This window comes from Oribacterium sp. NK2B42 (assembly GCF_000424445.1).
GTDB lineage: Bacteria > Bacillota > Clostridia > Lachnospirales > Lachnospiraceae > Oribacterium.
Window position 1 is genome coordinate 1 of record NZ_AUJX01000005.1, and the last position, 57,671, is coordinate 57,671.

Genomic DNA, 57,671 nt, shown 5'->3' on the forward strand with positions numbered 1-57,671 from the left:
TATTCCTTCATAGCTCAGTCGGTAGAGCACGCGGCTGTTAACCGCGGTGTCGTTGGTTCAAGTCCAACTGGAGGAGTTATGCCGGTATAGCTCAGTTGGTAGAGCAACTGATTTGTAATCAGTAGGTCTTCGGTTCGAGTCCGAATCCCGGCTTTTATCTTGTAAATCAAGATGATGGAACCGTAGCTCAGTTGGTTAGAGCAGTCGGCTCATAACCGATCGGTCCAGGGTTCGAGTCCCCGCGGTTCCATTCCAAGAGATGATTCAGGTCATCTCTTTTTTTATTTTTACAATTAGGTCACTAATTTCATAGCATGTTCGCACGAGTATTCTTTTGGCAGACACCCCAGAACTGAGCAGAAGATTCTTTCCCCTACTCGATTTCTTCTTTTATATCGAATGAATGGTAACAGTTCAGCCGGTGAACCATGGGGACGGGGCTCACCGGCTGAACTGTTATATCGAATGTGAATTAATTATGAATTGTTAGCAGCTCGGCTTGCAGAGTGCTAATAACGGTGATATACTACATTCTATCGATTTTAGAAAAAAGAGGTGTTTACATGTCTAAGAAAGGTTCATTATCAATTAATTCTGAGAATATATTCCCAATCATTAAAAAATGGATGTATTCCGATCAGGATATTTTTGTTCGAGAGGTAATATCCAATGCCTGTGACGCTATCACAAAGCTTGAAAAATTAAGCCTTATCGGTGAGTTTACAAAACCGTCTGATTACAAAGGCAGAGTCGATGTTATCGTTGATTCCGATAAGCGTACAGTGACCATCAAAGATAACGGTCTCGGTATGACGGAAGAAGAAGTTGATAAATACATTAATCAAATTGCTTTTTCTGGTGCAACCGATTTCATCAATACCTATAAGGACAAGGCCAATGACGATCAGATCATAGGTCACTTCGGACTTGGTTTCTACAGTGTGTTTATGGTTTCTGATAAGGTTGAGATCGATACTCTTTCTTATAAAGAAGGTGCAAAGGCTGTTCACTGGGTTTGCAACGGCGGTACTGATTTTGAATTAACCGAAGGAAATAAGACTGATATCGGAACAGTTATCACCCTTCATCTCAATGATGATTGTCTCAAGTATGACAATGAATGGGAGATGAGAGAGATTATTGATAAGTACTGTTCTTTCATGCCGGTTGAGATCTATATCACAAAGCTTCCAAAGGATACAGAGACCATTGATGCTGATAAGAAGAACGATACTGACGTTGTTCTTGAGGAAATCCCTGAGAAGACAGAAACCGACAAGGATGGCAAGGAAACCAAGACACCTGCAAAGGTAAAGATCGAGAAGCGTCCTGTTCTTCTTAATGATACAACTCCGCTTTGGACAAAATCTCCAAGTGAGTGCAAGAAGGAAGATTACATCGATTTCTATCACAAGGTATTCCACGACTACAAAGAGCCTCTGTTCTGGATCCACCTCAATATGGATTATCCATATAACCTTAAGGGTATTCTTTACTTCCCTAAGATCAATATGGAATACGAGTCTGCCGAAGGAACCATCAAGCTCTACAACAACCAGGTGTTCGTTGCAGATAACATTAAGGAAGTTATCCCTGAGTACCTGATGCTCCTTAAGGGTGTCATCGACTGTCCGGATCTTCCTCTCAATGTTTCAAGATCCCAGCTTCAGAATGACGGCTTCGTTAAGAAGATTTCTGACTACATCACAAAGAAGGTTGCCGATAAGCTTTCCGGAATGTGCAAGGTGGATCGTGAGAACTACGAGAAGTATTGGGATGATATCGCACCATTCATTAAGTATGGCTGTCTCCGTGACGAGAAATTCTGCAAGAAGATGACAGACTACATCCTCTTCAAGGACATCAACGGAAAGTATCTTGCTCTTCCTGAGTGTCTTGAAGTAAACAAGATTGATACTGAGAGTGATAATGCTGACGCAGCTTCAAATGATTCAGCTGAAACAACCGTAGAGAACACTGCAGCTTCCGAGACAAAGGACGAAGACAACAAGGAATCTGCAGAAGCCGAAAAGGAAAAGAACAAGGTTATCTACTATGTGACCGATGCTGTACAGCAGAGTCAGTATATCGCAATGTTTAAGGAAGCCGGTAAAGATGCCGTTGTTCTTCCTGAGCGTATCGATCAGCCTTTCATTTCAGAACTTGAAGCAAAGAATCATGGGGTTCACTTCAGAAGAATCGATGCCGACCTTACCGATGAGTTCAAGGCTGAAGTTTCAGAGGATGAGCAGAAGAACCTTGACGAACAGTCAAAAACTCTTGAAACAGAAATAAGAACAGCAACAAAGAAGGAAACCCTTACTGTTAAGCTTCAGAAGATGACTCAGGCTAAGACAGCAGCCATGCTTTCTATCTCAGAAGAAGGCCGTCGTATGAACGACATGATGAAGATGTATGCTATGCAGGGCATGGGTATGGCCGATATGCCGGTTCAGGAAACTCTTATCCTTAACACAGAGCATCCTCTTGTAAAGTATCTTATGGAGAACGGCAAGGATGAGGCAAAGAAAGAGACTATCGATCTCATTTCAGAACAGCTTTACGATCTTGCAAGAATCCAGCAGTCACCGCTTCCTGCAGAAGAGATGACACAGTTCATTGAGAGATCAAATGACATACTTCTCAAGATGGCAGAATAAATGTCAATGCAATATAATTCCAAATTAGTGTTTTAAATTCAGAAATATTACAGCGCTTTTACCGTCTTGACGGAAATATTTGCATTTAATATAATTTTGAGTGTTATCGTTACAAGATTACGTTGAAAGGAATTGTAAGGATGAAGCGAATGGGATTTTTAGATACTGTTCACTGTAAAGCATATTCTGCCCTCGTATCCTCAAGTCAGGCTGTTCTTCCTGCGATTTTCTGTGAGTCTGTTTTCGTGTGTGATATTTCCATCGGAAATAGTGTAATCTGCCGTAATGCAATCAATAATATAGTGTAACCTAAGGGGAACAGCTTTATGCTGTTCCCCTTTTTAGTGCATAAGTCAAAGGAGAATTATGAGAAAAGTTGCTGTCATCATGGGAAGCGATTCAGATCTTCCCGTTGTAGAAAAAGGCATTTCCGTACTTAAGGATTATGGGGTTCCTGTAGAAGTACATGTTTACAGTGCCCACAGAACTCCGGAAGAAGCCGCCGAGTTTTCAAAATCTGCAAGAAAGAACGGTTTTGGTGTCATCATTGCCGCAGCAGGCATGGCTGCACATCTTGCAGGTGCCATTGCAGCCAACACAACACTTCCTGTCATAGGAATCCCCTGTTCTTCCAAGGTCCTTGAGGGAATGGATGCACTTCTTTCCACAGTTATGATGCCACCGGGAATTCCTGTTGCCACAGTTGGTGTTAATACAGCTAAGAACGCAGCTCTTCTTGCAATAGAAATACTTGCGGTGGAAGATGAGAGTCTTGCCGAAAAGCTCCAGGCCGAACGTGATGAAAATCACAAAAAAATCATAGAAAAAAACGCAGCCATAGAAGCTCAATTTAATTGATCTTCACTTTATCTGCATTAAAAGCTACTGTGCAACCACTTTTAAACCGGTTTAAAAATGAGCGTACACATTAGCTGACAGATGTTTACAAGATGTAAGCATTAATCAACCACATAACAGTTTTAATTATTAAGGAGATTTATGGGTAAACTTCATGAGGAGTGCGGTGTTTTTGGCATTTACTCAAAAACCACCAAACCATTGGCGCGTCTTACATACTACGCACTTTATGCCCTGCAGCACAGAGGTCAGGAATCTGCAGGTATTGTTGTTAACGATGAGGGAATTTTCCGTTTCCGCCGTGAACTCGGTCTCGTAAGTGAGGCTATGCCGAACAGCGAGATAGAACGTCTCGGAAACGGTCAGATAGCTGTTGGTCACGTGCGTTATGCAACCAGCGGAATCACAAATCGTATCAACACTCAGCCTATCGTTGTGAATCATGTAAAAGGCCGTATGGCTCTTTGTCACAACGGCAATCTTGTAAATTCTTATGAGCTCCGTTCAGAGCTCGAAATGAACGGCTGTATCTTCCAGTCAACTACGGATACAGAAGCTATATCTTACATTATAACGAGAGAACGTATCAAAACCGGTTCCATAGAGCAGGCTGTCAACAACGCTCTTGATAAACTGCATGGTGCTTATTCTCTTGTGATAATGTCTCCTTCCAAGCTTATAGCGGCGAGAGATGAGCATGGTTTCCATCCTCTCTGTTTCGGAAAACTCGAGGATGGTTCCGTGGTTTTTGCCAGTGAGTCCTGTGCCATTGAGTCAGTAGGCGGAAAGCTGGTTCGGGATGTAGAGCCGGGAGAGATCATAGTTGTAGACCACAACGGAATCCGCTCTATAAAAGATCACTGCAATAAAGTAAAGCGCTCCATGTGCGTTTTTGAATATATCTATTTCGCACGTCCTGATTCGGTTCTTGACGGTGCCTCAGTTCATGAGGCGAGAGTGCAGGCCGGTCGTTTTCTTGCCCAGGAACACCCCGTTGACGCAGATGTAGTCATAGGTGTACCGGATTCCGGTCTGGACGCTGCAGTCGGTTATTCAAGAGAGTCAGGAATTCCTTACGGTATCGGACTTCTCAAGAACAAATACATCGGTCGTACTTTCATCGCTCCGGGTCAGACTGAGCGTGAAAATCTGGTTCGTATCAAGCTTAACGCCATCCGATCCGAGATTGAAGGAAAGCGTGTGATCCTGGTAGATGACTCCATCGTCCGCGGAACCACCAGTGAACGTCTGGTTCGCATAGTGAGAGAAGCCGGAGCAAAGGAAGTTCACATGCGTATAACGGCACCTCCATTTATGAACCCCTGCTACTACGGCATAGACATTGACTCCCGTGACAACCTCATCGCCTGTCATCATTCGGTGGAAGAAACCGCAAAGATCATCGGTGCCGATTCACTGGGATATATATCAGTTGAGAATGTCATCAGGATAGCAGATCCCACAGGCCTAAAGGGCTTCTGTACCGCCTGCTTCGACGGAAAGTATCCTACTGAGATTCCTTCCGTAACTTCAAAGAACCGTTTTGAGGAGAAGATTTCAAAGGATTGGAAAGACAGACATACCGTTAAGTCTTCGGACAGAGTTCCGGAAGGTGAATATATCGAGAAGTTTGAATACTGATAGCAAACTTTGATTTCTTATCAAATTATCCGTTTTTTTACAAGCTTAACTATGGCGTCAGGATTTAATCCTTTGGAATATAAAAAATGACGCCTCATATAAAGGAGTAATCATGAATACAAAGAGCTATAGCGAAGCATACAAGGATGCAGGTGTTGATATCACAGCCGGATACAAATCCGTTGAGCTTATGAAACAGTACGTAGCAAGAACCATGACTGAGGGCGTTTGTTCGGGTCTCGGCGGTTTCGGCGGACTGTTCGAGCTTCCCGAGGGTTATAAGCACCCCGTTCTTGTTTCGGGAACCGACGGTGTAGGAACAAAGCTTAAGATTTCATTCCTTATGGAGAAATATGACACTGTTGGTATCGACTGTGTTGCCATGTGTGTGAATGATGTCATCTGCTGCGGTGCGAAGCCGCTTTTCTTCCTTGACTACATTGCCTGCGGCAAGAATGTTCCTGAGAAGATTGCAGACATAGTTAAGGGTGTTGCAGAGGGCTGCGTACAGAGTGACAGTGCCCTCGTAGGCGGCGAGACTGCAGAGATGCCTGGCTTCTATCCTGAAGATGAGTTCGACCTTGCAGGTTTCTCCGTTGGTATCGTTGATAAGGAAAATATCATCGACAACAACTCTATGAAGGAGGGTGATGTGGTAATCGCCCTTCCAAGCTCCGGTGTTCATTCCAACGGTTTCTCACTGGTGAGAAAGGTTTTCGATATCGATAACATCAGTAAAGAAGAACTTACAAAGCCACTTGCAGGGCTTAACGGAAAGTCTCTCGGCGAAGCACTTCTCACTCCGACAGTCATCTACGTAAAACCGATTTTAAAGCTTCTTGAGAATGTTACGGTCAAAGGCATTAGCCACATCACAGGCGGCGGCTTCTACGAGAATATCCCAAGATCCATCCCTGACGGCTTCGGTGCAAAGATAAAAATGGATGATGTTAAGGTTCTTCCTATATTCAAGCTCATTCAGAAGACCGGCGACATCTCAACCCGTGATATGTTCAATACCTACAACATGGGCGTCGGTATGAGTGTTGTGGTTGCTAAAGAGGATGAAGTAAAGGCCATCGAGGTACTTAAAGCGAATGGAGTTGAGGCATATCACCTTGGTGAAATTGTTAAATCCGAGGACAAGGTAATTCTTGAATAGTATTCAGTCCTGATACTATAGCCGGTTAGATATGCATCTGTGTGTCATCTATATAAAGCTCAAAAAACAGCGTTAATAGGTGAAGAGATCCAGATGTATGATCTTTACCTTGTATTTCTTTAAGTATCAGATCAGTACTTCTTAAAGTTAAAGGCATCTATCGATTATCTAATGTTTACATGCAAAGGTCAGAATACTGTCCTATGCATCCTATATCTATGATTTTGGGAGGAAAATTATGGCAACATATGATGTAGCAAATCTTGGCGAGCTTCTGAAAAATAACGAATATCCGGGTCGCGGTATCGTTATAGGTAAATCAGAGGATGGAAGATCCATCGCAATCGCATATTTCATTATGGGTCGCTCAGCGAACTCAAGAAACCGTGTGTTCACAGAGGATGGTGACACAGTGACCATTTATCCTGCTGATTCCAGCAAGGTTGAGGATCCGAGCCTCATCATTTACAGCCCCATAAGAAAGATCGGTGACAACCTCATCGTTACTAACGGCGATCAGACGGATACCATCTATGATTTTATGAAAGACGGAAATACCTTTGAGGAAGCTCTTGAGACCAGAGAGTTTGAGCCTGACGGTCCTAACTGGACTCCGAGAATCAGCGGTGTTGTTACCCTTGACGAGTCAGAAAGCTACAAAATGTCCATCCTTAAGTCACAGGACGCTGACGGTACAGACTGTGCGCGATATACATTTTCCTACAAACTCCAGAATGGTCTCGGACATTTCATTCACACCTACAAGGAGAATGGCAATCCTATCCCTACCTTCGAGGGTGAGCCTGAGCGTGTAGCCATCCCCAATACAGCAGAGGAGCTTAAGCAGCTTATCTGGAACAACTTAAATGAAGATAACAAAATCTCACTTTATGTTCGCTATATAGATGTTACCGGCAGAAGCATTGAAAATAAAATGGTTAATAAATTTGAGAAGGTAAACTGACAGTGACAAATCAAATTAACATCTTTACGTCATAATAAATGATGAAATTTGAGTCTGCGGTGAAGCCGATCAGATTAAAATCCTTATGCCAGAAAAAACTAAGATAATCCAGCGTTTACAGAGGAGAACACTATGAAAGAATTTGAATTAAAGTATGGAATGAACCCAAACCAGAAGCCTGCAAAGATCTACATGCATGACGGATCCGAGCTTCCCATCGAAATCCTGAACGGCCGTCCCGGATACATTAACTTCCTGGATGCTCTTAACAGCTGGCAGCTGGTTTCCGACCTTAAGGAAGCTACAGGCCATGTGGCTGCTGCATCCTTCAAGCACGTTTCTCCTTCAGGCTCTGCCATCGGCAGAAAGCTTTCCGACAAGCTCAAGAAAGCCTGCTTCGTGGATGACATCGAGGGCCTCGATGATTCACTTCTTGCATGCGCCTACGCAAGAGCCCGCGGTGTGGACAGAATGTCTTCCTACGGTGACTTCATCGCTCTTTCTGACATCTGCGATGCCACAACCGCAAAGATCATTCACCGTGAGGTTTCCGACGGTGTTATCGCTCCGGGATATACAGATGAGGCTCTTGAGATCCTTAAGTCAAAGAAGAAGGGCGCTTACAATGTAATTAAGATCGATCCTTCCTACAAGCCTGTTGCCGCAGAGCACAAGCAGGTATTCGGTGTGACCTTTGAGCAGGGCAGAAATGACTACAAGGTTACGGATGAGGCATTTGCAAACATCGTAACAAAGAATAAGGACATCCCTGAAGAAGCTCGTCTCAACATGACCATCGCCCTTATCACTCTTAAGTATACTCAGTCAAACTCAGTAGCTTACGCTGAGGATGGCCAGACCATCGGTGTGGGTGCCGGACAGCAGTCAAGAATCCACTGCACACGTCTTGCGGGCGACAAGGCTGACCACTGGCATCTCCGTCAGAGCGACAGAGTCCTGAATCTTCCTTTCAAGGATGGTCTCCGCAGAGCCGATCGTGATAATGTTATCGACGTTTATCTCTCAGAGGAGTTTGAGGATGTCATCGGCGACGGCGCATGGCAGCAGTACTTCACTGAGCAGCCGACACCTTTCACAAGAAAGGAACAGAAGGAGTACCTCGGAAAGCTTACAGGTACAGCTCTCGGTTCTGATGCATTCTTCCCGTTTGGTGACAATATCGAGCGTGCACGTAAGTCCGGTGTGTCTTATGTGGCTGAGCCGGGCGGATCAATCAGAGATGATCACGTTATTGATACCGCAGACAAATACAACATGGTGGTTTGCTTCACCGGTATGAGGTTGTTCCACCACTAATAAATGGGTCGAGAAAAATATATGAAAGAAAAAACGAAGATTGCGGTGTTGGTCAGTGGGGGCGGAACGAATCTGCAGGCGCTGATCGATGCGGAGAAGAGGGGCGAGATTCCTGATGGGGAAATCACTTTGGTGGTTGGATCGAAACCCGGAATATATGCTCTTGAGAGAGCGGATAATGCAGGGATAAAGCACGAAGTTGTTCAGAAGGATGAGGAGAGGCTCATAAAGGTTCTTGATGAGAACGGGATTGAGCTTATCATCCTTGCGGGATATCTCACAATTCTTAGTGAGGCTTTTACAAAGAAATATGCGGACAGGATCATTAACATCCACCCTTCACTGATTCCGAGTTTCTGCGGAAAGGGTATGTACGGACTTAAGCCTCATGAGGCGGCTCTCGCCAGAGGAGTTAAGGTTACCGGTGCCACGGTTCATCTTGTAAACGAGATTCCGGATGGCGGACGCATCCTGCTTCAAAAGGCTGTAGACATTGAGCCCGGTGATACTCCCGAGGTGCTTCAGAAGAGAGTCATGGAACAGGCTGAATGGAAGCTGCTTCCGAAGGCTGCTGAGATGATGAGCCGTGAAATCCGGGAAGCGAAGGCATAAAGTAATTAAACAGACTGAGAAGATGCTCAAGCGGGCGCCTGCCCACTCCTGCATTTTCTCCCATTCTTAAAGTCATATCCCTGTCGGATCAACCAGACCTGTATATGACTTCGGAGGTAAGTTATGAAGATTGGTGTTGTAGGTGGCGGAGGTCGTGAGCACGCCATCATTAAGACATTAAAGAAAAATGCTTCTATCGAGAAGATTTATGCGATTCCGGGTAACGGAGGTATCGCAAAGGACGCAGAGTGTGTTCCTGATATAAAGGCAACTGATGTGACTGCCGTTGTTGATTTCTGCAAGTCGGAGGCTCTTGACTATGTGGTTGTGGCTCCGGATGATCCACTTGTTGCCGGCACTGTTGATGCTCTCAAGGAAGCAGGCATCCCTGCTTTCGGACCTGAGGCCAAGGCTGCCATCATAGAGGGTTCAAAGGTATTCTCCAAGAACCTTATGAAAAAATACAACATTCCTACTGCCGCTTACGAGGTTTTCAATGACATCGAAAAGGCAGAGGAGTATGTTAAAACCTGTCCTATACCTACAGTCATCAAGGCTGACGGTCTCGCTCTCGGAAAGGGCGTCATCATCGCCATGACCCGGGAAGAGGCACTTGACGGCATAAAAACCATCATGGAGGAAAAGAAGTTCGGAGCTTCCGGCGACCAGATAGTGATCGAGGAGTTCCTTGAGGGTCCTGAGGTTTCCGTTCTCAGCTTCACAGACGGAAACGTTGTGGTTCCCATGATCTCATCCATGGATCACAAGCGTATAAATGACAACGACGAGGGTCTCAACACCGGAGGCATGGGCACCATCGCACCGAATCCTTACTACACAGACAGCGTAGCAGCAGAGTGCATGGAGAAAATATTCAAGCCTACCATCGAGGCCATGAACAAAGAAGGCAGAACCTTCAAAGGCTGTCTCTACTTCGGTCTCATGATCACAAAGGATGGCCCGAAGGTTATCGAATACAACTGCCGTTTCGGCGATCCCGAGACTCAGGTTGTACTTCCCCTTCTGGACTCTGACCTTCTCACCATCATGCAGGCCACAACCAACGGCACACTTGCCGAAACTGAAGTCAAGTGGAAGTCCGGCGCTGCCTGCTGCATCGTAGAAGCCTCCGGCGGATATCCCCTTTCCTACAAGTCCGGCTACGAAATCACCGGCATTGATGAAGTGGATAATGTCTTCGTCGCAGGTGCTGACCTGAAGGACGGCAAACTCTACACCCACGGCGGCCGCGTCCTAGGCGTAGTGGAAATCGCCCCCACCCTCAAAGAAGCCATCGACAAGGCCTACGATAGTGCAGCGAAGGTCACCTTCAAAGATATGCACATGAGAAAAGACATCGGTCAAAGGGCACTGAAGGCTCTTCACTAACATCAGTACATCAAATAATAAATATCTACACATTCTATAACTGCATCATCGTAGAAATACCAAGTTAGCATGATAGCTATGATGTATCAGATATTTAATTTTACCGCCCGACACAGTGTAGGAAAATGTTCGGGATGGGTGACTAGGCTTGCGAGATTCATCAGCGTTTCGTAAGAAATGCTGATGCCCCCAGGCGGCGAGGCTGTTTCGGCGTAAGCCGAAATCAAACGAAAATGCCTGCGCGTAGCGCATTTCAATGGCATTTTCTCCTCGTATCTCGTGGGCCGGCGCACATCCCGAACATTTTCCGGACGGTCCAACACAAATATAAGGAGAAACAAATGGTAAATCGAGTTTATGTTGAGAAAAAGGAAGGCCTCCGTCACGAGGCCCAGGGACTTCGCCATGACATCCGCCACATACTACTCATTAAGAATCTCACAGACGTACGTCTTCTGAATCGTTACGATGTTGAGGGACTGGATAAAGAAACATTTGAAAAGGCTACAAGTCTGGTTCTCAGTGAGCCTCAGCTTGATAATGTTTACGCAGAGCTTCCCGAGCATAAGAATGCCTATGTGTTTGCTGTAGAGTTCCTTCCGGGACAGTTTGACCAGAGAGCCGACTCAGCTGCCCAGTGCATACAGATCCTTACAACCGGAGACCGTCCAAAGGTTCGTTCCGCCAAGGTTTACCTTCTCTACGGAAACCTCACAGATCAGGAGATCGCCGACATTAAGAAGTATGTCATCAACCCTGTGGAGGCAAGAGAGGCTTCCCTCGAAACCTTCGACACCCTGGATGTCAAGTATGATATCCCTGAGTCTGTTGATACACTTAACGGCTTTATCACAGCTTCTGAGGATAAGCTCAAGGATATCCTGAAGGATATGGGACTGGCAATGGACCTGGATGACCTTAAGTTCTGCCAGAATTATTTCAAAACAGAGGATCGTGATCCTTCCATCACTGAGATCCGCATGATCGATACCTACTGGTCAGATCATTGCCGTCATACAACCTTCCTTACAACCATAGATGATGTTTCCTTTGAAGATGAGCAGCTCAAGGCTTCCTGGGAGCGTTACATTAATTCCCGCAAGGAGCTTAACCGCACAAAACCCATCAACCTTATGGATATCGGAACTCTTGCTGCCAAGGTTCTCAAGAAGGAAGGAAAGCTTCCGAAGCTTGATGAGTCTGAGGAGATCAATGCCTGCACCGTTAAGATAAAGGTTACGGTGGACGGCGAAGCCCAGGACTGGCTCCTTCTTTTCAAGAACGAGACCCACAACCATCCTACCGAGATCGAGCCCTTCGGTGGCGCTGCAACCTGTATCGGCGGTGCTATCCGCGATCCTCTTTCAGGAAGATCCTATGTATATCAGGCAATGCGCGTGACCGGTGCTGCCGATCCTACAGTTTCCGTTAAGGACACCATGACAGGAAAGCTTCCTCAGAGAAAGCTTGTTACCACAGCTGCTGACGGTTACTCAAGCTACGGCAACCAGATCGGTCTCGCAACAGGTCTTGTAGACGAGCTCTATCATCCGGGCTATGCCGCAAAGCGCATGGAGATAGGTGCAGTCGTTGCTGCCGCTCCCGCAGAGAATGTCCGCCGCGAAGTGCCTGCTGCCGGGGACGTAGTCATTCTCCTTGGCGGTCGTACAGGCCGTGACGGTATCGGCGGTGCAACCGGTTCCTCCAAGTCACATAATGTTGAGTCTCTTGAGAAGGATGGCGCAGAGGTTCAGAAGGGTAATGCTCCCGAAGAGCGTAAGCTTCAGCGTCTTTTCCGTAATGCAGAGGCATCAAGACTTATCAAGCGCTGCAACGATTTCGGTGCCGGCGGAGTTTCCGTTGCCATCGGTGAGCTTGCAGACGGCCTGGACATTGACCTTAACAAGGTTCCCAAGAAATATGAAGGTCTCGACGGAACAGAGCTTGCCATCTCAGAGTCACAGGAGAGAATGGCTGTAGTTGTTGAAGCCGGGGATATGGATCGTTTCATGGAGCTTGCCCATGAGGAAAACCTTGAGGCTACACATGTTGCCACGGTAACAGATACAAACAGACTTATCGCACATTGGAACGGCAAAGACATTATCAATCTGTCACGTGACTTCCTTAACTCAAACGGTGCAGAGAAGCACATTACAGTCAAGGCTGCTGCCGGCGAAAGCATTTACCGGGAGGTTAAGGGCAGCTTCAGTGAGAACATGACAGCTCTTTCAGAGGATCTCAATGTCTGCTCAAAGAGAGGTCTCAGCGAGCGTTTCGACTCTACCATCGGTGCAGGAACAGTACTGATGCCCTTCGGCGGAAAGCATCAGCGTACACCTATACAGGCAATGGCCGCAAAGATATCCGTTGAGAAGGGTCACACAGATGACACCTCGGTTATGGCTTACGGCTACAATCCTTTCATCACTGAGAAGAACTGCTATAAGGGTGCATATCTTGCAGTAGTTGAGTCTGCCGCAAAGCTTATCGCAGCAGGTGCCGGCTTCGAGGACACTTACCTTACTTTCCAGGAGTACTTCGGAAAGCCGGGTCATGACAGCACACGTTGGGGACAGCCTCTTGAGGCACTTCTCGGTGCCTTTGATGCACAGCTCGACCTCGGAATCGCTGCCATCGGCGGTAAGGATTCCATGTCCGGAACCTTTGAGAAGCTGGATGTTCCTCCAACACTTGTTTCCTTCGCCATCACAACAGAGGATGCGAAGTACATCACAAGTCCTGAATTCAAGGGTGCGACCCACAAGGTACTATGGCTGAAGCCTGAGTACAGAAATGAGCTTCCCACAAAGGAAAGTCTCCTTACACTTTTCGACTATGTTCATAAGCTCGTGACAGACGGAAAGCTTGCTTCCATTTACACACCGACTTACGGAGGCGCAGCTGAAGCAGTTCTCAAGCAGTGCATGGGTAATGATTTCGGCTTCGCATTTGCCGGAAGCCTTTCAGTTCAGGATATCTTCGGATATCAGTACGGAAGCTTCATCCTCGAGCTTAATGAGAAGTCTACTCTTGATGAGATTTATGCAGCATCTGAGCTTAAGGATAAGGGAATCATAGTTGCTGACCTCGGTGAGACAACAGAAGATTCGGAGATCCGTTACAATAACGAGGTTCTGAAGCTTTCAGACCTTTGTGAGGCTTACGAGGATAAGCTTGAGAAGGTATTTAAGTGCAACATGAATCTTGATAAGGATGCAGAGCCGGAAGAGGCTGATGTTACAATAGCTGATTACACAGAGGAGAACTGGGTTGCACCTGCTGTATCGGTTGCAAAGCCGAAGGTTCTTATCCCTGTGTTCCCTGGCAACAACTGTGAATACGATTCCGCAAAGGCTATGGCTGATGCAGGTCTTGAGCCTGAAATAGTTGTAGTCAGAAACATGACAAAGCAGGATATCGCAGAGTCTGTCAATGAAGTTGCAAAGCGTATCGAAGAGTCACAGCTTATCTTTATCCCGGGCGGTTTCTCAGGCGGAGATGAGCCGGATGGTTCCGCTAAATTCATTACCTCTTTCTTCAGAAATGAAGCAGTAAAAACAGCTACCATGGATATGCTCACAAAGCGAGACGGTCTCATGCTTGGTATCTGCAATGGTTTCCAGGCACTTATAAAGCTTGGTCTTGTGCCCTTTGGTGAGATACGGGATACTGATGAGCATTGCCCGACCCTTACCTTCAACACCATCGGCCGTCACCAGTCAAAGATTGTTAATGTCAGGATCGCTTCCAATATGTCTCCATGGCTTCAGGATTCTGAGCCGGGTGACATCTACAGTGTTCCTGTCTCACATGGTGAAGGACGTTTCATTTGCGAGCCGGAGCTTTTCAAAAAGCTTGTTGAAAACGGTCAGATCGCAACTCAGTACGTGGATCTCAGTGGCCACCCGACTATGGACATCCAGTACAACCCCAACGGCTCTTATTATGCGGTTGAGGGTATCACCTCACCTGACGGAAGAGTGCTGGGTAAGATGGGACATGCCGAGAGATGGGGGCACAGCCTCTACAAGAATGTACCCGGAAATTACGATATGGGTCTCTTCAAGGCAGCAAAAGAGTATTTTGAATGATATAATAAACTCATTACCTGTACTCCGGATTTACCGGAGTGCAGGAGAGCATGATCATCCCGGGTCCAGATATGAGACCTTTCCGGATATAAGGCTGTTCAGGATATGAGAAATGAGAGAAATAAGCAGCGATAAGATAAAAGAATTTATAAATATTGCAATTCCCGCTATTTTCACACGATCCTGAAAACTGCCATTATTCTATCGGTGATTCTGGGAGTGGTGCTGTTCTTTCTGTCGGAACCTATCATGAGGCTTTGCAATCGTCAGCCTGACACCCTGCATATTACCGACTTTCTCTGATCCCCATGTAATCCCTCAACTTCCGCATTATGCGGAAGTTATTTTTTTATTCAATGGAACCATGGGTCAGATGAGGCCAGACTGTCAAACTACCGACGAATAATCTCCTTCGTGAAAGAACCCTGGGCAGAAACATCTCTGTATTGCAATATTTCAAAATCTTGATATAATTATATGTAGTAATCGAAACTACGTTATGTAGAGTCGATAGCTTGACTTGGCAGGCTATCATTTGTGTAACAGATATAACAGCCGGTCAGATTTACATTTGTGTATAAGATATTACGGCTTGAAAAACAGCGTTAATTAGATAATACGGCTTTTACAGAGGGAGGCATATATGTTTAAAAAAGGAAATTCTTTACTGCTTAAGATCAAGGATCCAGGCAGTTTCTTGACGCACTACATCGCTATGATCCTTTCCATGATCGCTGCGATCCCATTGTTTTACAGAGTAGCTCAGCATCCGAGCCTCGAGCGCATACTTGCTTTCGGAGTATTTGCTTTAAGCATAGTTCTCCTCTATGCCGCAAGCTCCACCTATCATCTCATAGATATCTCTCCCAAGGTAAACGACACCTTGAAGAAGATCGACCATATGATGATCTATATGCTCATCGCCGGAAGCTACACCCCCATTTGCGCCATAGCCCTCGGGGACAGCACAGGCTGGCTGCTGCTTCTGGTTGTATGGATTTTGTCAGCAATAGGTATGGCCGTAAACATTATCTATATCCATACTCCTAAGTGGCTCAATGCTCTCATTTATATCGCTCTCGGCTGGTTATGTGTCACTGCCATCATGAAGATAAGGGCTTCTCTTACGGATGCTGAGTTTTCTCTGCTTTTCTGGGGAGGCGTGATCTACACCATCGGCGGCATCATATATGCACTTAAGCTTCCTGTATTTGAGCGATTCCCTAAGTATTTCAGAAATCATGAAATATTCCACTGCTTCGTCATCGCAGGTTCCATGTGTCACTACGGCGTTATGATCCTGCTGGCCGGCTGAATCCATAAAATTCTGCTCCATGCACTCTACAGTGCATGGAGTTTTTTTTCTTAACAGTTCTTCTGATGTTTCCACAAAATAGTTTTTGAAATCTCTATGAAAACCGCATTAACCTATGTTATATTTAAAGGACATATGGACGTATTGATGTCTATTTATTTCCAGACAAATGGGGGACTAAAATGAAACAGAACAATATGATCGCTCTTGGAGTTATCGCTGTTGGTATCGTTGCGGCAGCGGTTACAGGTATGCAGTCAAAGGATCTCGGAACCTCAAGCAGTGCTCCGAAAAGCAAGATTCCTTCAGATGCTGTCACTGTAGAAGGTGTAGCTCAGGGCATGGACGGGGACGTAAAGGTTGAGCTTATCCTTACTAAGGATAAGATTTATTCCATCAATGTTACAGAACAGAACGAGACACCAAATATCGGTACACTTGCAGTTGACCAGCTTCCTGCAAGCATCTTTGAGGCAAACAGCATTGACGTTGATGCAGTAACAGGTGCCACCGTTACATCAACAGCTATTAAGAATGCTACAGTTGAGGCCATCAAGGCTGCAGGATTTGATCCGACAGCTTTCGGTTATGTAGAGAAGGAGACTGTAGAAGTTAATCTTGCAGATATCCCTGCTGACGCAGTTACAGCTTCCGGTGAAGCTCAGGGTCTTGGAGGTCCTGTAACTGTTGAGATCACAGCTACTGCCGATAAGATCTACAACGTTGTTGCCACAGGCGAAAATGAGACTCCTAACATCGGAACCATGGCTCTCGAGCAGCTTCCGGGAGAGATCATTACAAAGAATACAATTGATGTTGACGCGGTTTCAGGTGCTACCATTACATCCGATGCCATCAAGGAAGCCGCAAAGAAGGCTCTTGAGAGTGCAGGTTTTGATGTATCTAAGTTTGGTGCCAGTGCTGATGCAAAGGATACTCCTGCCGAGACCAAGGAGACTGAAGCTGAAACCACAAGTGCCGCAGCCGAGAAAAAAGACATTCCTGCCGATGCAGTAACTGTTACAGGCGAGGCTCAGGGTCTTGGCGGTCCTGTAACTGTTGAAATCACAGCTACTGCAGACAAGATTTACGATCTTGTTGCAAAGGGAGAAAACGAGACACCAAATATCGGTACCAATGCTCTTGAAGAGCTTCCGGGAAAGATCATTTCTGCAAACAGCCTTGATGTTGATGCCATTTCAGGCGCTACCATCACATCTGATGCCATCAAGGAAGCTGCAAAGAAGGCCCTTGAGAGTGCAGGCTTTGATAAGGCAGATGCAGATGAGAGTAAAGCCGGAGAGGATCAAGCTGAGGGAAGTGAAGCTGAAAAGAGCGAATCCGGAGAGAACAAAGCCGAAGTGAGTGAGTCCGGAGAAAATGAAGCTGAGAAGACCAAAGCTGAAGCAAGTGAAGCCGAAGCCAAAAATGATGATGCCTCAAAAGAAGCTGCTGCCGATGAGGTTACAGCTACCGGCGAGGCTCAGGGTCTGGGCGGTCCTGTAACTGTTGAAATCACAGCAATCGCAGACAAGATCATCAAGCTTGTTGCAACAGGCGACAAGGAGACAGTCGGTATAGGTACCAAGGCTCTTGAAGAGCTTCCGGAAAAGATCCTCTCTGCAAACAGTCTCAATGTTGATGCCATTTCAGGCGCTACCATTACATCTGATGCTATCAAGGAAGCTGCAAAGAAGGCCCTTGAAAGCGCAGGCTTAGATCCATCCGTATTTATTAAGTAACATGTAACCGTCCGACGTTCTTGTCGGACGGTTTTTTATAAAAATGTGACCCATTAACTTCATTTCCTGTGTATTAGGATGAAGAACATAAGGATAACATCGGAAACCTGATATGCCGCATAAAACTATATTTGACAACCCGATTATCCAAATCAGAAACGAGGACATTATATGACCGATCAGGAAATACTGGATCTATATTTTTCAAGATCAGAATCTGCAATAACCGAAACCGCAGCAAAGTATGGCAGCTACTGTACCTACATAGCCATGAACATTCTTTACAACAGAGAAGACAGTGAGGAATGTGTAAATGACACCTGGCTGAATACATGGAATGCCATACCACCCAGGCAGCCTTCTGTTCTCAGAACTTTCCTGGGAAAGATAACGAGGAATCTGGCATTGAACATTTACGAAAAACAAACTGCCGCAAAACGCGGAAATGGTGAAACCACAGCTGTTCTGGAGGAGCTTTCAGAGTGTCTTGCCGACACGAAATCCTCACGACCCGAGGATATACCCGAGAAGATAACATTAACCGACTGTATCAACCGGTTTCTGGAAAACCAAAAGCCTGATCAAAGAAAAATCTTCGTCAGAAGATACTGGTATATGTCTCCCGTAAGCGAGATAGCAGAGGAATACGGTTTCACCGAGAGCAAGGTAAAGATGGCTCTCAGCCGCATGAGAGCAGCACTTCTTACAGAACTTGAAAGTGAGGGGATATCGCTATGAAAAAGGAAACAGAACTTTTAAAAGCCATCGGTGATATCGATGAGAAATATATACTTGAAGCCATGCCGAAGGCTTCGGACAAAATACAGTCAGATGCCAATGTCTCTGCCGCATCCGGATCTGAACTATCTTCAGTCACCTCCTCCGGCAGGGAAAGGGATCAGGAGTCCCCGAATGAAAGCCATGCCGGAGTCTCTTCATCAAAAGACATGTCAGGTGAGAAACGCTCCGCTGCAGAAAATGGAAACGACAAAGTGATACATATAACAAATAAACGGTATTATAAACCCATCGGTACCATTGCAGCCGCCCTCATCATCGTTCTGGGATTCAGTGCCTATATGACAGTCTTCAACGGAAACAAGGAAACATTGGCACCCCAGGCTGTTATGCAGGATACAACTTCTGCAGAAGCAATTTCCGGCAATAACATTTCAAAAGATGCCCTTTCTGATGAAGAAGCAGAGGAATCCATGATACTGAAAAGTGCCGATGTAACTCAGAAAACCAACATTGCCAATGACATTTCCCCTGAAAAGCCGGAAGTCGGTGCCGCACCGGAAGCTGTATCAGACAAAACCTTCACCGAAAATGCCGGATCAGAAGAAAATGCTGCAAGGAATTCGGTAAGAACCGGGGTAGCCGGAGAAGCTTCCAATGAAAACACGGCAAGGGATGCATTAAAAACCGAAGGAGTGGGTGAAGCTTCCGGGGAAAAGAAATCTGTTATGACTATGATTGCAAATCCCTGGCATGACAGCAGCACCCTGTCTGAGGCAGAAAAAGATGCCGGATTTGATATCACAATACCGGAAAGCTTTTTGGACAGTAAGCCTGAAAGCTTCAGATCCATGACAGACGATATGCTGGAAATAATTTACCGCGATACAGCATCCCTCGAAGTCTTCCGTGTACGTAAATCCAATGCTGCAGGCGAAGATATCAGCGGCGATTACAACAGCTATGATAACGAGAGAACTGTCAGCATAGACGGCACAGAGGTGACTCTCAAGGGCACAGGTGACAATGTTTATGTCGCCACCTGGACAAAGAACGGTTACAGCTTCGCCATAGACATTGACAGTGAACAAACTATTGAAGCTTCAGAAATCCCGGAACTTATAAATCAGATTTCATAAAAGCTTTTAAAAATTTCATCCATTTCATTTGCAGAAATGAGATATAATATTTATTACGAACAGAGATTGTCAGGCTTAAGGGCTTTAGCCCCTCTGAAAAACTCAAAGAGAACCGGACAATCTAACAGGAAGGAGAGGAAGTCATGAAAAAAAGCTCTATCAAATTAACCCGTAAAAAGATAACAGCCGTTGCTGCTGCATTTGTCTTATCAGCCATGACGCTGGTGGCCTGCGGACACAGTTCTTCCGCAAGCAGTGACAGTATAAAAAGTTCCGGCTCTAACTATATGGCAGAAGCCGGCATGCCAATGGAAGAGGCTGATGCAGGATCAAGTATGTTCGCAGCCAGATCTGCATCAAAAAACAGCGCCGATATGGATATGTATACAGATATGGAAGCACCGGAAATGGTTGCCGAAACCGCTGCATCCGGAGAATCTGCCAATTCTGATGTAGCTACAGAGAAAATCCCTGATGATCGTAAACTCATAAGAAATGTAAACCTCTCTTTTGAAACTACAGATTTTGACACCTTTGTAAGAGACATCCAGAACAGAACCACTGAGCTTGGAGGTTACATAGAATCCAGTGACATTAACGGAAACGAAAAAACAAGTTCAAGCCGTTATGCATACTTCACTCTGCGTATTCCCAAACCTCAGGTAGATGCCTTTCTTGATTTTGCCGAAGGAAGCGCCAACCTCACAAGAAAATACGAGAATACTCAGGATATAACATTAAAATATCATGACACCGAATCCAGAAAGAAAGCCCTGAAGGAAGAGTATGACCGACTTCTGGAGCTCATGGCCCAGGCTGAATCAGTGGATGCCATCATTACCATCGAAGCACGCTTATCAGATATCAGATATGAGCTTGATAACTATGAGTCTGACCTTCGCTCCTATGACAATCAGGTGGATTATTCAACCGTAACCGTAGATGTTACCGAAAAATCTGTTTACACACCTACACCGAAGACCACCTTCTGGGGACGTGTATCAGCAAATCTCGAGTCCAATATAGAAGAGCTTGCCGAAGCAGTTACAGATTTCCTTGTATGGTTCATATCAAGCCTTCCTATATTCCTGTTCCTTGCCTTTGTAGCCGGAATCGTTTTGTTTATCGTGATCAGCATCGTGAAACTCCACAGCAAAAAAGCCGCAAAGAAAGCCGCAAAGATGGCCGGAATCCAAACTGCTGGAGCTCCAACCGCTGACACAAACACCAAACCTGCAGCTGCTGCAACCACCGATACCAAAGTTGACGCGACAGCCCCAAAAGAACCGGAAACCAAAAAAACTACTGATGAAGCAAAAAAATAAATAACATTCTCGAAAATCATCAGCTAAATTTTTATTCAACTGAAGAAAAACAGATAACCCAAAACAAGTAAATATTTAAGTAACGGAAGAAAATGCAAGGGATGTGTGACTAGGCTTGCGAGTTGAAAGAACATCCCGCTTTACATGTACGTCGCAGATGCACGTCAGTGCAGCTGAGGCGAACATGTAAAGCGGGATGTTCTTTCAATCTCGTGGGCCGCCACGCATCCCTTGCATTTTCTGTACCATTTCACAATGTTTCCAACAGTTGCCGTAATTTTTATTTTATGCTATAGTACCAACAAACTTGGGACCACGCAGAGGAACAGCGTCTCAGGTTAGCGCCAGGACCGTAATTGGTCGACGAGGATGACAGTTATCGAAAGACTCGGCGGATGCTGTCACGGATTTGTGAATCGAAAGAGAAAAAAGAAAAAGCGGAATCAAAACCGTAACAGAGATTTTCTCACTCACTGATGAACTGATGAAAGAGTTGTATAACAGACTTGTGCCATTGCCGCAGTAATCATTTTTACTTCAGAAAAGGCAGGTTAAGTCTTGTTTCGTGATGATGTCATGGCAAAAACATTGGCCTGAACATCACCACCGGTTTTTGTATGAATGAAACTCTTCATCCCGTAGGTTTTATCAGAGAGGAGATTTTTTTATGTGTGGAATAGTTGGTTTTGTAGGAAATAAGCAGGCAGCGCCTATACTTTTGGACGGACTCAGCAAGCTTGAGTACAGAGGTTATGATTCAGCGGGAATCGCCGTAAGAAACGAAAAAAACGAAATAAAAGTAGTAAAGGCCAAAGGCCGTCTCAAAAACCTTTCAGAAAAGACAGATGACGGAAAAGCTCTGAAGGGTGAGTGCGGAATCGGTCATACAAGATGGGCAACCCACGGTGAGCCGAGTGAGACCAATGCACATCCTCACGTAAGCTTCCATAAGCAGGTAGTTGCCGTTCACAACGGTATCATCGAAAACTTCCAGGAGATAAAGGATAAGCTTCTGAAAAAAGGCTATGAGTTCCACTCTGAGACCGATACAGAGGTAGCCGTAAATCTGGTTGATTACTATTATCAGAAGTACGGTCAGGGCCCTATCGATGCCATATCCCGCGCCATGGTTCGTATCCGCGGATCATACGCCCTCGAGTTTATGTTTACAGACTATCCCGGAGAGGTCTATGTTGCCCGTAAGGATGCCCCTATGATCATCGGTATCCAGGATGGATCAACCTATATCGCATCTGATGTTCCTGCCATCCTCAAGTACTGCAGAAATGTTTATTACATTGACAATCAGGAAATCGCAAAGCTTACAGCCGGAACCGCAGAGTTCTTCAGTCTCGATCAGGAGCCTGTAACAAAGGAACTGGTTGAGATCAAGATGGATGCTCAGGCAGCAGAGAAGGGCGGCTTTGAGCACTTCATGATGAAGGAAATACATGAACAGCCGAAGTCGGTTCGTGACACCATCAACTCTGTTGTAAAAGACGGCAGGATCGATCTCAGCGGCGTTGGTCTCAGTGAAGCTGAGATTAAAAACATTTCCCAGATTTACATCGTTGCCTGCGGCTCAGCATATCATGTCGGAGTAGTATGCCAGTACGTTCTGGAAGGACTTGCACGTATACCTGTCCGCGTAGAGCTTGCTTCCGAGTTCCGTTACCGTAATCCTATCCTTGATCCTAACGGTCTCGTTATCATCATCAGCCAGTCGGGAGAAACTGCTGACTCACTTGCGGCTCTCCGTGAAGCAAAGGAGAGAGGCGTTAAGACTCTGGGAATCGTTAATGTTATCGGTTCTTCCATTGCCCGTGAAGCCGACAATGTGTTCTATACCTTAGCAGGTCCTGAAATCGCGGTTGCCACCACAAAGGCATATTCAACACAGCTCATTGCAGGTTACACTCTTGCGGTTGAATTTGCAAAGGTACGTGGGGAGATCGACGCAGAACGTTATTCAGCACTTATCTCCGAGATGGAAGCATTACCGCAGAAGATAGAAGATATCCTCAAGGACAAAGAACGTATCCAGTGGTTTGCAGCCAAGCAGGCCAATGCTCAGGACGTTTTCTTCATCGGAAGAGGAATCGACTATGCCATCGGCCTCGAGGGTTCACTTAAGCTTAAGGAAATAAGCTATATCCACTCAGAAGCCTATGCTGCGGGAGAACTTAAGCACGGAACCATTTCTCTTATTGAAAAAGGCATCCTGGTTGTAGGTATACTGTCACAGCCTGAGCTTTTTGAAAAAACTGTTTCCAATATGGTTGAAGTCAAGGCCAGAGGAGGATATCTCATGGGACTTACCACCTACGGAAACTACAATATAGAAGATACAGCCGACTTCACGGTTTATGTTCCCACCACAGATCCTTACTTTGCAACCTCCCTTGCTGTAATTCCGTTACAGCTCCTTGCATACTATGTAAGTGTTGCCAAGGGTCTCGATGTTGATAAACCAAGAAATCTTGCAAAATCAGTTACTGTAGAATAATAGCAGGAGAGGGGGCAGTCCCCATCACAAAACTCTCAGCATATATTCAGAATATTGTAAGGGGGTCTGACCCCTTTACTTGCAACAATTAATATATTTAGCAGAATATAATCCACCGGGGACGGTTCTCTCCGGCGAGAACCGTCCCCGGTGGTCCTATGTATAACGGATTCCTAAGGGACTCTAAGAGCTCCGGGGGATCCGGTTTTTGTATACACCATGCAATCTTTGTATACAATACTTCGTCATGTTTGTGGCTTTTGTTGAATGTGACAAATTTTTAACAACATTTTTGTGGAAAATATGCACTAAATGTCATACACAAATAGGTTTTTTATTGTTATGATTCTTTAATTTTGTTATATTATTAAAAGTCTATGAAATTATTTTTGGAGGTATACGAATATGGGTGTTACCACATTTAAAGGTGGCGTCCATCCCTACGACGGCAAGGATCTTGCAAAGGATCAGGCTATTGTAGAGCTTAAGCCGCAGGGGGTTATGGTTTATCCGGTATCTCAGCACATAGGTGCTCCCGCAAAACCTGTAGTGGAAAAGGGAGATCATGTCCTTGTGGGGCAGAAGATTGCTGAGGCAGGCGGATTCGTTTCCAGCCCGGTTATCTGTTCAGTTTCAGGTACCGTAAAGGCTATTGAGAAGCGACTCACAGCCGGTGGAGCCGTAGTGGATGCTATCGTCGTTGACAACGACCAGAATTATGAAGCTATTGAAGGTTTCGGTCAGGCAAGAGACTATACAAAGTTAAGCCGTGATGAGATCGTCAACATCGTCAAGGAGGCTGGTATCGTTGGTCTTGGAGGTGCCGGATTCCCGACATCAGTTAAACTCATGCCCAAAAACATTGACAAGATTGATTATTTCCTTGTTAATGCCGCAGAGTGTGAGCCATATCTTACATCTGATTACAGAGATATGATGGAGACTCCCGAAAAGATCATCGGCGGTCTCAAGGTCATCCTCTCTATTTTCCCTAACGCTAAAGGTGTTATCTGTGTAGAAGACAACAAGCCCGATGCCATCAGGCTTCTTACAGAGAAGGCTCAGGGCGAGTCAAACATAGAGGTTGCCGCTCTTCAGACAAAGTACCCTCAGGGTGGTGAGCGTCAGCTTATCTATGCTGTAACAGGCAGAAAGATCAACTCCTCCATGCTTCCTGCAGATGCAGGCTGCGTAGTTGACAATGCAGACACCGTAGTTGCTATCTATGAAGCTGTATGCGAGTCAAAGCCTCTCGTCAGAAAGATCGTAACTGTTACAGGCGATGCAGTGGCAAAGCCGGGTAACTTTAAAGTACCTCTCGGTATGAACTACCAGGAGATCATCGATCAGGCAGGCGGATTCAAGGCAGATCCCGAAAAAATCATCTGCGGCGGTCCCATGATGGGTATCCCTCTTTTCAAGCTCGATATCCCGGTTGCCAAGAATTCATCATCAATTCTTGCACTGCTTCATGATCCTGTATCTTCAGAGCCCACAACAGCATGTATCAACTGTGGACGCTGCGTTGAAGCATGTCCCGAGAATCTTGTTCCCACAATGCTTATGAAAGCAGGTCTCAGCAAGGATACATCAAAGTTCGCAGAGCTTTACGGTATGGAGTGTATTGAGTGCGGCTGCTGTTCATATGTATGCCCTGCCAAGAGACCTCTTACCCAGGCTTTCAAACAGATGAAGCGCCTTGTCAATGCAGAGAAGAGAGCTGCTGCCGCAAAGGCAAAGGCTGAAGCCGAAGCAAAGGCAAAAGAAGAAACAAAATCTACTGAGGAGGTGAAGAAATGAATAAGATGTTGAATCTTTCCTCAAATCCTCACATTCGTGATGAAGTTACCACTTCCGAGATCATGCGTGATGTTGTTATCGCCATGATTCCCACAACTCTCTACGGTATCATACAGTGGGGCTTTAATGCTGCCCTGGTTGTTATTCTGACAGTGGCATTTGCAGTACTTTCAGAGTATGCCTATGAGAAATTCATGAAGATGACTGTTACCGTAGGTGACTGGTCAGCTGCGGTAACAGGTCTTATCCTTGCACTTAACTGCCCGCCGGATATCCCTGTATGGATTCCCTGCGTAGGTGCTGTTTTCGCCATCATCGTTATCAAGATGCTTTACGGCGGACTCGGAAAGAACTGGATGAACCCGGCTCTTGGTGCAAGATGTTTCCTTCTTATCTCTTTCGCAGGAAAGATGACGGGTTGGACAGTAGTAGGACCGGACGCCATGTCAGGTGCAACACCGCTTGCTTTCATGAAGGCCGGCGGAGATATGGCCAAGGTAGACCTTATGAACCTTTTCCTTGGACGCATCCCCGGAACCATCGGTGAGGTTTCAAAGCTCTGTCTCCTTTTAGGTGCAGCTTACCTTATCATTAAGAAGGTAATATCTCCAAAGATACCTTGTATCTATATCGCAACAGTAGCAGTCTTCACACTGCTTTTCGGCGGACACGGATTTGATATCAACTATGTCCTGTGCGAGATCCTTGGCGGTGGACTTATCTTCGGTGCCTTCTTCATGGCAACTGATTATGTTACATCACCTATCACTCCGAAGGGACAGATTGTTTACGCAATCATCCTTGGTGTCATGACAGGACTTTTCCGTCTGTTCGGTGGTTCTGCAGAGGGCGTTTCCTATGCGATCATCCTTACAAACATTATCGTTCCTGTTATAAACCTTAAGACTATTCCAAAGGCATTCGGAAGGGAGGGTGAGAAGTAATGAAGAAAGAATCTTTTGTAAAAGACGCCCTCATCCTTACAGCCATCACTCTTGTATCAGGATTACTCCTTGGTGCGGTTTACGGAATGACAAAGGACCAGATCGATGCTATTAAGAATGCTTCCACCATCGCTTCTTATCAGGCGGTTATGGCAGCAGAATCCTATGATGATGAGACCTACGCAGAAACTTTGGAAACAGCGAAATCAGAAGGAACCGTATCCGCAGACAACGGCGGAGCAGAGCTCCTTTCCGTAGTTGCCGCAAAGGATGCATCCGGCGCAGAGATCGGATACATCGTGAAGGCACAGGCTGCAGGTTACGGCGGAAACGTTGTAGTTGTTATCGGTGTTGACAGTGACTTAAAGGTCACAGGCATTTCCTTCCCTGAAACACTCCCTGAGACTGCCGGTCTCGGACAGAGAGCTCTGGAGCCTCAGTTCTATGAGCAGTTTGCAGGCAAGGGAACAAACTTAAGTGTCAAGAAGGGCGGCGGAGCAGGAGAGAGCGAAATCGATGCCATCTCAGGTGCTACCATGACTTCTACAGCGGTTGTTAACTCAACCAATGCTGCAACTGAGTTTGTTCAGAAATACATCGTAAAGTGAAGGAGGTCGTGATAAATGAATAATAAATATCTTGAAAGAATTTATAACGGCATTATCAAGGAAAATCCTACCTTCATCCTTATGCTTGGTATGTGTCCTACACTTGCTACAACAACAAGTGCGTTCAATGCCATCGGTATGGGTCTTTCCACTACTGCCGTTCTTATGTTTTCAAACATGGTGATCTCCGGACTCAGAAATATCATCCCCAACAGAGTGAGACTTCCGGGCGAGATCGTAGTTATAGCATCCCTCGTTACCATAGTACAGCTTCTCATGCAGGCCTATACACCTGCTGTATACGAGGCACTGGGAATCTATATCCCTCTCATCGTAGTTAACTGTATCATCCTCGGAAGAGCAGAGGCGTATGCGCTTTTCAATACTCCTGTCCTTTCCTTCTGTGACGGTCTCGGCATGGGTATCGGATTTACACTTGCATTAACAGTTCTCGGTTCAGTTCGTGAGCTCATCGGAAAGGGTTCGATCTTCGGATTCCAGCTTATCCCTGAGGAGTTCAGCATCGGTATCTTTGCTCTTGCTCCCGGTGCGTTCATCGTGCTTGCGTTCCTTTCAGCCATCCAGAACAAACTTAAGCTTCCTTCAGCCACAAACGGCGGAGAAGAAGTCCCTGAGTTCGTTACTTCAGGCGATCTGCTTGGCGCATTTAATAAGATAGAAGAAGCTCCAGCTTCTGAAGTTAAGAAGGAGGCGTGAGCATGTTAGATCTGTTATTGATTGCAATTAAATATTCACTCGTATCAAACGTTGTACTGTCCCAGTTCCTCGGAATCTGTGCTTTCCTTGGTGTTTCCAAGAAGGTCGATTCTTCAAAGGGTATGGGCGCAGCCGTTATCTTCGTTATCGTGCTTGCATCCCTGGTTTCCCACGCAATCTACGTGGTATTCATGGCTGCATCATCACCTTTGTGCAAGGCTCTGGGTCTTAAGGATGGTCTTGAGTATCTCACAACCATCGTTTTCATCCTGGTAATCGCTGCGCTGGTTCAGCTGGTTGAGATGTTTATGAAGAAGAATATGAAGGGTCTCTATGACGCTCTCGGTGTTTTCCTTCCGCTTATCACAACAAACTGTGCCGTTCTCGGTGTTGCATTGAATAACGTAACTTATGGATACAATTTCGCAGAATGTCTCGTATACGGCCTCGGTATCTCCATCGGATTTGCACTTGCTCTTATCCTTATGGCATTTATCAGAGAGAACGTTATCGAGGGCAATGACAGCATCCCGAAGTCATTCCAGGGATCACCTATCGTGCTCCTCACAGCCGGACTTATGGCTATAGCATTCTTCGGATTTGCCGGTCTTGTATAAGGAGGTAACGACGTGATAGTAACATTTATTTTGGTCGCTGCCGTACTTGTAGGTGCGACCGGACTTATCCTTGGCTTGTTCCTCGGAGTAGCATCCGAAAAGTTCAAGGTAGAAGTTGATGAAACAGAAGCAAACGTAAGAGCAGCTCTTCCCGGCAACAACTGCGGTGCCTGCGGTTTCCCGGGTTGTGACGGTTGTGCAAAGGCTATCGCATCAGGCGAAGCTCCCGTAGATCAGTGTCCTGTAGGCGGTCCTGCTGTTGCAGCAAAAATTGCTGCAATCATGGGTACAAACGCATCAGGCGAACAGGCTGATAAGAAGGTTGCTTACGTAAGATGCCAGGGTGATTGTGATAAGGCAAAGCAAGCCTACCACTACACCGGAATCGCAGACTGCCGTGACCTCTCGGTTGTACCTAACGGTTCAGAAAAAGAGTGTCCTTACAGCTGCTGCGGATACGGAACCTGCGTTAAGGCATGTAAGTTCGATGCCATCCACATCGTAAACGGAGTGGCAAAGGTTGATAAGGAAAAGTGTGTTGCCTGCGGAGCCTGCGTTAAGGCATGTCCAAAGAACATCATCGCCATCGTTCCTTATAAGAAGAAGCACATCGTTTCCTGCCAGAATCATTTGAAGGGTAAGCAGGTTAAGGATTCCTGCTCCATCGGATGTATCGCCTGCGGAATGTGCGAAAAGAATTGTCCTTTCGATGCGATCCATGTCATTGATGGTCTTGCAGTTATGAATGATAAGTGTAAGGACTGTGGTATCTGTGCCCAGAAGTGTCCTACAGGTGCTATTACAGGCAAGCGTCCTGTAAAGCCTGCCGCACCAAAGGCACCGGCTGCAGCTCCTGCCGCTACAGAAGCCAAGGCTTCGGCACCCGCTCCGGCAGAAAAACCTGCAGAGCAGCCTAAAGATACAACATCTGCCAATGCCTGATAGAAAATAATTTCTATAGACCAAGATGGAAAAACCCCTCACCTCATAAGAGGTGAGGGGTTTTTCTTTTGCCATCGTTCCTTTACCGATGTCTGCATCAGCATTAATCACCACCTGTAAAAATCACGTTCTGATTCCCATAAGTTAATTTCAAAACTCAATTTACAATTTGGGGGAAATTATACGTAACAGTTCAGTCGGTGGGCCAGGGGGACGGGGTTGGTGGTCCATTTTAGGAAAATGGACCACCAACCCCGTCCCCCTGGCCCACCGACTGAGCTGTTACAATTATACGTATTTTATTCATTCTAACTCAACAGAATTATTGCCTTTGACGGAGAATTAGTGTAAAATTTAACATTGTATACATAGGGATTCCGAAATTTATTTTTCTATTATCCTCATATAAAGCGTATCGAACAATATTTGCCAACCACTTACGGATACGCAGAAATACACTCACACATCCGTATGTTTCTTCCCGGAAAACAGCGAATGGCAGAGTGTTTTATTTTACAGTGCGGAAACTAATTATATTTTGGAAATTGCCGAAAATACGAAGGTAGAAAAGTTTTATCAAAAAGCATGTCGACTTTTTACTAGGAGGAAACTTATGGAATTACAGATTCAGGATTTGGTCACATCGATCCGTAAAGAGGGTATCGATGCTGCCAACACAGAGGCAGAATCTATCATTGCAGAAGCTAAGAAAAAAGCTGCTGCGATTGTTTCCGATGCCAAGGCAGAAGCAGCAAATGCCAAAGCCGCAGCAGAAAAGGAAATCGGGATCATGAAGGAAAGTGCTTCTGTCAGCGCCGAGCAGGCAAAACGGGATGCCATGCTTGCATTTAAAACAGAAGTCCAGACCGTGTTTGAGAACATACTCAAAAATGATGTAAAAAAATCACTGTCTGAAAAGTCACTCGCAAAGCTCATTCGCGCAGCGGTTGCCGGCGAAGACGTATCCAAGTATACCGCCGAAGTAGCCGATGTTTCAGACGCTTTAAAGAGCGAGCTTGCGGAGGAGATCAGGAACGGACTTGAGATCAAACCCACAAAGAACGTGAAAGCAGGCTTCCGTCTTGCGGCTAATGACGGATCCGGATATTTTGATTGTACCGAAGATGAAATTGCCGAGATGATGATGCCGTACTTCAGAAACCTTGAGATTTAAACGGAGGTAAAAGATGGCTGCATATTATTATCTGATATCAAGCCTGCCTGACCTCAAAAGCGACGGAGATATGCCTCTGAGCTACCAGGAATTCCTTGACCTTTGTGAATCACAGGTAAGTGAATCCAATTATAAGCTTCTAAAGGATTTAACATTATCCTCAACAGATGGTCCTCTTATCAAGGAGTGGAACCGGGTTTACGGGTCTCTCACGAAAGAGCTTAACTATCAGCGAAGCATGAAGCTTGGAAAGACTTACCCGACACCCGAAACAAAGGATTTCATGACCACCCAGGTTGTCAGCTCCGCTCTTGCAGCGAAGGATCCTCTGGAAGCAGAAAAGATCTTGCTGGACTATGAATTCCAACAGCTTGATGAACTTGTAGGTTTACACATGTTCGACGATCAAGTATTGTTCGGATATGCAGTAAAGCTAAAATTACTGGAGCGTCAGGGCTGCTTTGATCACGATAAGGGCAGTACGGAATTCCGACAGCTACTTGGTGAGGTACAGCAGCGCGTTTACAATTTGTAATTAATATAAATAAATCGGGAGACTTATATGGAAACAGTAACAGGACATGTGACTGGCATCAATAGTAACATGGCGAATGTAAGCTTCGACGGAGCTGTGCGCAAGAATGAAGTAGGTTATATTCTTGTGGGCGACAAGCGTCTGAAGGGCGAGGTCATTCGTATTACTAACGGCGTAGCCAGCATGCAGATTTATGAGATGTCAAACGGCATCAAAGTCGGTGATCCGGTAGAATTCACCGGAGAGCTGATGAGCGTTGATCTGGGCCCGGGCATCCTGACTCAGATTTATGACGGACTTCAGAACCCACTTCCTGAACTAGCAGAGCAGTGCGGTTTCTTCTTACAGAGAGGTGTTTACCTTGACGCTATCCCTAACCGCGACTGGGAGTTTACTCCGGTAGCCAAGGTTGGTGATAATGTTGTTGCCGGTGACACCATCGGTACCGTACCTGAGGGTATATTTACCCACAAGATCATGGTTCCCTTTACATTAAAGGGCGAAGACTGGGTTGTTAAATCCATCAAGGATAAAGGCTCCTACAATGTTCGTTCAACCATTTGCGTTATCGGAAATGGAGCAGGAGAGGAAAAAGAGCTTTCCATGGTCATCACCCAGCCTATCAAGCAGCCTATCAAGTGCTATGAAGAGAGGCTGAGACCTGATGAACCTCTTATTATGAAGCTCCGCTGCGTGGATGCATTCCTTCCTGTAGCAAAGGGCGGAACCTTCTGTGTTCCCGGACCCTTCGGAGCAGGAAAAACCGTTCTCCAGCACATGGAGGCAAAAAACGGTGAAGCAGATATCGTTGTTATCGCAGCCTGCGGAGAGCGTGCAGGTGAGGTAGTTGAAGTTCTTACAGAGTTCCCTGAGTTGGATGATCCACGTACAGGTCGTTCACTTATGGAAAGAACCATCATCATCTGTAACACCTCTTCAATGCCTGTTGCAGCGAGAGAAGCATCCTGCTACACAGCCGTAACAATCGCAGAGTATTACAGACAGATGGGACTTAACGTTCTCCTTCTTGCAGACTCAACTTCACGTTGGGCTCAGGCCATGAGAGAGATGAGCGGACGTCTCGAGGAGATTCCGGGAGAGGAAGCTTTCCCTGCATATCTGGAGTCAACCATCGCTTCCTTCTATGAAAGAGCCGGAAAGGTTCGTCTTAAGGACGGTTCTATCGGTTCCGTAACCATCGGTGGAACAGTATCCCCTGCCGGCGGTAACTTCGAGGAACCTGTTACTCAGGCAACTCTTAAGGTTGTAGGTGCATTCCACGGTCTTTCCCGTGAGAGATCCGATGCCCGTAAGTATCCGGCCATCCACCCTATGGATTCCTGGTCAAAATATACAGGAATCATCGACATGGAACTCGTAGAGAAGGCAAGAGCTATCCTCCGCAGAAGTATCGAGATCAACCAGATGATGAAGGTTGTCGGCGAAGAAGGTACCACAGCGGAAGATTATATCACCTATCAGAAGGGTGAACTTCTCGATGCGGTTTATCTGCAGCAGAACTCCTTCGATCCTATCGATGCAGCCTGCCCTCCGGAGAGACAGATAATCGAGTTTAATGTCCTTTATGATGCATTGATGCAGAAGTATGACCTCGAAGATAAAGACGAGATCCGTTCTTTCTTCAACCAGTTAAGACAGGAATTCCTTGATTGGCATGGAACTGTTTTTGAAACACCTGAGTTTGAAGCACAGAAGACCAAGATCACGGATTTATATAAATCGAAGGCATTAGCTTAGGAGGTCTTATGCAGAAAGTATATACAAAAATCGAGTCAATCGTCGGCAACGTTGTTACCGTCAAGGCAGAGGGAGTCAAAAACGGTGACCTTGCTTTGGTAGGAGACAGCTATGCCAATGTTATAAAACTGGACAAGGATATCGTTTCGCTTCAGGTCTTTGCGGGCGCACAGGGCGTTAGCACAAATGACCCGGTTCGTTTCCTTGGCAGACCGATGCAGGTTTCCTTCTCATCACACCTTTTAGGTCGTATATTTGACGGTGCCGGCATCCCGAGAGACAATGGGCCTGCTCTTACAGAAAATATGATAGATATCGGCGGTCCTTCCTTTAACCCTGCAAAGCGTATCGTTCCGAAGAAGATGATCCGTACCGGTATCCCTATGATCGATATGTTCAACACTCTCGTTGAGAGTCAGAAGCTTCCGATCTTCTCCGTATCCGGAGAACCTTATAATCAGCTTCTTTCACGTATCGCCATGCAGGCAGAGGTTGACGTTATCGTTCTTGGCGGAATGGGTCTCAAGTATGATGACTACCTGGCATTCCGTGACACTCTTGAAAAAGGCGGTGCCATGAGCCACACAGTTATGTTCATACATACTGCTGCGGATCCTACCGTTGAGAGTACACTTGTTCCCGATATGTCACTTGCAGTAGCAGAGCAGTTCGCTCTTGAAGGAAAGAAAGTACTTGTACTCCTTACAGATATGACAAGCTACTGTGATGCTCAGAAAGAGCTTGCCATCACCATGGAGCAGGTTCCTTCAAACCGTGGTTACCCGGGAGACCTTTACAGTACACTTGCTTCCCGTTATGAGAAGGCAGTTGCCATCGAAGGTGCAGGTTCCATCACTATCCTTGGTGTAACCACCATGCCGGGTGATGACGTAACCCACCCTGTTCCTGATAATACGGGATACATCACAGAGGGTCAGTTCTATCTTAAGAACGGACACATCGAGCCCTTCGGTTCACTGTCCAGACTTAAGCAGAACGTTAACGGCACAACCCGTGATGACCACAGAGCACTTATGGATGGTATGATCAAGCTCTATGCACAGTACAAGGAAAGTCTTGAGAAAAAGTCCATGGGCTTTACCATGAGTGCATGGGATGACAAGCTTCTTAAGTATGGTGAGATGTTCGAGTCCAAGCTTATGGACCTTAGTGTTAACATTCCGCTGGAAGCTGCTCTTGATCTTGGCTGGGAGATCCTTGCCGATTGTTTTGAGCCTAATGAGACAGGTCTCAAGACAAACCTCATCAAGGAAAGATGGCCAAAGAAGTTGGATGATTAAAGGAGCGGTTTATGGCGATCAAACTCACTAAAAACGAACAGAAAGTGCAGAAGGATCACCTGAAACAGTATCAACGTTATCTTCCTACCCTGCAGCTAAAAAAACAGCAGCTGCAATCGGTTATCATGCAGATAAAGGCTGACCTTGAAGAGAAGGAAGCCGAACGTGAAGGAATGATAGGCAATTTGGATGACTGGGTTGCTGTTTTCGCCGAGAACGAACAGTTCGTCAAGGAATTACAGCTGAACAACCTGGTGCAGCCGGACAAGGTTCTGGTAACAACAGAAAATGTTGCGGGCGTAAAACTTCCGGCCTTTAAAGAATTGACCTTTAAGGATATTTCCTACAACGTTGATGATTACCCGCTGTGGGTCGACACTGCACTTGTAAAGCTGCGTGAGATTGCCCGTCTTGATGCATTGGTTTCTACACTTCGCAAACAAGTATCGCTTTTGGAGAAAGAGCTCCGCTCAACCTCCCAGAGAGTAAACCTGTTCGAGAAGGTAAAGATCCCGGAGGCAAAGGAGAATATCCGTGTCATCGGTGTTTATCTCGGAGACCAGCAGACGGCTGCAGTTGTACGTGGTAAGATCTCGAAGAAAAAACTTGTGGGGGCAGAACGATGATAGAAAAAATGAAAATGGTTCACGTCGTTACTACTGTTTCACATAAAGATGAAATGCTGGAGGGCTTACGTGATGTGGGTCTTCTGCATCTGGCGGAGAGAAAGAGTGCTGATCATGCTGCCATAGAAAAGTTCACCGAGCTTTCCAAGACAGTATCACGCCTCCAGGACTACGCGCCGGATAAATCAAAGGAAACCACAACTCCTCCGGTTCTTTCTGACGACGAATTTAATAAAATGTATATGAGAGCCAAAGAGGCTCTTAACAAAAAGGACAGTCTTAATCAGGAAATCTCCTCAACAAAAGCCGAGATCGAAAGGATTGAAGCGTGGGGTGATTTTTCACCGGCTGATGTTAAAGAACTGCAGAAGCAAGGATTTGACCTTCACTTTTATCGTGTAGGTACTGCCGAGTGCGAGCAGATCATGCAGGATGAAAGCATTAAAGCCATCAAACTGGCATCAGTTGAAAAGACAGACACCTTAGCTGTTTTAGGCACACTCCCTCCGGATATTCAGGCAACAGAGTTTTCACTCCCTGCCAAGGGTCTTAAGGAGCTGAAAAGTGATATCGAAAGATTCACGAAAGAAAGCGACGAGTGTGTTGAATTCCTTAAAAAGGCAGCAACCTACGAAAACAGTTTCCATGATCAGCTCATAAAGGCACAAAACGAAGAAAACTATTCTTCAGCCAGTGAGACGGCAACCACCGAGGATCGACTGGTATGGATTTCAGGTTATGTACCTGAGGCAGATCTGGGAACCTTTAAATCAGCAGCAACCAGAAATAACTGGGCATATGCAATAGGCGATGTTTCACCTGAGGATGAGACCATACCTACCAAGCTCCGCTATAATAAGGTTACAAAACTGATTGAACCGCTCTACGATATGCTTGGAATACTTCCGGGCTACAGAGAAGCAGATATCTCACTTTGGTTCCTGCTTTTCTTCGCATTATTCTTTGCGATGATCATCGGAGACGGCGGATACGGACTTATATTCCTTATAGCTGCGATAGTCATTATCAAGAAGACAAAGAAGATAACAACACCTGTTTTCCTTCTTTTGGTTCTGTCGATCTCTACCGTTATCTGGGGTGCCATAACAGGAACCTGGTTCGGTATGGAATCCGCTATGAATGTTCCGTTCCTGAGGGCTCTGGTCATTCCTTCCTTTGCAAACTACGCAGAGAAGTTCGGAGTGGCTACGGCAACGCAGCAAAACAACATTATGAAGTTCTCATTCACCATAGGTGCTATGCAGATGGAACTTGGTAGTTTACTTGCTGCTAAAAAGAAGATGGACAATAAAGATTTGAGCTTTGTTGCAGATTTAGGATGGATGGTCACGATAGTTGCAATGTATCTCCTGTCACTGGTTCTGGTACTTGGAGAATCGATGTCTGTCACACCTATCTTCATAGCAATAGCGATCGGCTTCGTGCTTGTAGTACTTTTCAGTGGCATGGCTCCCGGAGTCAGCTTCGCTGACGGTGTTAAAGCAGGATTGGGAGGAGCCTTTACAAGCTTCCTCAACACCATAAGCTGTTTCGGTAACGTAATGAGTTACATAAGACTCTTTGCGGTAGGAATGGCAGGTCTTGCGATAGCGCAGAGCTTCAATAACATGGCGGCAGGTCTTGCACACGGACCTCTCGTGATAGTGGCAGCTATCATTGTAATAATCGGACACGTAATCAATATAGTTATGTGTATCCTTTCAGTAGTAGTACATGGTGTACGTCTTAACGTGCTTGAGTTCTCCGGACAGGTAGGTCTCGAGTGGACGGGTATAGCGTACGATCCATTTAAAATGAACGACAAAATAAAAGACTAAGTTTATAATTTTAAATTAAAGGAGAAATACTATGAATATCGCTTATATTGGTATGGCAGCAGCACTTGGTTTGTCTGCATTAGGTTCAGCATTTGGTGCCGGTATGGCAGGTCAGGCCGCTGTAGGAGCATGGAAGAAGTGCTACGCAGCCGGCAAGCAGGCACCGTTCATTATGACTGCATTTGCAGGTGCTCCTCTTACACAGACTATCTACGGATTCCTTCTTATGAACTTCATCGCAAGTGCATATAAGGCAGGAACCATCGATCCGGCACTTTCACTCGGTATCGGTATATTCGGCGGAATCGCCATCGGATTCTCAGCATATTTCCAGGGCAAGGCTGCAGCAGCATCTGCTGACGCTCTTGGCGCTACCGGAAAGGGTACCGCAAACTACTTCGTTGTGATCGGTGTCATCGAGACAGTTGCTCTTTTCGCACTGGTATTCTGCATGCTGCTTCTCAGCGCTGCTTCAATCGCATAAGAATCGAGCTAAGGTCGGAAGGCATCCTTTTAAAAACGGGATGCCTTCCGTTTTTGGACCAAGGGGACGGGGTTAGTGGTTCATTTTAAAAAAAATGAACCACTAACCCCGTCCCCTTGGTTCACCGGCTAAACTGCCATCATCAATTTCCCCATTGACACAATGCATATTATTTTGTATTATAATTTGGTGCTGCCGGTATGGCGGAATAGGCAGACGCTCGGGACTTAAAATCCCGTGCCCAGTGATGGGCGTGCCGGTTCGACCCCGGCTACCGGCATAAAGTCAGTATTCAGAGTTTTCTGGATGCTGGCTTTTTTTATTAATAACATTTCCGTTTCTGTCGATATTCCTTACATAGTTTTAATATTAATTTTAGAGAATGATATTAAATTCGCTTATATTTTTGTGACACTAATGTGATATATATAATTATACATTATATAAACGTGGGGTACTCTGCGTTTATTCAGAAACCAGCTGTTATTTTCAACAGAGAGCAAGTAGGGGAGTAGTACGATGGATGCTTTCAATTCTCGCGAAAACAATCCGGATCGTCCTGATATAGTTCCTAAGGAAGTCAGGACTGAGCCGGTAAAAGATGACAAAAAAACAGAATATAGCGCCATCCCGGCAAGTCGCCTGGACAAACTTAACCAGTTGTTTGAATCCTTTGCCATAGTTTCAGAGGGAGCAGATGTATTCCTCTGTGACATGAAATATGATTATTCAAGATGGTCAAAATCCTTTATTGATTTCTTCAACCTCGATTCTGAGTACATGTTTGAAGCAGGAAAGATTTGGGAAGAGCATATCCATCCGGAGGATCGGGAGGTTTACCGAAAGAGCATAGAAGACATTTTTTCGGGTGCAGCCAATGGCCATGATATGCAGTATCGTGCAGCTGACGGTCAGGGCAGATACTACATGTGTACTTGTCGCGGCATCATATTAAGAGACCCCGATGGAAATCCCGAGTATTTCGGAGGTGCCATCAGAAACCAGACCATCGGCGGCGGAATAGATCCCCTTACGGGTCTCGGAAATCAGATGAGTTTCTTTAAAGAAGTCGGCTTGTGTCTTGAAAAACATATACCGATCAATATAGTCATGTACGGACCCACCCATTTCTCCAGAATAAATGATCTTTATGGCTATGATTTCGGAAATATGCTGCTTCAGCATGTTTCAAGATATCTCTTTGAGGCTTACAGAAATGTCGGTAATGTTTACAGGCTTGATGGGATCCGGATCGCCTTTGTGACCAAATCCCTTACCATGGAGCAGCTCGCAGCGCAATATGAGGGATATCGTAAACGGTTGAAGGAAGGAATCTCTTTCAACGGAGAATATATCGATATGCCCATAAATGCGGGAGCATTATCCCTTAACCGTTTTGACATAGACAAGGATACACTGTTTTCCTGTCTGACTCAGGCTTACTATCAGTCTAAAAATGATTATCAGGGTGCATTCCGCGAGTTCAACAATGACCCTCAAAGTCAAAAGCGGTATCGGATCGATCTCATAAACAAGATCAGAAAAGATGTCCATGAAGGTTGTAACCATTTCCATTTGTATTATCAGCCGGTGGTTGATTCCGAAACAGGGAAGCTTAAAGGAGCAGAAGCACTGATCCGCTGGGCGGATGACGACGGAACCGTGGTTCCGCCCAATGATTTTATTCCTGTGCTTGAGAATGATGCTCTTTTCCCGACACTTGGTGAGTGGATACTGTTTACCGCCATGAAGGAAGGCAAAAAAATTCTTGAAAAGTATCCTGCCTTTGTTTTAAATGTCAACCTTTCCTATGCACAGCTTCAGGATGATAGCTTTATATACAGAGTGCATAAAAGCTTGAGAAACACAGGATATCCTCCAAAGAACCTGTGTCTTGAGATCACGGAAAGGTGCCGTCTCATAGATATAAGACGACTCCAGAACCTGAACGAACAGCTTCAGCTTGAGGGCATAAGGTTTGCACTGGACGATTTCGGAACCGGCTTTTCATCCCTTGGACTGCTCAAGGATCTCAGCATCGATACCCTTAAAGTTGATCGACAGTTTATCCTTGAAGTAGACCATGACAAACAGCAGCTTGACTTGGTTTCAGTCATTTCAAAGCTTGCCAAGGTTTACGGATGCACAACTTGTGTTGAAGGCGTTGAAACAGAGGGAATGGAAAGTGCCTTGAGGACCTGTAATGTGGATTCCTTCCAGGGATATTACTATTCGAAGCCTTTGCCGTATCAGAGCTTTTTAGACAAATACGGATGTTGATGATTGCTAAGATCATCTGAAAGAAAAAACGCCGGGATAAAACCCGGCGTTTTTTAGCGGAGATGCAGGGATTTGAACCCTGGCGCCGTTTCCGACCTAGCGCATTTCGAGTGCGCCCCCTTCGGCCTCTTGGGTACATCTCCAAAAAATCGTACCTAAAAAATATAATACACCATAACAGCAAAGTCAAATGGGAAATCGTTGGTAACGGCTAAACCGGGGCATGAGCAGGCTTGAGCCGTAGGACATACATTTATATATGGGTAGCCTGCGTCATAAAAATCTGAAAGCAGCTCCCTAAGCGGTTTTGCCCATGCCCCGGCTGAACTGTTGGGAAAATCCCGTATCCTGTGTTATAATGTGCCGGTGTTTAACTTATCATCCAAAAGTAAAGAGGCAGAATTTGAAAAAAGCAAAATTTAACAACAATTTCAGAAAAGCAGTTGCTTTGTTTTCGGCAGCTGTTCTCACCATAACCACAGGCTGTGCATCCGTACCTGTTTCGGCACCCGAAAAGAAGGAGCGTTTCACTGCTCAGTTTCTTGATGTGTTCGATACTATCTCCATGGAGATCGGCTATGAAGCAACCGAAGAAACCTTCAAGGAGCGCTATAATGCTTCCCATGAGCTTCTTCTTAAGGAGCATCAGCTTTTTGATATTTACAATGACTACGACGGTATCAATAATCTGAAGACCGTCAATGACAACGCAGGCATTCAGCCGGTAAAGGTTGACGAAAAACTGATAGAGCTTATTAAATGGGGCAAGGATATCTATTCCCTTACGGATGGTAAAGTAAACATTGCCTATGGCGCAGTTTTGAGGCTCTGGCACGAAAAGCGGGAGATAGGTATGGCAAATCCCGAAAAGGGTGAACTGCCGGATGAGGAGGCATTGAAAGAGGCCGCTAAACATACTGACATAAATGATATCATCATCGACGAAGCTGCAGGAACCATCTACCTTCAGGATCCCGAAATGAGTCTGGATGTAGGCGGCATAGCAAAGGGCTACGCAACAGAAGATGCAGCAAGGCTGCTTGAGTCCGCAGGCTCTGACAGCTTTATGCTTAATCTTGGAGGAAACCTCCGGGCCATAGGACTAAAGGACAATAAAGATAAATGGGTATGTCCGGTTGAAAACCCCACTTACCGTGACTCACAGACTGGAGACCAGTATTCGGCCATAACTTATCTTGATGGTATGTCTCTGGTTACTTCCGGGGATTACGAACGCTACTATGTTGTGGACGGAAAGCGTTATCATCATATCATTGATCCCGATACACTTTATCCCGCAGCTTACCACCGAAGCGTCACGATCCTTACCCATGATTCGGCACTGGCAGATGCGCTGTCCACTGCACTTTTCAGTATGAGCATTGAAGACGGAAAGAAACTCATACAATCTGTTTCCGACGGCAGCAGCGTTCTGAGAAAAAGCGACAGAGTGGGAAGGGTAGAAGTAATGTGGATCTCTGAAGATGGGACGAAAACCTTTACAGACGGATTTGAGGATTTCACTAAATAACAAAAAATTATTTACTGAGACGGTTCTCGTCGAGACGGAAGTCCGTCGACACATCAAAGTATTTGGCGATCCGGATGATATAACCATCACCCTGGTTCGTTGTCCGCCCCTAAAGATACCGGCTGAGGGTACTGCTTGAAAGGCCGACTCTTTCGGCAAGTTCGGCCTGGATGATTTTCCTGCTTTTGATAAGGTCCTGGATACGCTGTCGGGTATCGCCGGGAAGATAAGTGTCAGACATGGCAGCCTCCTCTCGTTGCAGTTTGTGTCAGAACAGCTGATTTTCTTTCATAAACGGCGCGATATTCACATGAACAATTCCGCTGCGATGCTGAATCAAATCGTTCCGAGTGATTACATATTTCGGATAATTATCTTTGATGCTTTCTAGAGGCCGGTATTCTCGATCCTCTGTGTCGATGCTGTTCATGATTGTCATAGCAACCTGGATATAGGAGTAATCTGTATTGTTTCGTTCGAGAATAAAATCGCATTCCAGCTTCCCAATTCGGCCGACGCTGATGTTATAGCCTTTGGATCTAGCGTAGGTATAAACGATGTTTTCCAGCGCTGGACCGTAATTGATTCGTTTGTCAGTATTCAGAGCAAAGTAAAAACCCAGATCAGCAAGATAGTATTTCTGCTCTCCGGAAATCGATTTGCGGGATTTTAAATCAAATCTTTCGCAGGGGTAAATGATCTTTGCTTCCTCTAAGATGTGAATATAACGGTTCAGCGTTTCCCTGCGGATTGGGCATCCATTTCTCTTCAGGTCCTCAAGGATGTTGGTCAGGCTCATGGTAGCACCAAAATTATTGATGATATACCGCTGAACGTTTTCGAAGACAGATACCTTGCGGACCTTTACTCTCTTACGAATATCTTTCTCAAAGATTTCCTTAATTACGCCTCGGATATAGGCCTGTTTATCAGCCCCTTCATACGACAGTGCTTTCGGGAATCCGCCTTCAGTAAGATATAAGTCAAACTCCGAGGTCAGATCCGGCGACACCGGTTTTTTCAGAAAGGTTTTCATTCCAAGATATTCTGAAAAACTCAGCGTAAAAACCTCAAATTCCAGATAGCGGCCGGTTAGTTTAGTGGCAAGCTCGCCACTTAAAAGATATGAATTGGAACCCGTGATGAAGATAGAGTACTCTTCCTCCTCCCGGTATCCGTTGATCACTTCTTCAAAATCATTGACATTCTGGATCTCATCGATAAACAAATACTTCGTTCCCTCTGCAGCAGACCGCTCTTCGATCAATGCATCAAGCTGGTCAGCTGTTTTTATTTTTCGAAAGCCACGTTTATCAAGGTTCAGGTAGATGATATTTTCATCACGGACACCATTCTCCTTAAGCTCCATGGAGATCGTTTCCATCAGGCAGGATTTTCCACACCGCCTGACGCCCGTAATGACTTTGATAATACCGGTGTCATGATAAAACCCTCTGATCTTCTGCAGGTAGTCTTCCCGTCTGTAAAGCTTCATCTGAATCAGCCTCCATGTCATTTCGTCTTCCTGATGTTTTGCGATGCCATCATAGCACAAACACGCGTTATTCGCAAGTTAAAGCGGTAACTTTTGAAAAAAATATAAAAGCAACCGCTTTAACTGCCACTTTTACTCGCTCGTGGTTTTGCTGGCGGAAAAGAAGCTGGGAAGCTGGGGATCCATCAGTTTTTTTAAAAATCCTGTTGACAAGATTTGTGCCTTCATGTAGTATATACAAGTCGCTTGAAGCGACGAATTATTTTAGCGCTGTCGCCAAGTGGTAAGGCAACGGATTCTGATTCCGTCATTCCCAGGTTCGAATCCTGGTAGCGCTGCTCTTGTAGCCTTACAAGTAAACAATTTCATATAGCGCTGTCGCCAAGTGGTAAGGCAACGGATTCTGATTCCGTCATTCCCAGGTTCGAATCCTGGTAGCGCTGCTTATTCCGGTTCACACCATGTGAATCGGATTTTTTTATTCCATTAGCCAGATTTCAAAACAGTTCAGCCAGAGATATGACCAGCCGAAACCGGCGGGTATCCATTTAAAAGCGTTAAGCTCGACACTCAACTTTTACATTTTTCTGAAAACAATCAAAAATGTCTTGTTTTATTCCAATTAGGTAGTACAGTTAATACAGATGGTACAAGTGATACAGTTTTAGAGGTGAACCATGTTTTTATTGAACCTTCAAAGCAAGGAGCCCATATTTGAACAAATCCAGGCTCAGATACTAAGCTTTATCGAAGCCGGCGTACTGAATCCCGGCGACAAGCTCCCCTCTGTCAGACAGCTGGCTACGGAAAACGGCATTAATCCAAATACGGTTGCCAAGGCCTATGCTCTGCTGGAACAAAAGGGGTATGTTTACAATCTGCCTAAAAAAGGCGTTTATGTTGCAGAGGTCAATCCGGAAAACTCCAGACTCATCCAGATAGAGACTCTGCTCAAACCTCTTAAAAATAGCGGCATAACAAAAGAGGAGATCCTAAAAGCCATCGATAAACTTTATGAGGAGGCTCAAAATGCTTAAGATTGAACATTTATCCAAAAGCTTTGGAAAAAAAGAGGTACTGAAGGATTTAAATCTGACAGTCAATGATAAATCCATCGTGGGCCTGGTGGGCATCAACGGGGCAGGAAAATCCACCTTACTCCGTTCCATAGCGGGAGTTTACGAACCCGAAACGGGCAGCATAATGCTGGACGGAAGAAGCACCTATCATGACATGGAAACAAAAAAGATGATTGCCTTTGTCAGCGATGAGGCTTATTTCCCCATTGGATCCACTATCGAAAGTCTGAAGCTTTTTTATGAATCCATGTACAACTTTGATCCCGATGCCTTCAGGAAATATCTCGATATGTTCGAGCTAAGCCCAAAAGCCTCCATCTCAACCTTTTCAAAGGGAATGAAGAGAAGGGTATCCCTGCTTTTTGCATTAGCCATCCATCCCAAGCTCCTTCTTTTGGACGAAGCTTACGACGGACTGGAGCCTCTTGCCAGACTTCATTTTAAACAGGCTCTCACAGACCTTTTGGAGGATGAAGAGGTGTCAGTAGTCATATCCTCACACAGCCTTAAAGAGCTGGAGGATATCTGCGACAGCTTCGCAATGCTTGAAAACGGAAGCATAATGAGAGGCGGAGACCTGGCAGAATCAAAGGAAAATATCAACAAATACCAGCTGGCCTTCACAGATGAACACACAAAGGATGATTTCAAGGATCTGGACGTACTCCAGTTTGAAAAGGAAGGTCAGGTATACAAGCTGATAATCCGGGGCGATATGGAATCTACAGAAACAAGGCTCCGTGAAATGAACCCCATACTTCTCAATGTCCTTCCGATAAACTTTGAAGAACTATTCATTTACGAGCTTGAAAAAAAGCATTGATCCAACGAATGCCTAAGCTGTTTAAATATACAAAACTTTTTACCGGGAACCATGCACCGGAATGGAGATATTATGAATAAAAATTATTTCAAATGGCTGATAAAAAGCAGAAAAGTATCCCTCCTGTTTTTCATTCTGATCTACATAGGATTTCAGCTTATTCCCTTCACAAGCTTCGATCCCGCATACCCCAAAGACACCTTTATAGCCGGCGCCAACATCGGCTGTGTTTTGTCCATACTGCTCACCATGGCGATGCCTGTATATCTGTTTGCATACATCCACAGAAAAAGCAGTGTCGACATGTATTTTTCACTGCCGGTTTCACGTAAAGAGCAGCTCATCACGAATCTTCTTTTGACATGGCTTTTATCCTACGGTTGCTTTTTTGCAGGAACCACCCTTATATGGCTCGTCCATGCCCGTGACGTCATACTCATGAGAACCTTTGTGTCTCTGCAGCTTTTTTCCGCCTTTTCCATTGCTGTCCTCATCTTATTCCACTCAGCTGTCTATGCACTCACAAATTCCGTATTTGACGGTGTGGTTATGATAGGAGCATATACAGTTCTTCCGGGAATAGTAGCTATCTCGGTCATGTCATTTTTGTACTCCATGATCGCCGGCCGGAACATCCCATCAGACAGCCTTGTGAACCAGATAGGCATACTGTTGTCCCCCATATCCATGTTTTTTATAAACACCGGAGCACTTCTTGAACCTGAATACAGCGACACCGGCTTCATGACACTTTATCTGCTGCCAATGTCTTTCATCATGGTTATATCCATGATCCTTCTAAGGCATCACTTTATAAACAGAAAAGCAGAACGTGCCGAGCAGTTGTCCGATGACATCCTTGCATATCCTTTCATCATCAATGTTTACCTCCTGCTGATCCTTCTGGACCTTTCATGGACGGTAGTATCAGACAGCTTTGAAGGCCTGCAATTCGTGTACCTGCTTTTGTTCTTTATCTACATCGTGGCTTCTTTTGTTTATAAAAGATCAATTAAGATTTCCTATAAGCCCATTGTTCTGTTCCTGATCTTTTGTATCGGCACCATGGGCTTTGCAAAACTTGGTTGGGCAACGGAAGGCTTTGGTCTCAGCAGCCTGCCCTACAACCTTTACTCAGAAAAATACCTTTGTTACCAGTACAGGGCAGACGTAAAGCTTGAAGATCTAAGCCTTGATAATTCTGACAATTATGATGAGAATTATGCCAATGTCTCCTTCATCCTCACGATACCCACGGAAAACAAGGCGGATTACAAAGACATAATTGAGAAGCTGGAAGCCTACCGCAAACAATCCAGATCCAGATTCTATAACCGGAATACCGGTTACAGCTCCGTCTGCTTTGAGGTTTACAATAAAAAAGCAGAAGATGACTATCGTGAATACAATGACTACAGCTACACCGGCGCTTATCCTTTTTCAGAAGAGGAGCTGAAAGAGATTAGCAGATATTGTGATGTAACCGTTTATCCCATCATAAACAAAGAATCCGGAAGCCTGAAGTCAGGTGATCTTGAAACAATGACTTTAAAGGATTTCCTGGATTTCCGGACTGAACACAAAGAAATAACCAAAACCGAATAAACTAATCTGCCGGTTATCCACCGGGGACGGTTCTCGCCGGCGAGAACCGTCCCCGGTGGTTTACATTGTGCTGAACTTTTTTTATAAAAATATCTACTTTTTAATTAATTCTTCGATAAAGGTTTTCAAAAATCCCTTTCTTGTATTATCATTAATCATGGGTTTAAAAAAGGGATTCAAATATTTTGTCCCTTTATTCTAGAGGGTAGAACCCGGTATGGAGGAAACAATGAAATTAAGAAAATTATCAGCTGTTATGATGGCAGCAATTCTCGCAACCTCATCACCTGTAAGCTCATATCTCGGTGAGATTACGGCATTTGCAAAGAAAGATGAAGATGAGGATGAAAAAGACTATTCCATAGGAGATGCATCCTGGGATACTACTGAAGATTCTGATGGTAAGACACATGTTTATGCTACCTGGTCAGAGGCTTCGGATAAGTCCACCGGTACCATCACAATTTATGTTGATGACAAAAACCGTACAAGCGATGCTACAAGCGGAAGCATAAGTGCATCCACAACCTCAGGCAAAAAAGAACTTACAAGCTATATCAAAAAGATAAATCGTACAGGAGAATACACCTTTAAGATTACCGCAGGAAAGAAGAATAAAGGAGAAGACGAAAAGTCATCATCAGAATCTGATGTTCTCGAAGTTGACAGTGACTTCCTTAAGTCACTTGCTTCATCATCCAGCTCATCAAGTTCTTCAAGTTCATCAAGCTCAGGTTCCTCATCATCTACACCTGGCAGGAGTTCTTCAAGCTCATCAAGTTCAACACCGGCTTCCGGATCTTCACCTGCAGATGCAATGAACGGTGGTTCTCAGAATTCTTCACAGAATTCATCCCAGGCTCCTAACCAGGAGTCTACATCAAGAGACCAGTGGCAGAATTGGGCGCCATACGGATGGGTATATATCGAGAACGGCATTCCCGTAACCAACAGATGGGTTGTGGAAAGCGACGGAAAGTGGTATCACATTGGCACTAACGGATTCATGGATGTGGATAAATTTGTCGATGACGAATATGGACATCATTACGTTGGAGCTGACGGAGCACTGATGTACTGATTATCAGCCGGTCAGGCCGACATATCTGTGTCAGATATCCAGGTTTAGTTACTCACCTAAACAGATGAGAAAATGTATATTATTTTTATAGCTCTTTGAGATTTTAAAATCTTAGGGCAAAAGGGGGAAAATATGAAGGATTTCATAAAAGAGTTCAAGGAATTTGCGATCAAAGGCAATATGATCGACCTGGCTGTAGGTATGATCATCGGTTCTGCTTTTACCTCTTTGGTAAAGGGCATCGTTGATTATCTGGTTATGCCGCTGCTTTCCATCTTTACCGGAAAGCTGGATTTCAGCAATATGTTCGTACCGCTTGCAGGTCAGACCACAAAGGTTTTTTCAGAAGCAGTAGAGCAGGGTGCGGTTTTTGCTTACGGTAAATTTATTACAGAGGCTATTTCATTCCTTATCATGGCTTTTGTTGTATTTCTTTTTGTAAAGGGCATCAACAAGCTCCGCAAAGAAGAGGAAGCTTCTGCTGAAGAGCCTGCAAAGACCAAGGAGTGTCCATACTGCAAGTCAGAGATCAGCATCGAAGCAACAAGATGCCCGCACTGTACATCAAAGCTTGAGGGCTTCAAGATCGATCCTGCTGAGCTCAATGCCTGATATATAAAAAAGCATAACAGCCCACCCGGCTGAACTGTTACAAAAAGATCGCCGCGCAATGCGGCGGTCTTTTTTCTTATATACAGCTTATGCGCCAATATACAAAAAATCGGCAGTTCTTTTTTCCTTGATTTTATTTCAATCAGCGTTTAATATACTTTAAACGCCTTGGAAAGACCGTATCAGGCGATACTGACTTTCCGGGCATGTAACTACTGTTGGACAGGATAACAGGCACCTTAAGGAACGGAACACCCATAAACCAGAGACTTTCAGGCAGGTTTTACGGGAACGTAGAACCTGCCTTTTCAGATTCAGGAGACATTTATGTACGAAATAAAAGAGAGAGTAAGATATTCGGAAGTGGGAGGGTCACAGGACATCACCATAACTGCACTGGTCAATTATCTTCAGGACTGCAGTACCTTTCATAGCGCCGACATTGGACTTACACTGGACAGGCTGAATGAACTCCATAAGGCATGGCTGCTCAGCTACTGGGATATTTACGTAGAAAGGATGCCCAGATTATATGAGAACATCACCGTGGGTACAAGCCCTCATGCTTTCAGAGGAGTGCTTGGCCGCAGAAATTTCTGGATAAAGAATTCTGAGGGAAATTACCTGTTAAGGGCCGACAGCATTTGGTTCTGTTTTGACACGGAACGCCAGCGTCCGGTCAAGATAGATGAAGAAATGGTTAGTTCTTTCGGAGAACTGGAGGATGTTCTTAAGCTCACTGCCGGAGACCGCAAGGTTCAGGAACCGGAGGAAATGGTTGAGGCACCTGCCATTAAGATCGAGCCCCATCACATCGATACCAACCACCATGTGAACAATGCCCGGTATCTTCAGATTGCGGACGATGTGCTTTCAGCGGTAACTGAAGGAAAGGAGAGCTTCACTTCCGGCCGTATAAGAGCAGAATACCGAAAAGCAGCCGTTCTCGGAGACATTATGATCCCCATGTACGGAAAGAGTGCCAATGGCGGGATAGTAGTCAGTCTCCGGTCAGAAACAGGAGATGTATTCTGTAACATAGAATTTCTGTAAAATGGTTTTTCACCGGGAATTCCGGTTTCACACGTTCATGTATATTGCAGCTTCAAGAGCATTATTTACATAAACTTTTATTTTAGTCCGACTGCACCGGTAAATATCGGCAGTTAAGTTTTTCAGAAAGGTTTAATCATGATCGAATTAGGAAAGAATCAGACATTAAAGATTGCAAGAGAAAAGGATTTCGGAGTTTATCTTGAAGACAATGAAGGCGCTTCCGTTCTTCTTCCGAAAAAGCAGGTTCCCAACGGAAAAACCATAGGGGATGAATTATCGGTTTTTGTTTACAAGGATTCCAGAGACCGCCTTATAGCAACCACCCAGAAGCCACTTGTGTCAGTGGGAGAGATAGCAAAGGTAATGGTCAAGGATGTTACCAAGATCGGTGCTTTTGTAGACATTGGACTGGAGAGAGACGTGCTGCTTCCATATCACGAAATGAGATATGAAGTAAAAAAAGGTGATTCTGTGGAAGTATATCTTTATGTGGATCACTCACAGCGTCTCGCCGCTACCATGTACACAAAGAAGCATGCAAACGCAACCGTTATTAAAAATGACGAAATTAAGAGCTATTTTTATGAGCAAAATGCCGATGAGGTTTTGAGGATATTGACAGAAAAGTTCGAAGGACATGTACCGTACACCGACAAAACTGTACAACCTGACGAAATTCAGCGGGATTTCGGTATGTCAAAGGCTGCTTTCAAGCGTTCTGTAGGCAAATTGCTGAAAGAAGGCAAGATTAAGATAACAAAAACTTCGATTTTTTGTCTTTATTAACAAAACCGGTTTTCCTGTCGGACACTTTGTCTAAATATTCACATCTTTTTTTGGGTAGCTGTGCCGTAGAGATTAAATATTTGTTGGAGTATCATACACATTGTCACAAAGAGCTGGTGATTGAATCTCTTTGTCAACTAAGCAACGTATTTAACTCAGTAAGGAGACATGTAACTATGGCAAGTGTAGTTCTTAAAGATGTAACCAAGAAATACTCAAACGGTTTTGAAGCCGTTAAGAAGTTCAACCTTGATGTAAAGGATCAGGAGTTTATCATTTTCGTAGGTCCTTCAGGATGTGGAAAGTCAACCACACTTCGTATGATCGCAGGTCTTGAGGATATCTCAAGCGGTGACCTTCTCATCGATGGCAAGAGAATGAATGATGTAGAGCCTAAGGACAGAGATATCGCAATGGTATTCCAGAACTACGCTCTGTATCCTCATATGTCAGTATATGATAACATGGCATTTGGTCTTAAGCTTCGTAAGGTTCCTAAGGATGAGATCGATCAGAAGGTACATGAGGCAGCAAGAATCCTTGACCTTGAGCACCTTCTTGACAGAAAGCCAAAGGCTCTTTCAGGTGGACAGAGACAGCGTGTTGCCATGGGACGTGCAATCGTTCGTAGACCTAAGGTATTCCTTATGGACGAGCCTCTTTCAAACCTTGATGCTAAGCTTCGTGCACAGATGCGTGTAGAGATCGCAAAGCTTCACAAGTCTCTTGAGACAACTATCATCTATGTAACACACGATCAGACAGAGGCTATGACTCTCGGAACAAGAATCGTTGTTCTTAAGGATGGTATCATTCAGCAGGTTGATTCTCCTGAGAATCTTTATGACACACCTTGCAACAAGTTCGTTGCCGGATTCATCGGTTCTCCTCAGATGAACATGATCGATGCAGAGTGCGGCGAGTCAAACGGAGAGGTAACTCTTACATTTGCAGGTCACACAATCGCTCTTAGCCCTGCTAAGGCTGCAAAGCTTAAGGAAGGCGGATACATCGGAAAGACTGTTACTCTTGGAATCAGACCTGAGCACATCCATGACGAGGCTGATTTCGTAGCATCCCACCAGAAGCAGACAGTACAGGCCGAGATCAAGGTATACGAGATGCTCGGTGCAGAGACACTCCTTTACTTCGATTTAGGAGACGCTTCATGGGTAGCACGAGTTAACCCTAAGACAGCAGCTCGTACAGGATCTACTGTTACATTCGCTATCGACGAGTCAAAGATCCACGTATTCGACAAGGATACAGAGAAGACCATCACAAACTAATTTGGATCAATCCCTTCATAAAAGATTTCAAACCCCGGAACCTAATCGTTCCGGGGTTATTTAATTCAGCTGGCAACAGTTCAGCCAGGCTCCTCCGCAAAAAAAATAAAATTCCGGGAAATCTTGCACTTGAAAGTTGATTTTAGTAAAATAATTGTAATTATGTGTAGTAGAAGACGATACTACATCTTTCATTCAGATAGGAGTTACTATGATATCAAATCAGGTCTTACAGAGCACGATTGACTCACTTAAAGGCATTACAAGAGTTGATATTGCTATCGCTGATATTGATGGCAAAATTCTTGCTTCAACTTTCTCAGATGATCAGTATACAGAAGCTATGGTTTCTTCCTTTGCAGAGTCTCAGGCAGACAGCCAGGCCGTGGGAGGATACCAGTTCTTCAAGATTTTTGATGAACATCAGCTTGAATATGTTCTTATAGCAAAGGGCGACACCGATGATGTTTATATGGTAGGCAAGCTTGCAGCTTTCCAGATCCAGACACTTCTCGTTGCCTATAAGGAGAAGTTCGATAAGGACAACTTTGTAAAGAACCTTCTTCTCGATAACCTTCTTCTGGTTGACATTTATAACCGTGCAAAGAAACTCCACATCGATATCGGTGTAAAGCGCGTGGTTTACATCATTGAGACAGACAAGGGCACCAACGATTCCGGCGCACTTGATGCATTAAAAACTCTTTTCGCTACAAAGACAAAGGACTTCGTAACTGCTGTAGATGAAAAGAATGTTATCGTCGTTAAGGAAGTCAAGCCCAATGAAACCTCCGAAGAAATCTATCATGTAGGAGAAACCATCCTCGACATGCTTGAGACAGAGGCTATGATCCAGGCCCGTGTAAGCTTCGGTACCGTTGTTAACGAGATCAAGGATGTATCAAAGTCATACAAAGAAGCGAAGATGGCTCTTGAGGTTGGCAAGATTTTCTACGAAGACAGAAACATCATTGCCTATAACCGTCTGGGTATCGGACGTCTGATCTATCAGCTCCCGCTTCCTCTTTGCAAGATGTTCATCAAGGAAATCTTTACAAGCATTTCTCCGGATGAGTTTGACGAGGAAACCCTCACAACCATCAACAAGTTCTTTGAGAACAACCTTAATGTTTCAGAGACTTCAAGACAGCTTTATATCCATAGAAACACTCTTGTTTACAGACTGGACAAGCTTCAGCGCTCCACCGGTCTTGACCTGAGAGTATTTGACGATGCCATAACCTTCAAGATCGCACTTATGGTAGTTAAATACATGAAGTATATGGAGTCCATAAACTACTGATTTTAAAAATAGTAAGAAAATCAAAAGATAAAAAGCCGGTTATTGGTGTTTACACAATAGCCGGCTTTTTCTTATGATATAGGTGCACTTTAAAAATCGAAACAGAAAGAATCCCTTTAAATGATAGAATTCACTAATGTTACAAAAACTTATAAGACCGGCGTCACTGCACTGAACAATATAAACCTCAGGATACAGGATGGTGAATTTTGCTTTATTGTCGGACGAAGCGGTTCCGGCAAATCAACATTGGTCCGCCTCCTCACCAAGGAATTGGATCCCAACGAGGGCTCAATCCTTGTTAATGATATCGACCTCACACATCTTCGCAGACGTCACATACCTAAGTACCGCAGACGTCTCGGAGTGGTTTTTCAGGACTTCAGACTTCTGGAAGACCGGACAGTATATGAAAACATCGCCTTTGCCCAGCTCATCATCGGTAAGTCCAATGCTGAGATAGATGAAAATGTTTCAAAGATCATGAAGCTCACCGGATTAAGCTCCAAGGGCAGTTCGTATCCAAGACAGCTTAGCGGAGGAGAGCAGCAGCGTACAGCCATTGCAAGAGCTCTCGTAAACCGCCCTGAGATTCTCATTGCCGATGAACCAACAGGAAACCTCGACCATGAAAACGCGCAGGAGATCATGAGTCTTCTTGAACGTATAAATGCCCAGGGAACAACCGTAATCGTCATCACCCACGACCGTGAAATGGTGAATCGCATGAAAAAGCGCACCGTCCGTATGTCACTGGGGGAGATAATATCGGATACCATGCCGGAGGAGTTTGAAAATACCGGGAAAAACTTCGAAAAGGATTTCAAAGAAGATACTTTCGAAGAAAATGATGATTCTTCCGAGGATGATTTCGATGAGAGTTATGAAGAAGCTGAAAAAGGAAATTGGGAAGACGATTGGGACGAAGACTGGACGGAACCTGAGCCTCCCGAAACGACTGATGACTCTGTAACCGAATCACACGACGTACCTGATAGCAAGGCCGGGAAGGCTCTTCAGCGCTCTGAAGAACCGAAGCGACACCTGCCTGAAGCCAAACCCGGACCGGCAGAAAAGCCCCGCCGCGGTCTGAAGGGCTCACACCGCCCACATCACAGAATCGGAAAGGAGGATGCATAAATGATGAAACCAAATGCCTGGGGCTATTGCATCCGCTCCGGTTTTAAAAACATGGGTCATAACTTCCTTTTTTCTGCGGCCTCAACGGCAACCATAGCCGCCTGTATTTTTCTTTTCTGCCTTTTCTTTGCCATCGTTTCCAATGTTCAGAACATGGCACAAAATGCGGAAACCACAGTAGGTATCACCGTCTTTTTCAATGATGATGCATCTCCCGAAACTGTACAGTCTGTGGGACAGGCCATCATCGAAAGAGAAGAGGTAAAAAGTGCACATTATACTTCTGCCGAAGATGCATGGGCAGAATTCAAGTCAGATTATTTTGCCAACAACGAACTGCTGGCTCAGGCATTTGCCGAGGATAATCCTCTTGCAGGTTCCCAGAGCTATGAGCTGTTCCTTAATGATATCGAGGATCAAAAGACCATAGTTGACTGGCTATACACTTTTGATTCAGTGAGACAGGTTAACTTCTCCAATGCAGCCGTAAAGGGACTGAGCACCGTAAACAATATCATTTCCTCCCTGAGTATCATCATCATAGGGATACTTTTGGCAGTGTCAGTGTTTCTGATCTCCAATACCATCACAGTTGCGGCCCGGTTCCGCAGAAGAGAAAATGAGATCATGAAAATAATCGGAGCCACCAACTTTATGATCCGTCTGCCTTTCCTTGTGGAAGGTGTGGTGCTTGGATTTGTCGGGTCTGTCATTCCTTTGATAGGAATATACTTTATTTATGAAAAAGCCGTTACTTATGTGAATGCTCACTTCTTAAGCATAAGCACACTTTTTGCCCCCATCCCAATCACAACGATCTTCCCTGTGATGGTAATCGTTGCTCTGGGTCTCGGCGTGGGCGTAGGCTTCATAGTTTCATTTTTCACCATAAGAAAGTCCTTGAGGGTATGAGAAAAAATCACTTTAGAAAAATACAGCTTCTGCCGTTTGTCATGGCACTGTCTCTCTGTTTCACCGCCACACCTAACCTTGCGGCAGAAAAAGAAAAGCAGTCCATAAACAACTCAAAGCAGAAAATCGATGAGAATAAAGCGAAAATAGATACCTTGGAAGCTGAGCAGAAAAAGGTCAATGAAAAGATCAAGGATCTCGAATCCCTGAAGTCCGATACCGTCGCTTATATCAAAGCCCTGGATCAGAACATGACCGAGGTAACCAATGAGCTTGTCACCATCAACAATTACATTACACAAAAGCAGCTGGATATACAGTTCACACAGGATCAGCTTGCAAAGGCAACCCAGACCGAATCAGACCAGTATGCCAGCATGAAGCTCCGCATCAAATTCATGTATGAGAAGGGCGACACCAATTTCATTGACATGATCCTGAACGCAAAGAGCTGGTCAGACCTTCTTAATAAAGCAGAGTACATCAGCAAGATAACAAAGTACGACAGGGATAAACTTGCAGAATATGAATCCACCCGTCAGCTGGTAAACGACACCCAGACTCAGCTTCAGGCAGAAAACGCCCAGCTTCTGGATCTTCAAAATCAGGAGGTTGCAAAGCAGCAGAGTCTCCAGGCACTTCTGGACCAGAAAAATCAGGAACTGGCCGCCTACAAGAAAAAAATCTCAAGTGCTCAAAGCGAGATTGCAAGTCAGCAAAGTAAGATAGATGACCTCTATGAGGATATCAGTGCCCAGGAGGCCAATATCGAGGCCATGGAGCGGGAGATAGAGCGTCAGGAAGAGGAAGCCCGCAAGAAGGCCGAAGAAGAGGCCCGCAGAAAAGCTGAGGCAGAAGGAAAGGATCCGAACAGCGCAAAATCGGATTACAAAGCAAGGACCATGACCGGTGGATTCACCTGGCCCGTTCCAAGCAGCGGCAGGATCTCCAGCGGTTTCGGCGACAGAGAATCCCCCACGGAGGGTGCCAGCTCCAACCATAAAGGCATTGACATCGCAGCACCAACCGGTTCCAATGTCATTGCTTCGGCAGCAGGCACGGTAGTTATCGCAACTTATTCCGCAAGTGCCGGAAATTACGTCATGATAAGTCACGGAAGCGGTTCCTACACTGTTTATATGCACATGTCCCGTCTCAATGTTTCGGAAGGAGATGAAGTGTCCCAGGGCGAGAGCATCGGAGCTGTCGGCTCGACAGGCTACTCAACCGGACCCCATCTGCACTTCGGAATACGTAAAAACGGTTCCTATGTAAATCCGGAGAATTATCTGTGATAAATAAAACTCCCACTTGATACAACACAAGTGGGAGTTTTTGACTCCAAAACATCACCACCAAACAACTTTATAAAATTTTTCTTTGTATAATAAGCCCTGACAACATATAATAACCCTTATGCAAAACGATAATAATAATTTAAATCAAACAGACAATCAAAACGAAACCACACAGAAACCCGAAAAGCCGAAAAATCATTTATTTGGAAATTTCGATTTTGTTTACGGCTTCCTCCTTGGACTTTTTATCATGTTCACCATAGGAGGCAGTACTTTCTATGTGTATTATTTCGGCATCCCGCCTTTTATCAATGATTACATCAATCACAGAGGCTCGGGTAATGCTTACCTTTCTCTGGCGAGCGCTTCAGAACTTCAGGCCGGTGATAAAGGTACGGTTTCAGAGAACCCTTCCACAGGTGAAACAGCCCCTTCCGAAGGCGGCACTTCAACCATTATAGATGGTTCTATCGATATGGCGGCTCTCACCAGAAAGCTTGGCATTCTCCAGACTCTTATCGATCAGAATTATCTTTTCCCTGAGGATCCCGGAAAAGCCGAAACCTACATCTATAAAGGTCTTCTTGCCTCACTTACAGACGAGGATCCTTATGCACACTACTATAGTGTGGAGGAGATGAACGACAGGAAATCCAAGCAGCAGGGAACCTACTACGGAATAGGTGCCATAGTTCATCAGATGGAGGATACCAATGAGTGCATCGTTATAGAAGTATATCCCGGAAGCCCTGCCGAAAATGCAGGAATGCAGATCGGGGATATACTTTACAAGGTTAACGGCATAGACATTTCCGACATGTCCCTTTCCTATGTGGTTCAGAATATGATACAGGGTGATAAAGGCACCTCTCTCGAATGCGTTGTAAAGAGAGGGGATAGGGAAGTCTCCATGCGTATCATAAGAGGCGATGTAGAAGTTCCTAAGGTAACAAGCGGTACTCTGTCACGACTTGGTATAGCTATACCGGATTCTGTTCTTTCAGCTTCCGGAACCACAGGTCTTTCAGGAGACGATATAGGCTATATATCCTTCGGTAATTTCTACGGCACAGAAGGAAAACAGACTAAAGCAGCACTGGACAAGCTTATCAACGAAGATCACATAAAAGCACTTATCATTGACCTGAGAGGCAATACCGGCGGAGACATTGAGATTGCTTCATCGCTCCTTGACTATATACTTCCGGATAACCTGACAACCTTCACAGAAGGAAACAAGGAGTTCCAGCAGGGAAAGACACTTTTTGCCTATACAAGAAACAAAAACGGAAAGGGGCAGGAGTGGTATGCAGGCGACGGTCACGAGATAAATATCCCTATCATAGTTTTACAGAACCAGAATTCAGCTTCTGCTGCAGAGCTTTTCTCAGGATGCCTTCATGACTACGGTTTCGCAAAGGTTGTCGGTACCACCTCTTACGGCAAAGGCATAGTTCAGACAGTGACTACACTTGCCGACGGTTCTGCCGTTGAGTTCACAACCCATTACTACTACATACCATCAGGGCTCAACATTCATAAGGTAGGTATAGTTCCTGACATCGAGATCCAGCTTGGCAGCACATCAGATGAGTATATGGTTTCCCTGGAGGATGACCTTCAGATGCAAAAGGCCATCGAAATACTGGTAACCGGCAATTGATACAAAAACACAAATATAGTTCCTGAATCCGGGATTGCCATCGGATCAGAAACCCATGTGTAGTTTGGGCTGCCGGAAAAGGCGGCGGAAGGGAGATAAAAAATGAGAATAGGTACAGGCTATGATGTTCACAAACTGGTTCCCGGAAGAAAGCTTATCCTCGGCGGAGTAACAGTGCCTTACGAGCTGGGACTTGACGGTCACAGCGATGCAGACGTTATCGTTCACGCCATCATGGACGCACTTTTAGGTGCTGCTGCACTGGGGGATATCGGTCAGCATTTTCCTGACAACGACCCTGAATATAAAGGTGCAGATTCCATTGAGCTTTTGAAGGAAGTGGGAAATATCCTCAGGAAAGAAGGGTATAAGGTAGGAAACATCGACTCCACCATCATTGCCCAAAGACCAAAGCTCATGACCTTCCTTCCTGAAATGAGGAAGAATGTTGCGGCCGCTTTAGGCATCGACGTAAATCAGGTTTCCATAAAAGCCACCACAGAAGAGCATCTCGGCTTCACCGGCAGGGGTGAAGGCATTAGTTCACAGGCAGTGGCGCTGATAGATAATCTGTAAATACAAACTAAGGGGGATGGTTTCCTTCATGAAGGAAACCATCCCCCGGATTTTATTATTCAACAAATTCAAATAGTTTCAGTTTGTCTTCTATTTCCTTAATAAGCTTAAAATGCTTATCTCTTCATCCATGAAAATCTGCTTCATCTTTTCAGACGGTCTTTTCATATAGTCAATCATGACATTAGTATCAACCAGTATTTTCAAATCATGCTCTCCATTCTAAGTGATTCTACTGCCTTTTCATCGAAATCATATTTTCCCGCCATTGCCATGACCTTTTTTTTCTGTCTTCAGCTTTTATAACAGCCGGAGATGGGTTTATCTTATCTATAA

The 57,671-nt window shown here is 45.1% G+C and carries 47 protein-coding genes, 7 tRNA genes and 1 pseudogene (1 of these 55 running past the window's edge); 51 read left to right on the plus strand and 4 right to left on the minus strand.

Annotated features, from left to right (window positions below):
• Window positions 1-3 precede the first annotated feature (3 nt).
• From G625_RS0102115 to G625_RS0102280, 34 genes are all read left to right on the plus strand, one after another.
• Window positions 4-76, plus strand: a tRNA-Asn gene (locus tag G625_RS0102115).
• Window positions 77-80: 4 nt separating this feature from the next.
• Window positions 81-153 (plus strand) — tRNA-Thr (locus tag G625_RS0102120).
• Between the two features lie 23 nt (window positions 154-176).
• A tRNA-Ile gene (locus G625_RS0102125) sits at window positions 177-250 on the plus strand.
• Window positions 251-563: 313 nt separating this feature from the next.
• Window positions 564-2,660 carry a molecular chaperone HtpG gene (gene htpG, locus G625_RS0102130; protein ID WP_029199807.1) on the plus strand — a complete coding sequence of 699 codons (2,097 nt, stop codon included), beginning with the start codon at window positions 564-566 and terminating at the stop codon, window positions 2,658-2,660.
• Between the two features lie 149 nt (window positions 2,661-2,809).
• The gene (locus tag G625_RS22235; RefSeq protein ID WP_156884995.1) at window positions 2,810-2,968 is read left to right on the plus strand and encodes a hypothetical protein; all 159 of its coding nucleotides are present in this window, start codon (window positions 2,810-2,812) and stop codon (window positions 2,966-2,968) included.
• Window positions 2,969-3,026: 58 nt separating this feature from the next.
• Window positions 3,027-3,518 (plus strand): 5-(carboxyamino)imidazole ribonucleotide mutase, encoded by a 492-nt coding sequence (purE, locus tag G625_RS0102140; protein ID WP_029199808.1) that lies wholly within the window; start codon window positions 3,027-3,029, stop codon window positions 3,516-3,518.
• A gap of 141 nt (window positions 3,519-3,659) precedes the next feature.
• Entirely contained in the window at window positions 3,660-5,159 is a 1,500-nt protein-coding gene (purF, locus tag G625_RS17945; protein ID WP_044931295.1) for an amidophosphoribosyltransferase, read from the plus strand.
• 112 nt (window positions 5,160-5,271) lie between these two features.
• Window positions 5,272-6,321 (plus strand): phosphoribosylformylglycinamidine cyclo-ligase, encoded by a 1,050-nt coding sequence (purM, locus tag G625_RS0102150; RefSeq protein WP_029199809.1) that lies wholly within the window; start codon window positions 5,272-5,274, stop codon window positions 6,319-6,321.
• A 238-nt stretch (window positions 6,322-6,559) separates the two neighbouring features.
• On the plus strand, window positions 6,560-7,285 hold the full coding sequence (locus G625_RS0102155; RefSeq protein ID WP_044931297.1) for an IMP cyclohydrolase: 726 nt from the start codon (window positions 6,560-6,562) through the stop codon (window positions 7,283-7,285).
• A gap of 132 nt (window positions 7,286-7,417) precedes the next feature.
• A complete protein-coding gene (locus G625_RS0102160) occupies window positions 7,418-8,602 on the plus strand; it encodes a phosphoribosylaminoimidazolecarboxamide formyltransferase (RefSeq protein ID WP_029199811.1) in 1,185 nt (394 codons plus the stop codon).
• A 21-nt stretch (window positions 8,603-8,623) separates the two neighbouring features.
• Window positions 8,624-9,214 carry a phosphoribosylglycinamide formyltransferase gene (gene purN, locus G625_RS0102165; protein WP_029199812.1) on the plus strand — a complete coding sequence of 197 codons (591 nt, stop codon included), beginning with the start codon at window positions 8,624-8,626 and terminating at the stop codon, window positions 9,212-9,214.
• Between the two features lie 123 nt (window positions 9,215-9,337).
• Window positions 9,338-10,603 (plus strand): phosphoribosylamine--glycine ligase, encoded by a 1,266-nt coding sequence (purD, locus tag G625_RS0102170; RefSeq protein ID WP_029199813.1) that lies wholly within the window; start codon window positions 9,338-9,340, stop codon window positions 10,601-10,603.
• A 341-nt stretch (window positions 10,604-10,944) separates the two neighbouring features.
• Entirely contained in the window at window positions 10,945-14,697 is a 3,753-nt protein-coding gene (locus G625_RS0102175) for a phosphoribosylformylglycinamidine synthase (protein ID WP_029199814.1), read from the plus strand.
• A 643-nt stretch (window positions 14,698-15,340) separates the two neighbouring features.
• A complete protein-coding gene (trhA, locus tag G625_RS0102180) occupies window positions 15,341-16,012 on the plus strand; it encodes a PAQR family membrane homeostasis protein TrhA (RefSeq protein ID WP_029199815.1) in 672 nt (223 codons plus the stop codon).
• Window positions 16,013-16,194: 182 nt separating this feature from the next.
• Window positions 16,195-17,754 carry an FMN-binding protein gene (locus G625_RS17950; protein ID WP_044931298.1) on the plus strand — a complete coding sequence of 520 codons (1,560 nt, stop codon included), beginning with the start codon at window positions 16,195-16,197 and terminating at the stop codon, window positions 17,752-17,754.
• 171 nt (window positions 17,755-17,925) lie between these two features.
• A complete protein-coding gene (locus G625_RS0102190; RefSeq protein ID WP_029199816.1) occupies window positions 17,926-18,492 on the plus strand; it encodes an RNA polymerase sigma factor in 567 nt (188 codons plus the stop codon).
• On the plus strand, window positions 18,489-19,631 hold the full coding sequence (locus tag G625_RS20870) for a hypothetical protein (protein WP_049895592.1): 1,143 nt from the start codon (window positions 18,489-18,491) through the stop codon (window positions 19,629-19,631). Before G625_RS0102190 ends, G625_RS20870 begins: the two co-directional genes overlap by 4 nt.
• 143 nt (window positions 19,632-19,774) lie before the next feature.
• Window positions 19,775-20,956 (plus strand): DUF4349 domain-containing protein, encoded by a 1,182-nt coding sequence (locus G625_RS17960; protein ID WP_049895594.1) that lies wholly within the window; start codon window positions 19,775-19,777, stop codon window positions 20,954-20,956.
• Window positions 20,957-21,623: 667 nt separating this feature from the next.
• Complete coding sequence (glmS, locus tag G625_RS0102205) at window positions 21,624-23,462, plus strand: glutamine--fructose-6-phosphate transaminase (isomerizing) (RefSeq protein ID WP_029199817.1); 1,839 nt, start codon at window positions 21,624-21,626, stop codon at window positions 23,460-23,462.
• A 405-nt stretch (window positions 23,463-23,867) separates the two neighbouring features.
• Window positions 23,868-25,262: an electron transport complex subunit RsxC gene (gene rsxC, locus G625_RS0102210; RefSeq protein WP_029199818.1), complete on the plus strand. Its 1,395-nt coding sequence runs from the start codon at window positions 23,868-23,870 to the stop codon at window positions 25,260-25,262.
• Window positions 25,259-26,206 carry an RnfABCDGE type electron transport complex subunit D gene (locus G625_RS0102215; RefSeq protein ID WP_029199819.1) on the plus strand — a complete coding sequence of 316 codons (948 nt, stop codon included), beginning with the start codon at window positions 25,259-25,261 and terminating at the stop codon, window positions 26,204-26,206. The genes rsxC and G625_RS0102215 overlap by 4 nt, the downstream gene beginning before the upstream one ends.
• On the plus strand, window positions 26,206-26,814 hold the full coding sequence (locus G625_RS0102220; protein WP_029199820.1) for an FMN-binding protein: 609 nt from the start codon (window positions 26,206-26,208) through the stop codon (window positions 26,812-26,814). Before G625_RS0102215 ends, G625_RS0102220 begins: the two co-directional genes overlap by 1 nt.
• Before the next feature lie 15 nt (window positions 26,815-26,829).
• Window positions 26,830-27,531 carry an electron transport complex subunit RsxE gene (gene rsxE / locus G625_RS17965; protein WP_044931301.1) on the plus strand — a complete coding sequence of 234 codons (702 nt, stop codon included), beginning with the start codon at window positions 26,830-26,832 and terminating at the stop codon, window positions 27,529-27,531.
• Between the two features lie 2 nt (window positions 27,532-27,533).
• On the plus strand, window positions 27,534-28,148 hold the full coding sequence (locus tag G625_RS0102230) for an electron transport complex protein RnfA (RefSeq protein ID WP_029199821.1): 615 nt from the start codon (window positions 27,534-27,536) through the stop codon (window positions 28,146-28,148).
• Between the two features lie 12 nt (window positions 28,149-28,160).
• Window positions 28,161-29,090 carry an RnfABCDGE type electron transport complex subunit B gene (locus G625_RS17970; RefSeq protein ID WP_044931304.1) on the plus strand — a complete coding sequence of 310 codons (930 nt, stop codon included), beginning with the start codon at window positions 28,161-28,163 and terminating at the stop codon, window positions 29,088-29,090.
• A gap of 613 nt (window positions 29,091-29,703) precedes the next feature.
• Entirely contained in the window at window positions 29,704-30,264 is a 561-nt protein-coding gene (locus tag G625_RS0102240; protein ID WP_029199822.1) for a hypothetical protein, read from the plus strand.
• 13 nt (window positions 30,265-30,277) lie between these two features.
• A complete protein-coding gene (locus G625_RS0102245; RefSeq protein ID WP_029199823.1) occupies window positions 30,278-30,799 on the plus strand; it encodes a DUF2764 family protein in 522 nt (173 codons plus the stop codon).
• Window positions 30,800-30,826: 27 nt separating this feature from the next.
• Complete coding sequence (locus G625_RS0102250; protein ID WP_029199824.1) at window positions 30,827-32,557, plus strand: V-type ATP synthase subunit A; 1,731 nt, start codon at window positions 30,827-30,829, stop codon at window positions 32,555-32,557.
• 8 nt (window positions 32,558-32,565) lie between these two features.
• Entirely contained in the window at window positions 32,566-33,858 is a 1,293-nt protein-coding gene (locus tag G625_RS0102255; protein WP_029199825.1) for a V-type ATP synthase subunit B, read from the plus strand.
• Window positions 33,859-33,869: 11 nt separating this feature from the next.
• Window positions 33,870-34,484 carry a V-type ATP synthase subunit D gene (locus G625_RS0102260; protein ID WP_029199826.1) on the plus strand — a complete coding sequence of 205 codons (615 nt, stop codon included), beginning with the start codon at window positions 33,870-33,872 and terminating at the stop codon, window positions 34,482-34,484.
• Window positions 34,481-36,322 carry a V-type ATP synthase subunit I gene (locus G625_RS0102265; RefSeq protein WP_029199827.1) on the plus strand — a complete coding sequence of 614 codons (1,842 nt, stop codon included), beginning with the start codon at window positions 34,481-34,483 and terminating at the stop codon, window positions 36,320-36,322. Before G625_RS0102260 ends, G625_RS0102265 begins: the two co-directional genes overlap by 4 nt.
• A 31-nt stretch (window positions 36,323-36,353) precedes the next feature.
• Window positions 36,354-36,806, plus strand: a complete 453-nt coding sequence (locus tag G625_RS0102270; RefSeq protein WP_029199828.1) for an ATP synthase subunit K — start codon at window positions 36,354-36,356, stop codon at window positions 36,804-36,806.
• A gap of 194 nt (window positions 36,807-37,000) precedes the next feature.
• Window positions 37,001-37,086, plus strand: a tRNA-Leu gene (locus G625_RS0102275).
• Between the two features lie 239 nt (window positions 37,087-37,325).
• Complete coding sequence (locus G625_RS0102280; RefSeq protein WP_029199829.1) at window positions 37,326-39,086, plus strand: EAL domain-containing protein; 1,761 nt, start codon at window positions 37,326-37,328, stop codon at window positions 39,084-39,086.
• 57 nt (window positions 39,087-39,143) lie between these two features.
• Here G625_RS0102280 and G625_RS0102285 read toward each other — a convergent pair.
• Window positions 39,144-39,229 (minus strand) — tRNA-Ser (locus G625_RS0102285).
• A 260-nt stretch (window positions 39,230-39,489) separates the two neighbouring features.
• On the opposite strand from G625_RS0102285, the gene G625_RS0102290 reads away from it, so the two are divergent.
• A complete protein-coding gene (locus tag G625_RS0102290) occupies window positions 39,490-40,617 on the plus strand; it encodes an FAD:protein FMN transferase (protein WP_242826577.1) in 1,128 nt (375 codons plus the stop codon).
• Between the two features lie 109 nt (window positions 40,618-40,726).
• On the opposite strand, the gene G625_RS22240 is transcribed toward G625_RS0102290, so the two are convergent.
• Together G625_RS22240 and G625_RS0102300 are read right to left on the minus strand one after the other, a co-directional pair.
• The gene (locus G625_RS22240; RefSeq protein ID WP_156884996.1) at window positions 40,727-40,858 is read right to left on the minus strand and encodes a helix-turn-helix domain-containing protein; all 132 of its coding nucleotides are present in this window, start codon (window positions 40,856-40,858) and stop codon (window positions 40,727-40,729) included.
• 27 nt (window positions 40,859-40,885) lie between these two features.
• Complete coding sequence (locus G625_RS0102300) at window positions 40,886-42,112, minus strand: ATP-binding protein (protein WP_029199831.1); 1,227 nt, start codon at window positions 42,110-42,112, stop codon at window positions 40,886-40,888.
• Window positions 42,113-42,378: 266 nt separating this feature from the next.
• On the opposite strand from G625_RS0102300, the gene G625_RS0102305 reads away from it, so the two are divergent.
• From G625_RS0102305 to ispF, 16 genes and pseudogenes are all read left to right on the plus strand, one after another.
• Window positions 42,379-42,450: transfer RNA gene (locus tag G625_RS0102305), tRNA-Gln, on the plus strand.
• Window positions 42,451-42,483: 33 nt separating this feature from the next.
• Window positions 42,484-42,555: transfer RNA gene (locus G625_RS0102310), tRNA-Gln, on the plus strand.
• Between the two features lie 234 nt (window positions 42,556-42,789).
• A complete protein-coding gene (locus G625_RS0102315) occupies window positions 42,790-43,149 on the plus strand; it encodes a GntR family transcriptional regulator (protein ID WP_029199832.1) in 360 nt (119 codons plus the stop codon).
• A complete protein-coding gene (locus G625_RS0102320) occupies window positions 43,142-44,014 on the plus strand; it encodes an ABC transporter ATP-binding protein (RefSeq protein WP_029199833.1) in 873 nt (290 codons plus the stop codon). The genes G625_RS0102315 and G625_RS0102320 overlap by 8 nt, the downstream gene beginning before the upstream one ends.
• A gap of 72 nt (window positions 44,015-44,086) precedes the next feature.
• Window positions 44,087-45,619 carry a hypothetical protein gene (locus G625_RS0102325; RefSeq protein ID WP_029199834.1) on the plus strand — a complete coding sequence of 511 codons (1,533 nt, stop codon included), beginning with the start codon at window positions 44,087-44,089 and terminating at the stop codon, window positions 45,617-45,619.
• 229 nt (window positions 45,620-45,848) lie between these two features.
• On the plus strand, window positions 45,849-46,700 hold the full coding sequence (locus tag G625_RS0102330) for a hypothetical protein (RefSeq protein WP_029199835.1): 852 nt from the start codon (window positions 45,849-45,851) through the stop codon (window positions 46,698-46,700).
• Between the two features lie 132 nt (window positions 46,701-46,832).
• Complete coding sequence (gene mscL, locus G625_RS0102335; protein WP_029199836.1) at window positions 46,833-47,312, plus strand: large conductance mechanosensitive channel protein MscL; 480 nt, start codon at window positions 46,833-46,835, stop codon at window positions 47,310-47,312.
• A gap of 327 nt (window positions 47,313-47,639) precedes the next feature.
• Window positions 47,640-48,365 carry an acyl-[acyl-carrier-protein] thioesterase gene (locus G625_RS0102340; RefSeq protein ID WP_029199837.1) on the plus strand — a complete coding sequence of 242 codons (726 nt, stop codon included), beginning with the start codon at window positions 47,640-47,642 and terminating at the stop codon, window positions 48,363-48,365.
• A 138-nt stretch (window positions 48,366-48,503) separates the two neighbouring features.
• Entirely contained in the window at window positions 48,504-49,154 is a 651-nt protein-coding gene (locus G625_RS0102345; protein ID WP_029199838.1) for a S1-like domain-containing RNA-binding protein, read from the plus strand.
• Window positions 49,155-49,330: 176 nt separating this feature from the next.
• Window positions 49,331-50,443 (plus strand): ABC transporter ATP-binding protein, encoded by a 1,113-nt coding sequence (locus G625_RS0102350; RefSeq protein WP_029199839.1) that lies wholly within the window; start codon window positions 49,331-49,333, stop codon window positions 50,441-50,443.
• 211 nt (window positions 50,444-50,654) lie between these two features.
• Window positions 50,655-51,746, plus strand: a complete 1,092-nt coding sequence (locus G625_RS0102355; RefSeq protein WP_029199840.1) for a PucR family transcriptional regulator — start codon at window positions 50,655-50,657, stop codon at window positions 51,744-51,746.
• 120 nt (window positions 51,747-51,866) lie between these two features.
• A pseudogene (gene ftsE / locus G625_RS23405) lies at window positions 51,867-52,520 on the plus strand (cell division ATP-binding protein FtsE); the annotation flags it as partial.
• A 369-nt stretch (window positions 52,521-52,889) separates the two neighbouring features.
• Complete coding sequence (locus tag G625_RS0102365; protein WP_029199841.1) at window positions 52,890-53,798, plus strand: permease-like cell division protein FtsX; 909 nt, start codon at window positions 52,890-52,892, stop codon at window positions 53,796-53,798.
• On the plus strand, window positions 53,795-55,093 hold the full coding sequence (locus G625_RS0102370) for a murein hydrolase activator EnvC family protein (RefSeq protein WP_029199842.1): 1,299 nt from the start codon (window positions 53,795-53,797) through the stop codon (window positions 55,091-55,093). The genes G625_RS0102365 and G625_RS0102370 overlap by 4 nt, the downstream gene beginning before the upstream one ends.
• A 253-nt stretch (window positions 55,094-55,346) precedes the next feature.
• Complete coding sequence (locus G625_RS17980) at window positions 55,347-56,759, plus strand: S41 family peptidase (RefSeq protein WP_198014824.1); 1,413 nt, start codon at window positions 55,347-55,349, stop codon at window positions 56,757-56,759.
• Window positions 56,760-56,861: 102 nt separating this feature from the next.
• The gene (ispF, locus tag G625_RS0102380; RefSeq protein WP_029199843.1) at window positions 56,862-57,335 is read left to right on the plus strand and encodes a 2-C-methyl-D-erythritol 2,4-cyclodiphosphate synthase; all 474 of its coding nucleotides are present in this window, start codon (window positions 56,862-56,864) and stop codon (window positions 57,333-57,335) included.
• A gap of 232 nt (window positions 57,336-57,567) precedes the next feature.
• Here ispF and G625_RS0102390 read toward each other — a convergent pair whose 3' ends face one another.
• Window positions 57,568-57,671: the 3' portion of a hypothetical protein gene (locus G625_RS0102390; protein WP_029199844.1), read on the minus strand. It continues 85 nt past the right edge of the window; 104 of the gene's 189 nt are visible here — the last part of the coding sequence; its start codon lies off the right edge, out of view — the gene reads right to left on this strand; the stop codon is at window positions 57,568-57,570.

What these genes read in the sequence shown, in the direction of transcription:
- G625_RS0102270 (WP_029199828.1), top strand. Translation starts at nt 36,354, where the DNA reads ATGAATATCGCTTATATTGGTATGGCAGCAGCACTTGGTTTGTCTGCA.
- G625_RS0102340 (WP_029199837.1), top strand. Translation starts at nt 47,640, where the DNA reads ATGTACGAAATAAAAGAGAGAGTAAGATATTCGGAAGTGGGAGGGTCA.
- G625_RS0102320 (WP_029199833.1), top strand. Translation starts at nt 43,142, where the DNA reads ATGCTTAAGATTGAACATTTATCCAAAAGCTTTGGAAAAAAAGAGGTA.
- G625_RS0102265 (WP_029199827.1), top strand. Translation starts at nt 34,481, where the DNA reads ATGATAGAAAAAATGAAAATGGTTCACGTCGTTACTACTGTTTCACAT.
- G625_RS0102280 (WP_029199829.1), top strand. Translation starts at nt 37,326, where the DNA reads ATGGATGCTTTCAATTCTCGCGAAAACAATCCGGATCGTCCTGATATA.
- G625_RS0102160 (WP_029199811.1), top strand. Translation starts at nt 7,418, where the DNA reads ATGAAAGAATTTGAATTAAAGTATGGAATGAACCCAAACCAGAAGCCT.
- G625_RS0102355 (WP_029199840.1), top strand. Translation starts at nt 50,655, where the DNA reads ATGATATCAAATCAGGTCTTACAGAGCACGATTGACTCACTTAAAGGC.
- G625_RS0102260 (WP_029199826.1), top strand. Translation starts at nt 33,870, where the DNA reads ATGGCGATCAAACTCACTAAAAACGAACAGAAAGTGCAGAAGGATCAC.
- G625_RS0102370 (WP_029199842.1), top strand. Translation starts at nt 53,795, where the DNA reads ATGAGAAAAAATCACTTTAGAAAAATACAGCTTCTGCCGTTTGTCATG.
- glmS (WP_029199817.1), top strand. Translation starts at nt 21,624, where the DNA reads ATGTGTGGAATAGTTGGTTTTGTAGGAAATAAGCAGGCAGCGCCTATA.
- G625_RS20870 (WP_049895592.1), top strand. Translation starts at nt 18,489, where the DNA reads ATGAAAAAGGAAACAGAACTTTTAAAAGCCATCGGTGATATCGATGAG.
- G625_RS0102345 (WP_029199838.1), top strand. Translation starts at nt 48,504, where the DNA reads ATGATCGAATTAGGAAAGAATCAGACATTAAAGATTGCAAGAGAAAAG.
- rsxC (WP_029199818.1), top strand. Translation starts at nt 23,868, where the DNA reads ATGGGTGTTACCACATTTAAAGGTGGCGTCCATCCCTACGACGGCAAG.
- rsxE (WP_044931301.1), top strand. Translation starts at nt 26,830, where the DNA reads ATGAATAATAAATATCTTGAAAGAATTTATAACGGCATTATCAAGGAA.
- G625_RS0102300 (WP_029199831.1), bottom strand. Translation starts at nt 42,112, where the DNA reads ATGAAGCTTTACAGACGGGAAGACTACCTGCAGAAGATCAGAGGGTTT.
- G625_RS0102315 (WP_029199832.1), top strand. Translation starts at nt 42,790, where the DNA reads ATGTTTTTATTGAACCTTCAAAGCAAGGAGCCCATATTTGAACAAATC.
- purD (WP_029199813.1), top strand. Translation starts at nt 9,338, where the DNA reads ATGAAGATTGGTGTTGTAGGTGGCGGAGGTCGTGAGCACGCCATCATT.
- G625_RS17950 (WP_044931298.1), top strand. Translation starts at nt 16,195, where the DNA reads ATGAAACAGAACAATATGATCGCTCTTGGAGTTATCGCTGTTGGTATC.
- G625_RS22235 (WP_156884995.1), top strand. Translation starts at nt 2,810, where the DNA reads ATGGGATTTTTAGATACTGTTCACTGTAAAGCATATTCTGCCCTCGTA.
- G625_RS0102240 (WP_029199822.1), top strand. Translation starts at nt 29,704, where the DNA reads ATGGAATTACAGATTCAGGATTTGGTCACATCGATCCGTAAAGAGGGT.
- G625_RS0102350 (WP_029199839.1), top strand. Translation starts at nt 49,331, where the DNA reads ATGGCAAGTGTAGTTCTTAAAGATGTAACCAAGAAATACTCAAACGGT.
- G625_RS0102325 (WP_029199834.1), top strand. Translation starts at nt 44,087, where the DNA reads ATGAATAAAAATTATTTCAAATGGCTGATAAAAAGCAGAAAAGTATCC.
- purE (WP_029199808.1), top strand. Translation starts at nt 3,027, where the DNA reads ATGAGAAAAGTTGCTGTCATCATGGGAAGCGATTCAGATCTTCCCGTT.
- purN (WP_029199812.1), top strand. Translation starts at nt 8,624, where the DNA reads ATGAAAGAAAAAACGAAGATTGCGGTGTTGGTCAGTGGGGGCGGAACG.
- htpG (WP_029199807.1), top strand. Translation starts at nt 564, where the DNA reads ATGTCTAAGAAAGGTTCATTATCAATTAATTCTGAGAATATATTCCCA.
- G625_RS0102245 (WP_029199823.1), top strand. Translation starts at nt 30,278, where the DNA reads ATGGCTGCATATTATTATCTGATATCAAGCCTGCCTGACCTCAAAAGC.
- purF (WP_044931295.1), top strand. Translation starts at nt 3,660, where the DNA reads ATGGGTAAACTTCATGAGGAGTGCGGTGTTTTTGGCATTTACTCAAAA.
- G625_RS0102255 (WP_029199825.1), top strand. Translation starts at nt 32,566, where the DNA reads ATGCAGAAAGTATATACAAAAATCGAGTCAATCGTCGGCAACGTTGTT.
- G625_RS0102190 (WP_029199816.1), top strand. Translation starts at nt 17,926, where the DNA reads ATGACCGATCAGGAAATACTGGATCTATATTTTTCAAGATCAGAATCT.
- G625_RS0102365 (WP_029199841.1), top strand. Translation starts at nt 52,890, where the DNA reads ATGAAACCAAATGCCTGGGGCTATTGCATCCGCTCCGGTTTTAAAAAC.
- G625_RS0102250 (WP_029199824.1), top strand. Translation starts at nt 30,827, where the DNA reads ATGGAAACAGTAACAGGACATGTGACTGGCATCAATAGTAACATGGCG.
- trhA (WP_029199815.1), top strand. Translation starts at nt 15,341, where the DNA reads ATGTTTAAAAAAGGAAATTCTTTACTGCTTAAGATCAAGGATCCAGGC.
- mscL (WP_029199836.1), top strand. Translation starts at nt 46,833, where the DNA reads ATGAAGGATTTCATAAAAGAGTTCAAGGAATTTGCGATCAAAGGCAAT.
- G625_RS0102220 (WP_029199820.1), top strand. Translation starts at nt 26,206, where the DNA reads ATGAAGAAAGAATCTTTTGTAAAAGACGCCCTCATCCTTACAGCCATC.
- ispF (WP_029199843.1), top strand. Translation starts at nt 56,862, where the DNA reads ATGAGAATAGGTACAGGCTATGATGTTCACAAACTGGTTCCCGGAAGA.
- G625_RS17980 (WP_198014824.1), top strand. Translation starts at nt 55,347, where the DNA reads ATGTTCACCATAGGAGGCAGTACTTTCTATGTGTATTATTTCGGCATC.
- G625_RS0102215 (WP_029199819.1), top strand. Translation starts at nt 25,259, where the DNA reads ATGAATAAGATGTTGAATCTTTCCTCAAATCCTCACATTCGTGATGAA.
- G625_RS0102230 (WP_029199821.1), top strand. Translation starts at nt 27,534, where the DNA reads ATGTTAGATCTGTTATTGATTGCAATTAAATATTCACTCGTATCAAAC.
- purM (WP_029199809.1), top strand. Translation starts at nt 5,272, where the DNA reads ATGAATACAAAGAGCTATAGCGAAGCATACAAGGATGCAGGTGTTGAT.
- G625_RS17960 (WP_049895594.1), top strand. Translation starts at nt 19,775, where the DNA reads ATGAAAAAAAGCTCTATCAAATTAACCCGTAAAAAGATAACAGCCGTT.
- G625_RS0102175 (WP_029199814.1), top strand. Translation starts at nt 10,945, where the DNA reads ATGGTAAATCGAGTTTATGTTGAGAAAAAGGAAGGCCTCCGTCACGAG.
- G625_RS0102155 (WP_044931297.1), top strand. Translation starts at nt 6,560, where the DNA reads ATGGCAACATATGATGTAGCAAATCTTGGCGAGCTTCTGAAAAATAAC.
- G625_RS22240 (WP_156884996.1), bottom strand. Translation starts at nt 40,858, where the DNA reads ATGTCTGACACTTATCTTCCCGGCGATACCCGACAGCGTATCCAGGAC.
- G625_RS0102330 (WP_029199835.1), top strand. Translation starts at nt 45,849, where the DNA reads ATGAAATTAAGAAAATTATCAGCTGTTATGATGGCAGCAATTCTCGCA.